Source organism: Brevundimonas sp. GN22, assembly GCF_054824005.1.
Genome location: NZ_JSYD01000045.1, coordinates 1 through 50,743 on the forward strand (window position 1 = coordinate 1; position 50,743 = coordinate 50,743).

General features: G+C 61.8%; 54 protein-coding genes and 6 tRNA genes. 32 read left to right on the forward strand and 28 right to left on the reverse strand.

The genetic code is table 11. The annotated features are described in order from the left end of the window. Nucleotides 1–113: 113 nt before the first annotated feature. On the reverse strand, nt 114–830 hold the full coding sequence (locus OB03_RS07000) for an SDR family oxidoreductase (RefSeq protein ID WP_461343656.1): 717 nt from the start codon (nt 828–830) through the stop codon (nt 114–116). Nucleotides 831–935: 105 nt separating this feature from the next. On the opposite strand from OB03_RS07000, the gene OB03_RS07005 reads away from it, so the two are divergent. Together OB03_RS07005 and OB03_RS07010 are read left to right on the forward strand one after the other, a co-directional pair. Then, entirely contained in the window at nt 936–1,283 is a 348-nt protein-coding gene (locus tag OB03_RS07005; RefSeq protein WP_461343657.1) for a LysR family transcriptional regulator, read from the forward strand. Beyond that, nucleotides 1,169–1,837, forward strand: coding sequence for a LysR substrate-binding domain-containing protein (locus OB03_RS07010; protein ID WP_461343658.1), 669 nt, complete (start codon nt 1,169–1,171; stop codon nt 1,835–1,837). The genes OB03_RS07005 and OB03_RS07010 overlap by 115 nt, the downstream gene beginning before the upstream one ends. Here the strand turns inward: OB03_RS07010 and OB03_RS07015 are convergent. The 6 genes from OB03_RS07015 to hutU form a co-directional block, all read right to left on the reverse strand. Beyond that, nucleotides 1,834–2,580, reverse strand: a complete 747-nt coding sequence (locus tag OB03_RS07015; RefSeq protein ID WP_461343659.1) for a peptidase — start codon at nt 2,578–2,580, stop codon at nt 1,834–1,836. The two genes, OB03_RS07010 and OB03_RS07015, sit on opposite strands and share 4 nt — an antisense overlap. A gap of 68 nt (nt 2,581–2,648) precedes the next feature. After that, nucleotides 2,649–3,476, reverse strand: a complete 828-nt coding sequence (locus OB03_RS07020; protein WP_242914039.1) for a transglutaminase family protein — start codon at nt 3,474–3,476, stop codon at nt 2,649–2,651. 3 nt (nt 3,477–3,479) lie between these two features. Then, nucleotides 3,480–4,412, reverse strand: a complete 933-nt coding sequence (locus tag OB03_RS07025; RefSeq protein ID WP_242914040.1) for an alpha-E domain-containing protein — start codon at nt 4,410–4,412, stop codon at nt 3,480–3,482. After that, on the reverse strand, nt 4,413–5,825 hold the full coding sequence (locus OB03_RS07030; RefSeq protein WP_461343660.1) for a circularly permuted type 2 ATP-grasp protein: 1,413 nt from the start codon (nt 5,823–5,825) through the stop codon (nt 4,413–4,415). It lies immediately after the preceding gene. Nucleotides 5,826–5,931: 106 nt separating this feature from the next. Beyond that, the gene (gene hutH / locus OB03_RS07035; protein WP_461343661.1) at nt 5,932–7,464 is read right to left on the reverse strand and encodes a histidine ammonia-lyase; all 1,533 of its coding nucleotides are present in this window, start codon (nt 7,462–7,464) and stop codon (nt 5,932–5,934) included. Between the two features lie 4 nt (nt 7,465–7,468). Beyond that, the gene (gene hutU / locus OB03_RS07040; protein WP_461343662.1) at nt 7,469–9,133 is read right to left on the reverse strand and encodes a urocanate hydratase; all 1,665 of its coding nucleotides are present in this window, start codon (nt 9,131–9,133) and stop codon (nt 7,469–7,471) included. A 99-nt stretch (nt 9,134–9,232) separates the two neighbouring features. On the opposite strand from hutU, the gene OB03_RS07045 reads away from it, so the two are divergent. From OB03_RS07045 to hutI, 3 genes are read left to right on the forward strand one after another with little or no spacing between them, the layout of a single operon-like run. Then, a complete protein-coding gene (locus tag OB03_RS07045; protein WP_242914044.1) occupies nt 9,233–9,931 on the forward strand; it encodes a UTRA domain-containing protein in 699 nt (232 codons plus the stop codon). Between the two features lie 5 nt (nt 9,932–9,936). Then, complete coding sequence (locus OB03_RS07050; RefSeq protein WP_461343663.1) at nt 9,937–10,827, forward strand: agmatinase family protein; 891 nt, start codon at nt 9,937–9,939, stop codon at nt 10,825–10,827. Further along, on the forward strand, nt 10,827–12,038 hold the full coding sequence (gene hutI, locus OB03_RS07055; RefSeq protein WP_461343683.1) for an imidazolonepropionase: 1,212 nt from the start codon (nt 10,827–10,829) through the stop codon (nt 12,036–12,038). Before OB03_RS07050 ends, hutI begins: the two co-directional genes overlap by 1 nt. A gap of 51 nt (nt 12,039–12,089) precedes the next feature. Here hutI and OB03_RS07060 read toward each other — a convergent pair. The 6 genes from OB03_RS07060 to OB03_RS07085 all read right to left on the reverse strand — a co-directional run bounded on the left by OB03_RS07060 (nt 12,090) and on the right by OB03_RS07085 (nt 16,480). After that, nucleotides 12,090–12,179 (reverse strand) — tRNA-Ser (locus OB03_RS07060). 102 nt (nt 12,180–12,281) lie between these two features. Then, on the reverse strand, nt 12,282–13,271 hold the full coding sequence (locus OB03_RS07065) for an NUDIX hydrolase (RefSeq protein ID WP_461343664.1): 990 nt from the start codon (nt 13,269–13,271) through the stop codon (nt 12,282–12,284). A 36-nt stretch (nt 13,272–13,307) separates the two neighbouring features. Further along, a complete protein-coding gene (locus OB03_RS07070; RefSeq protein WP_461343684.1) occupies nt 13,308–13,883 on the reverse strand; it encodes a YfbR-like 5'-deoxynucleotidase in 576 nt (191 codons plus the stop codon). Between the two features lie 160 nt (nt 13,884–14,043). Next, nucleotides 14,044–14,853, reverse strand: coding sequence for a methyltransferase type 11 (locus tag OB03_RS07075; RefSeq protein WP_242914048.1), 810 nt, complete (start codon nt 14,851–14,853; stop codon nt 14,044–14,046). A gap of 92 nt (nt 14,854–14,945) precedes the next feature. Further along, nucleotides 14,946–15,809: an AAA family ATPase gene (locus OB03_RS07080; protein WP_242914049.1), complete on the reverse strand. Its 864-nt coding sequence runs from the start codon at nt 15,807–15,809 to the stop codon at nt 14,946–14,948. Between the two features lie 65 nt (nt 15,810–15,874). Beyond that, nucleotides 15,875–16,480, reverse strand: a complete 606-nt coding sequence (locus OB03_RS07085) for a hypothetical protein (protein WP_461343665.1) — start codon at nt 16,478–16,480, stop codon at nt 15,875–15,877. A 231-nt stretch (nt 16,481–16,711) separates the two neighbouring features. On the opposite strand from OB03_RS07085, the gene flbT reads away from it, so the two are divergent. Together flbT and flaF are read left to right on the forward strand one after the other, a co-directional pair. After that, the gene (flbT, locus tag OB03_RS07090) at nt 16,712–17,137 is read left to right on the forward strand and encodes a flagellar biosynthesis repressor FlbT (RefSeq protein WP_242914051.1); all 426 of its coding nucleotides are present in this window, start codon (nt 16,712–16,714) and stop codon (nt 17,135–17,137) included. Beyond that, a complete protein-coding gene (flaF, locus tag OB03_RS07095) occupies nt 17,097–17,453 on the forward strand; it encodes a flagellar biosynthesis regulator FlaF (protein ID WP_242914052.1) in 357 nt (118 codons plus the stop codon). The genes flbT and flaF overlap by 41 nt, the downstream gene beginning before the upstream one ends. Nucleotides 17,454–17,495: 42 nt before the next feature. Here the strand turns inward: flaF and OB03_RS07100 are convergent, their stop codons facing one another. The 5 genes from OB03_RS07100 to OB03_RS07120 form a co-directional block, all read right to left on the reverse strand. Continuing rightward, nucleotides 17,496–18,245: an exopolysaccharide biosynthesis protein gene (locus tag OB03_RS07100; protein WP_242914053.1), complete on the reverse strand. Its 750-nt coding sequence runs from the start codon at nt 18,243–18,245 to the stop codon at nt 17,496–17,498. Between the two features lie 139 nt (nt 18,246–18,384). Then, nucleotides 18,385–19,170 (reverse strand): lysozyme, encoded by a 786-nt coding sequence (locus OB03_RS07105; protein ID WP_461343666.1) that lies wholly within the window; start codon nt 19,168–19,170, stop codon nt 18,385–18,387. A 151-nt stretch (nt 19,171–19,321) separates the two neighbouring features. Further along, entirely contained in the window at nt 19,322–20,779 is a 1,458-nt protein-coding gene (gene mgtE / locus OB03_RS07110) for a magnesium transporter (protein ID WP_427846574.1), read from the reverse strand. Between the two features lie 64 nt (nt 20,780–20,843). Beyond that, a tRNA-Leu gene (locus OB03_RS07115) sits at nt 20,844–20,928 on the reverse strand. Nucleotides 20,929–21,076: 148 nt separating this feature from the next. Continuing rightward, nucleotides 21,077–21,328, reverse strand: a complete 252-nt coding sequence (locus OB03_RS07120) for a FliM/FliN family flagellar motor switch protein (RefSeq protein WP_242914055.1) — start codon at nt 21,326–21,328, stop codon at nt 21,077–21,079. Between the two features lie 64 nt (nt 21,329–21,392). Between OB03_RS07120 and lipB the strand changes: the two genes are divergently transcribed. Further along, entirely contained in the window at nt 21,393–22,109 is a 717-nt protein-coding gene (gene lipB / locus OB03_RS07125) for a lipoyl(octanoyl) transferase LipB (RefSeq protein ID WP_242914056.1), read from the forward strand. Nucleotides 22,110–22,113: 4 nt separating this feature from the next. Here the strand turns inward: lipB and OB03_RS07130 are convergent, their stop codons facing one another. Further along, nucleotides 22,114–22,488, reverse strand: coding sequence for a DUF805 domain-containing protein (locus OB03_RS07130; RefSeq protein WP_461343667.1), 375 nt, complete (start codon nt 22,486–22,488; stop codon nt 22,114–22,116). Between the two features lie 128 nt (nt 22,489–22,616). On the opposite strand from OB03_RS07130, the gene msrB reads away from it, so the two are divergent. From msrB to OB03_RS07145, 3 genes are all read left to right on the forward strand, one after another. Next, nucleotides 22,617–23,117 carry a peptide-methionine (R)-S-oxide reductase MsrB gene (gene msrB, locus OB03_RS07135; RefSeq protein ID WP_461343668.1) on the forward strand — a complete coding sequence of 167 codons (501 nt, stop codon included), beginning with the start codon at nt 22,617–22,619 and terminating at the stop codon, nt 23,115–23,117. 54 nt (nt 23,118–23,171) lie between these two features. Next, entirely contained in the window at nt 23,172–23,738 is a 567-nt protein-coding gene (locus OB03_RS07140) for a hypothetical protein (RefSeq protein ID WP_461343669.1), read from the forward strand. 129 nt (nt 23,739–23,867) lie between these two features. Then, nucleotides 23,868–24,509 (forward strand): DedA family protein, encoded by a 642-nt coding sequence (locus tag OB03_RS07145; RefSeq protein WP_461343670.1) that lies wholly within the window; start codon nt 23,868–23,870, stop codon nt 24,507–24,509. Nucleotides 24,510–24,588: 79 nt separating this feature from the next. Here OB03_RS07145 and OB03_RS07150 read toward each other — a convergent pair whose 3' ends face one another. The 3 genes from OB03_RS07150 to OB03_RS07160 all read right to left on the reverse strand — a co-directional run bounded on the left by OB03_RS07150 (nt 24,589) and on the right by OB03_RS07160 (nt 28,327). Beyond that, complete coding sequence (locus tag OB03_RS07150; RefSeq protein WP_461343671.1) at nt 24,589–27,903, reverse strand: amidohydrolase family protein; 3,315 nt, start codon at nt 27,901–27,903, stop codon at nt 24,589–24,591. A gap of 183 nt (nt 27,904–28,086) precedes the next feature. Next, nucleotides 28,087–28,161: transfer RNA gene (locus tag OB03_RS07155), tRNA-Thr, on the reverse strand. 91 nt (nt 28,162–28,252) lie between these two features. Continuing rightward, nucleotides 28,253–28,327 (reverse strand) — tRNA-Thr (locus OB03_RS07160). A gap of 416 nt (nt 28,328–28,743) precedes the next feature. On the opposite strand from OB03_RS07160, the gene murA reads away from it, so the two are divergent. From murA to OB03_RS07225, 13 genes are all read left to right on the forward strand, one after another. Further along, nucleotides 28,744–30,036, forward strand: a complete 1,293-nt coding sequence (gene murA / locus OB03_RS07165) for a UDP-N-acetylglucosamine 1-carboxyvinyltransferase (protein WP_461343672.1) — start codon at nt 28,744–28,746, stop codon at nt 30,034–30,036. Between the two features lie 4 nt (nt 30,037–30,040). After that, nucleotides 30,041–30,541, forward strand: coding sequence for a DUF2948 family protein (locus OB03_RS07170; RefSeq protein ID WP_242913106.1), 501 nt, complete (start codon nt 30,041–30,043; stop codon nt 30,539–30,541). Nucleotides 30,542–30,552: 11 nt separating this feature from the next. Further along, nucleotides 30,553–31,014 (forward strand): UPF0262 family protein, encoded by a 462-nt coding sequence (locus OB03_RS07175; RefSeq protein ID WP_242913107.1) that lies wholly within the window; start codon nt 30,553–30,555, stop codon nt 31,012–31,014. Nucleotides 31,015–31,120: 106 nt separating this feature from the next. Next, on the forward strand, nt 31,121–31,339 hold the full coding sequence (infA, locus tag OB03_RS07180; RefSeq protein WP_003164348.1) for a translation initiation factor IF-1: 219 nt from the start codon (nt 31,121–31,123) through the stop codon (nt 31,337–31,339). 9 nt (nt 31,340–31,348) lie between these two features. Then, nucleotides 31,349–31,945, forward strand: coding sequence for a Maf family protein (locus OB03_RS07185; protein WP_242913108.1), 597 nt, complete (start codon nt 31,349–31,351; stop codon nt 31,943–31,945). A 5-nt stretch (nt 31,946–31,950) separates the two neighbouring features. Further along, nucleotides 31,951–32,961 carry an Rne/Rng family ribonuclease gene (locus OB03_RS07190; protein ID WP_461343673.1) on the forward strand — a complete coding sequence of 337 codons (1,011 nt, stop codon included), beginning with the start codon at nt 31,951–31,953 and terminating at the stop codon, nt 32,959–32,961. Nucleotides 32,962–32,965: 4 nt separating this feature from the next. After that, entirely contained in the window at nt 32,966–33,130 is a 165-nt protein-coding gene (locus OB03_RS07195) for a DNA gyrase inhibitor YacG (RefSeq protein ID WP_242913110.1), read from the forward strand. Nucleotides 33,131–33,211: 81 nt separating this feature from the next. Further along, nucleotides 33,212–33,287, forward strand: a tRNA-Phe gene (locus OB03_RS07200). A gap of 477 nt (nt 33,288–33,764) precedes the next feature. Continuing rightward, nucleotides 33,765–34,682 carry a MotA/TolQ/ExbB proton channel family protein gene (locus tag OB03_RS07205; protein WP_242913111.1) on the forward strand — a complete coding sequence of 306 codons (918 nt, stop codon included), beginning with the start codon at nt 33,765–33,767 and terminating at the stop codon, nt 34,680–34,682. Between the two features lie 5 nt (nt 34,683–34,687). Then, on the forward strand, nt 34,688–35,116 hold the full coding sequence (locus tag OB03_RS07210) for an ExbD/TolR family protein (RefSeq protein WP_242913112.1): 429 nt from the start codon (nt 34,688–34,690) through the stop codon (nt 35,114–35,116). 17 nt (nt 35,117–35,133) lie between these two features. Then, nucleotides 35,134–35,862, forward strand: a complete 729-nt coding sequence (locus OB03_RS07215; RefSeq protein WP_242913113.1) for an energy transducer TonB — start codon at nt 35,134–35,136, stop codon at nt 35,860–35,862. Nucleotides 35,863–36,015: 153 nt separating this feature from the next. Next, the gene (locus tag OB03_RS07220) at nt 36,016–36,780 is read left to right on the forward strand and encodes a M48 family metallopeptidase (RefSeq protein ID WP_242913114.1); all 765 of its coding nucleotides are present in this window, start codon (nt 36,016–36,018) and stop codon (nt 36,778–36,780) included. A 94-nt stretch (nt 36,781–36,874) separates the two neighbouring features. Further along, nucleotides 36,875–36,951 (forward strand) — tRNA-His (locus OB03_RS07225). A gap of 72 nt (nt 36,952–37,023) precedes the next feature. On the opposite strand, the gene OB03_RS07230 is transcribed toward OB03_RS07225, so the two are convergent. Further along, complete coding sequence (locus OB03_RS07230) at nt 37,024–38,844, reverse strand: patatin-like phospholipase family protein (RefSeq protein WP_461343674.1); 1,821 nt, start codon at nt 38,842–38,844, stop codon at nt 37,024–37,026. 251 nt (nt 38,845–39,095) lie between these two features. On the opposite strand from OB03_RS07230, the gene OB03_RS07235 reads away from it, so the two are divergent. Continuing rightward, nucleotides 39,096–40,016 carry an enoyl-CoA hydratase-related protein gene (locus OB03_RS07235; RefSeq protein WP_242913116.1) on the forward strand — a complete coding sequence of 307 codons (921 nt, stop codon included), beginning with the start codon at nt 39,096–39,098 and terminating at the stop codon, nt 40,014–40,016. A 38-nt stretch (nt 40,017–40,054) separates the two neighbouring features. On the opposite strand, the gene OB03_RS07240 is transcribed toward OB03_RS07235, so the two are convergent. From OB03_RS07240 to OB03_RS07255, 4 genes are all read right to left on the reverse strand, one after another. Next, complete coding sequence (locus OB03_RS07240; RefSeq protein WP_461343675.1) at nt 40,055–40,978, reverse strand: cobalamin biosynthesis protein CbiG; 924 nt, start codon at nt 40,976–40,978, stop codon at nt 40,055–40,057. A gap of 77 nt (nt 40,979–41,055) precedes the next feature. Further along, nucleotides 41,056–41,616, reverse strand: a complete 561-nt coding sequence (locus OB03_RS07245; protein WP_242913118.1) for a hypothetical protein — start codon at nt 41,614–41,616, stop codon at nt 41,056–41,058. Between the two features lie 2 nt (nt 41,617–41,618). Further along, the gene (xth, locus tag OB03_RS07250; protein WP_461343676.1) at nt 41,619–42,404 is read right to left on the reverse strand and encodes an exodeoxyribonuclease III; all 786 of its coding nucleotides are present in this window, start codon (nt 42,402–42,404) and stop codon (nt 41,619–41,621) included. Between the two features lie 105 nt (nt 42,405–42,509). Continuing rightward, a complete protein-coding gene (locus OB03_RS07255; RefSeq protein WP_242913120.1) occupies nt 42,510–43,490 on the reverse strand; it encodes a hypothetical protein in 981 nt (326 codons plus the stop codon). Nucleotides 43,491–43,632: 142 nt separating this feature from the next. On the opposite strand from OB03_RS07255, the gene OB03_RS07260 reads away from it, so the two are divergent. From OB03_RS07260 to OB03_RS07285, 6 genes are all read left to right on the forward strand, one after another. Then, nucleotides 43,633–44,706: an MBL fold metallo-hydrolase gene (locus OB03_RS07260; RefSeq protein ID WP_461343677.1), complete on the forward strand. Its 1,074-nt coding sequence runs from the start codon at nt 43,633–43,635 to the stop codon at nt 44,704–44,706. Further along, entirely contained in the window at nt 44,703–45,467 is a 765-nt protein-coding gene (locus tag OB03_RS07265) for an enoyl-CoA hydratase (RefSeq protein ID WP_242913122.1), read from the forward strand. The genes OB03_RS07260 and OB03_RS07265 overlap by 4 nt, the downstream gene beginning before the upstream one ends. Nucleotides 45,468–45,569: 102 nt before the next feature. Then, entirely contained in the window at nt 45,570–46,082 is a 513-nt protein-coding gene (locus OB03_RS07270) for a GNAT family N-acetyltransferase (RefSeq protein WP_242913123.1), read from the forward strand. 52 nt (nt 46,083–46,134) lie between these two features. Then, nucleotides 46,135–46,710, forward strand: a complete 576-nt coding sequence (locus tag OB03_RS07275) for a DUF1285 domain-containing protein (RefSeq protein WP_461343678.1) — start codon at nt 46,135–46,137, stop codon at nt 46,708–46,710. Further along, on the forward strand, nt 46,707–47,348 hold the full coding sequence (locus OB03_RS07280; RefSeq protein ID WP_461343679.1) for a CoA pyrophosphatase: 642 nt from the start codon (nt 46,707–46,709) through the stop codon (nt 47,346–47,348). The genes OB03_RS07275 and OB03_RS07280 overlap by 4 nt, the downstream gene beginning before the upstream one ends. Beyond that, nucleotides 47,345–48,565 carry a CCA tRNA nucleotidyltransferase gene (locus OB03_RS07285; RefSeq protein ID WP_461343680.1) on the forward strand — a complete coding sequence of 407 codons (1,221 nt, stop codon included), beginning with the start codon at nt 47,345–47,347 and terminating at the stop codon, nt 48,563–48,565. The genes OB03_RS07280 and OB03_RS07285 overlap by 4 nt, the downstream gene beginning before the upstream one ends. On the opposite strand, the gene OB03_RS07290 is transcribed toward OB03_RS07285, so the two are convergent. Further along, entirely contained in the window at nt 48,531–49,499 is a 969-nt protein-coding gene (locus tag OB03_RS07290) for an endonuclease/exonuclease/phosphatase family protein (RefSeq protein WP_461343681.1), read from the reverse strand. The genes OB03_RS07285 and OB03_RS07290 overlap by 35 nt on opposite strands. Before the next feature lie 181 nt (nt 49,500–49,680). Here OB03_RS07290 and OB03_RS07295 point away from each other — a divergent pair. Then, nucleotides 49,681–50,743, forward strand: a 1,063-nt coding sequence (locus tag OB03_RS07295) for a DUF2793 domain-containing protein (protein WP_461343682.1), incomplete at its 3' end; no start/stop codon positions are given.

The following is a 50,743-nucleotide window of genomic DNA, read 5'->3' on the forward strand; positions in this document are numbered from 1 at the left end:
TTGGATTTCTCTCCGCGGGGCATGGCGGTCCTCCTCTGCGGAGAAAGTGACCGAAGGGCAAAGCCCGTTCCGTGCGTCGCATAGGATACACAGACGGACTTGCCACAGCGGGATCAGGTCGCGGCGGTCGGACGGACCACGATGTCGTTGACGTCAACGTCATCCGGTTGGTCAATGGCATAGCGCACAGCACGCGCGATGGCGGCGGGTTTCAGAGCCGTTTGGCGGAACAGGCGCATGGCCTCGATGGCTTCCGGATCGGTGATGTGCTCGGCCAGTTCGCTCTCCACGACACCGGGATAGATGCAGGAAATGCGCAGGTTGTTGTGCTCCTGACGCAGGCCTTCGCAGATGGCATGAACGGCATACTTGGTCGCGCAATAGACGGTGGCCATCGGGAATACGTGCAGCGACGCAATCGAGGCGATGTTGATGATCTGCCCCTTACCGGCGGTGACCATTTCCGGCAGGACGGCAGCCACGCCGTTCAGAACCCCGCGAATGTTCACGTCGATCATGCGGTCCCATTCGTCGAACTTGAGCGCATCGACGCGGGAAAGGGGCATAAGGCCTGCATTGTTGACGATCACGTCCACTGCACCGAAACGGGCGCGTGCGGCATTCGCAAAGCGGCGCATAGCGTCGCGGTCGGTCACATCGACCGGATGCACCAGAACTTCACCCGGCAGGCTGGCGGCTAGTTGTTCCAGACGGTCGGCACGACGGGCACCGAGAACCACCTTGGAACCCGCTTTGCTTAGTTCTTGGGCGATGGCCGCACCGATGCCGCTGGAGGCACCAGTGATGAGGACGACCTTGTTCTTGATCATGAGCTTTTCCTTCCAACGCTTGATTGCGATGGGCGGAAGCTAGACGGCGGATCGTGGTTCGATTAGACGGCTAGTTCTGATCGGATTGCGTAGCTAGGCTAACCAATGGTTCCGGACTATCACGCGCTGGCCGCGTTTCATGCGGTGGCTGAACTTTGCAGCTTTAGAGAGGCGTCGGAGCGGATGGGCGTGACCCGTTCGGCGGTCAGTCAGGCGGTACGTCGGCTGGAAGAGCGGCTGGGCGTCGCCCTGTTTCAGCGCACGACCCGCAGTGTCGTGCTGACCGAAGAGGGCACGGCGCTGTTCGAGCGGTTGGCCCAGCGCTGCAGGATATCTCTGTGGCGGTGGAGGTCACGACCGATCGCCAAGACCGGCCCAGCGGTTTGCTCAAGCTGGCGGTGTCGTCCATTGCCGACCGTTTCCTGTCCGGTCCCTATCTGGCGGGCTTCCTGAGCGCCTATCCGGATATTCGGCTGGACCTGACGCTGACGGACCTGCCGTTTGATGTAGTGGGCGATGGCTTTGATGCGGGCGTTCGGCTGGGCGAGTTCATTGAAAAGGACATGGTTGCCGTGCCCATCGCCGATCAGGAGCGGCAGGTCGTGGTCTGCTCACCCGGCTATCTGGCTCGGCATGGCGAACCTACGCATCCGCGCGACCTTCTGGAGCATCGCTGTATCGGGTGGCGGCCCCGTCACGATGTCGCGGCCTATCGTTGGGAGTTCGCGGAGGAAGGACACGAGTTTCGCGTCGATGTGGATGCCGCCATCACAGTGAACCAGATGGGCACCATGGTTGATCTGGCCGTCGCGGGGGCGGGCATCACCTTTGGCATGGAGACAAGCTTTGCGCCTCATCTGGAAAGCGGCGCCCTTGTGAAGGTGCTGGAACCCTACTGCCCGCCGTTCGACGGATTTTATCTGCACTATCCCAGCCGCCGTACCGCACCGCCCAAGCTCAGGGCGTTGATCGACTATGTGCGACAGCAACGCGGGCGTAGTGCTTAGGCACCCTCGTCAAGCCACGGCGGGGAGGGCATAGCGTGCTGGGCCTCGGCCAAGGCTCTGGACCATTGCTGGCCTAGAATTTGGAAATAGGGATCGCCTGCCTCGATGCGGCGCACGTCGCCCTTTCGCTCGCCCTTGCGCAGCACGATCATGTCCAGAGGCAGCCCTACCGAGACATTCGAGCGAAGCGTGGAGTCAAACGAGATCAGGCCCAGTTTGACCGTTTCCGGCAGCGGGGTGTGGTGCCGCAAGGCGCGATCCAGAATGGGCTTTCCGTATTTGAACTCGCCGATCTGGAGATAGGGCGTGTCGGGCTGGCACTCGATGAAATTGCCCTGCGAATAGACCATGTAAAGGCTGATGGGCCCGTCGCCGATCTGTCCTCCGATCAGGACCGAGGCATCGGCGTTGACGGTCTCGGCCTCCAGCGACGGCGCGATTTCGTAGCGGACCAGTTTGATGGCGTGGCCGACCAACTGTGCCGCGCGAAACAGGGTGGGGGCGGTCAGCAGGCTTTCCGGTTCTTCGCTACCCGGCATCTTGATGCCTTCGCGCACCATGGCCATGGCTGTCTGGGTGACCGAGAGGTTGCCTGCGGTGGCAACTGCAATCACCCGCTCGCCTGTCACCTCCGAGACGTGCAGCTTGCGATAGGAAGAGATGTTGTCCACGCCAGCGTTGGTGCGTGTGTCGGCAATCAGGACCAGACCGTCTTCGACAAGCAATCCTACGCAATAGGTCATGGGCGGTGGTCCGTCGCTGGAAGTGTGCGGCGCAACATAGCAGATTCCGCTGTTATGCCATCTTGGACTTATTGCTGCTGTTGCTGGGACGAGGCGCGCATGTCCTTGACGTCGATGTGGACGGTCATCGTCTCGTTCTGTCCGCCGAAGCTGGAGCCCCGTACAGGTGCGACGCCCAGATAATCGAGGCCGGTGGCAATGCGGATATAGCGGTCGGTCGGGCAAATGCCGTTAGCAGCATCAAAGCCGATCCAGCCGATATCCTCGACATAGGCCTCGGCCCATGCGTGCGAAGCATCCTGCAGATTCATGCCGTCCTCGCGGAACAGGTGGCCCGAGACATAGCGGGCGGGAAAGCCCATGCAACGGGCCGTGGCGATGAAGAGGTGGGCGTAGTCCTGACAGACCCCTTCGCCGAGCGAAAGCGCTTCAGCGGCGCTGTTGTGGACCGTAGTGGCACCGATGCGAAAACGCATTCGGCCCGCGATGTCGCCCATCAGCGCATGCAGGCGGTTCAGCGCGGGACCCGCTGCATGCTGTTCGGCCAGATCGCGTATGGCTGGATCGGCAGCGGTCAGGGCCGTGTCACGCAAATAGACCAGCGGAGAAAGCCGTTCGGGAATCTGCCCTAACGCGCCCGCCGTGTCGGTTGTCTCAACTTCGCCCGTGACCAGAAGCGACAATTCGTGCGGCGGATTATCGACGTACAGGGTGTGGGTGATGTTTCCGAAGGCGTCCGTGCCCTGATGAATTCGGGCGTCGAAGTCCGGCTCAACCGACCAGCGCCGGATGTGCTGGCCATCGGTCTGCATCGGAGACATGCGCAGGATCTGGGTGATTGCCCGTGGCGGGCGGGCGTAGCGGTAGGTTGTGGTGTGCTCGACGCGGATCAGCATGGGTTAGCTCAGATACTGCTGGTGGATCGCCTCGCCGAGGCGACGGTTTTCCGCGAGGTAGGACTGGATGTATTCGTGCAGGCCGCTCTGGAAGATGGTATCCATCTTGGCCCCCTCGAAATGCTTCATCTGGGCAGACGCCAGCCGCTGGGCCGGCCCACGGTTGTCATAGTCGGCGGCCAGACGGTCCAGATAGCGGACAATGGTAGCCTGACAACTTGCCAGCGAACGCGGCATCTGGCGGTTGAGGATCATCAGATCGGCCACGTGCCACGGTTTGACGTCATCGCGGTACACCCAGCGATAGGCCGTCAGGGCCGACACTTCGCGCAGCAGGGTGGTCCATTGGAAATAGTCGAACTGGCCGCCCACGCGTTCGCCCTCGGGCAGCAGCAGGTGGTATTTCACATCCAGCAGGCGGGCGGTGTTGTCGGCCCGCTCGACCGCCGCGCCCAGACGCAGGAACCAGTAGGCGTCATTGCGTAGCATGGTGCGCGACGTGGCCCCCTCGACGCCAAGGGTGACGCCTTTGACCCACTGGAGGAACTCCAGCAGCTCGTCGCCCCGTAACGGCATGTCCAGTTCTTGCAGCCGGTTCCACGCGCCGTTGATCGTCTCCCACAGCTCTACCGTTAGGGCGGTGCGGACCGAGCGGGCATTGGTGCGCGCCATGGTTAGGCAACAATGGATGGATGACGGGTTGTCCGGCGAGAAGGCCAGATAATCGCGGATGTCTTGAGGGTCTGTCAGGTCGCTGTTGGGGAGAAGCGGGCAACCCGATGTGGCCAGCGATGCGGCCCAAATCGAACTTTCCGTGCCTTGCTTGGTCGGGATGGCGGCGAGACGAAGGGTGGCTTCCAGAATGCGTGCCAGATAGTCGGCCCGTTCAATGTATCGGCCCGCCCAATAGAGGCTGTCTGCGGTGCGCGAGAGCATTCAGTCCTCCAGAACCCAGGTGTCTTTGGTGCCGCCGCCCTGCGACGAGTTCACCACCAGCGAGCCTTCTTTCAGCGCGACGCGCGTCAGCCCGCCCGGTGCGATGCTGCAACCATTGGGGCTGGACAGCACAAAGGGGCGCAGGTCGATGTGGCGCTGGACCAGCTTGCCGTCCGAAAGGGTGGGGGCGGTGGACAGGGCCAGCGTGGGCTGGGCGATGAACTCTTCGGGCGCGGCGGTCAGCTTGGCGCGGAAGGCCTCTATCTCGGCCTTGGTCGCGGCGGGGCCGATCAACATGCCATAGCCGCCGGAGCCACCGACCTCTTTGACCACCAGTTCGTCGAGGTGTTCGAGCACGTACTTCAGATCGTCTGCCTCGCGACAGCGCCACGTCGGGACGTTCTTCAGGATCGGCTCTTCACCCGTATAGAAGCGGATGATGTCGGGGATGTAGGTATAGACGGCCTTGTCATCGGCCACGCCCGTGCCGACCGCATTGGCCAGCGTGACATTGCCTGCCGTATAGGCCGCCATCATGCCGGGCACGCCCAATGCGGAATCGGGCCTGAAGGTCAGCGGATCGAGGAACTCGTCATCCACGCGGCGATAGATGACATCGACGCGGCGGCGACCTTGGGTGGTGCGCATGTAGACGTAGTTGTCATCGACAAACAGGTCGCTGCCCTCGACCAGTTCGGCCCCCAGTTTATCGGCGAGGAACGAATGTTCGTAATAGGCCGAGTTGAACGGGCCGGGGGTCAGGACAACAATCGTCGGATTGCCGCCCGCGTCCTCCGGCGCACACGCTTTGAGACTGGCCAGCAAAGTGTCGGGATAGGTCTCGACCGGACGGACCGAGTGGTCGGCGAACAGTTCCGGAAACAACCGCATCATCATTTCGCGGTTTTCCAGCATGTAGGAAACGCCCGACGGGGTACGGACATTGTCCTCCAGCACGTGGAACTCGTCTTCGCCGGTGCGGACCAGATCGACGCCCGCGATCTGCACCCAGATGTCGCGGGGCGGGCGCTGGCCCTGCATTTCGGGGCGATAGGCCTGATTGGTCAGGATCAGTTCGGGCGGGATTATGCCCGCTTTCAGGATTTCCTGCGAGCCGTAGATATCCTTCAGGAAGGCATTGATGGCGTTGATCCGCTGGGTCAGGCCAACTTCCAGACCGTTCCATTCAGCCCCGCTGACGATGCGCGGGATCAGGTCGAACGGGATGAGCCGCTCGTTGGATTCCGTGTCGCCATAGACGGCAAAGGTGATGCCCATGCGGCGAAAGAACAGTTCGGCCTGTCGTGATCGGGTCTTGAGCAGGTCCGGCGAGGCGTTCGCCAGCCATTGAGCGGCCTTGGCATAGGGCGAACGGATTTCGCCGCCCGTGCCGTTCATTTCGTCAAACGCCATGCCCTCTCCGATATCGCTGTCATGCGATGGTGAGGGTCAGATGGCGAACCGCGCAAGTAAAAAATGCTGCATTGCAGCAAAGCTTGCGCGGTCCTTTGAGCGGTTCTTAGGCCGAAGGCAGTAGGCTTGCGGCAAACGGACGATAGCGACCAGCACGCACGCCTTGGGTGGCGCGGGCAATGTCCGGGGCGAAATAGTGGTCGCTGGTATAGGGCGCAGCGGCCTCGCGCACGATGGCGTAGGCCTGTTCCAGTTCGGGCGAGGAGGTCAGCGGGCGGTGGAAGTCGAGGCCCTGTGCCGCAGCCAGCAGCTCTATGCCCACCACATTGGCGGTGTTCTCGGCCATGTCCAGCAGCCTGCGGGCACCGTGGGTGGCCATGGAGACATGGTCCTCCTGATTGGCGCTGGTCGGCACGGTGTCGATCACGCACGGATGGGCCATCATGCGGTTCTCCGCCACCAGAGCCGCCGCCGTCACCTGTGCGATCATGAAGCCGGAGTTCAGGCCGCTTTCCTTGACGAGGAAGGCAGGCAGTTCGCTCATCTTCGGATCGACGAGGATGGAGGTGCGGCGCTCGCTGATATTGCCGATCTCGCACAGAACCATCGCGATCTGGTCGGCGGCATAGGCCACGGGTTCGGCGTGGAAATTGCCGCCGGAGATCACGTCACCGTCCTCGATGAAAACTAGCGGGTTGTCGGTAACCGCATTGGCTTCGCGTTCCAGCATGGCGGCGGCGTTGCGCAGCACGTCCAGCGTGGCGCCCATGACCTGAGGCTGGCAGCGCAGGGAGTAGGGGTCCTGCACCTTGGAGCAGTCGTGGCGGTGGCTCTCGCGGATGGCGCTGCCCGACAGGATTTCGCGCAGACGACGGGCCACGTCGATCTGACCGGGCTGACCGCGCAGGGCATGGATGCGGTGATCGAATGGTGCGTCCGAGCCTTTGAGGGCATCGGTCGAAAGCCCGCCCGCAGCGATGGCAGCGGCGAACACGTCTTCCGTCGCAAACAGACCCGCCAAGGCGAGCGCGGTGGAGCATTGGGTGCCGTTCAGCAGGGCCAGCCCTTCCTTCGGACCCAGCACGATCGGTTCAAGTCCGGCCTTGGACAGGGTGGTCACGGCATCCAGTACCTGTCCCTGATAACGGGCTTCGCCGACGCCGATCAAAACGCTCGACATATGCGCCAGCGGGGCCAGATCGCCAGAGGCACCGACCGATCCCTTGGACGGGATCAGCGGCAACACCTCGGCATTGACCATACCGATCAGGGTTTCCAGCGTGCGACGGCGGATGCCCGATGCGCCCTTCGACAGGCTGGCGATCTTCAGCACCATCAGTAGGCGGGTGACGTTCTCGCTCAGCGGTTCGCCGACGCCGCAAGCATGGCTGAGGACGAGGTTCTTCTGGAGCGTTTCCAGATCGTCCGCAGCAATCGAAGTGTTGGCCAGCAGGCCGAAACCCGTGTTGATGCCATAGACGGTGCGGCCTTCCCTGAGGATAGCCTCGACCGTGGCGGCACCTTTCTCGACATGGGCCCATGCGGCACCGCTTAAAGATACCTGAACCGGACCATTCAGGACGTCGCGAAGCTGGGACAGTGTGAGGGGCGCAGCCCCGATTTCGATGTGGGTGGTCATAGTCTTAGAGGTCCAGCGAGGGCAGGTTCAGGCCATTGGTGCGCGCGGCGTCCTTGGCGATGTCGTATCCGGCGTCGGCATGGCGCATGACGCCCGTTGCCGGGTCATTCCACAGCACGCGCTCAAGGCGGCGGGCGGCTTCATCGGTGCCATCGGCCACGATCACCACGCCCGAGTGCTGGGAATAGCCCATGCCGACCCCGCCGCCGTGGTGCAGCGACACCCATGAGGCACCCGAGGCCGTATTCAGCAGGGCATTCAGCAGCGGCCAGTCGGAAACAGCGTCCGAGCCGTCCTGCATCGCCTCGGTTTCGCGGTTGGGGCTGGCGACAGAGCCGGAGTCCAGATGGTCGCGGCCAATGACGATGGGGGCCGACAGCTCGCCCGATTTGACCATTTCATTGAACATGAGCCCTGCGCGGTGGCGGTCGCCCAGCCCGATCCAGCAGATGCGGGCGGGCAGGCCCTGAAACGCGATGCGCTCGCCCGCCATGTCCAGCCAGCGGTGCAGGCCCGCATTGTCGGGGAACAGCTTTTTCATCGCCTCGTCCGTCTTGCGGATGTCCTCCGGATCACCCGACAGGGCGGCCCAGCGGAACGGGCCGATGCCGCGACAGAACAGCGGGCGGATATAGGCGGGCACGAAACCGGGGAAGGCGAAGGCGTCGGTCACGCCTTGATCGAAGGCGACCTGACGGATGTTGTTGCCATAGTCGGTAGTCGGGATGCCCAAGTTGTGGAAGTCGAGCATGGCCTGAACATGAGTGGCCATCGACTGGCGGGCTGCGGCCTCGACCTCGGCGGGGGTCGATACGCGCTTTTCTTCCCATTCGGCGACGGTCCAGCCCGAGGGAAGGTAGCCATTGACCGGATCGTGGGCGCTGGTCTGGTCGGTCACCAGATCGGGGCGGATGCCGCGCTTGACCATCTCCGGAAGGATGTCGGAGGCATTGCCCAATAGGCCGATGGAGGTTGGCTTGCCATCTTTCAGCGACTGTTCCAGCAGGGCCATCGCCTCGTCCAGCGTCTCGGCCATGACGTCGAGGTATCGGGTGCGGATGCGAAACTCGATGCGGCTGCGCTGGCATTCGATGGCGATGCAGGATGCACCCGCCATGGTCGCGGCCAGCGGCTGCGCACCGCCCATGCCGCCAAGGCCAGCCGTCAGAATCCACTTGCCAGACCAGTCGCCGCCATAGTGCTGGCGTCCAGCCTCCATGAAGGTCTCATAGGTGCCCTGAACGATGCCTTGGGTGCCGATGTAGATCCACGATCCGGCGGTCATCTGGCCGTACATGGCCAGACCCTTTTTATCGAGTTCGTTGAAATGCTCCCACGTCGCCCATTTGGGCACGAGGTTGGAGTTGGCGATCAGGACGCGCGGGGCATCGGCATGGGTGCGAAACACGCCAACCGGCTTGCCCGACTGGACCAGCAGGGTCTCGTCCTCTTCCAGTTTTTGAAGCTGGGCGACGATGGTATCGAACGCCTGCCAGTTGCGGGCGGCCTTGCCGATACCCCCATAGACGACAAGGTCCTCGGGGCGCTCGGCCACGTCGGGATCAAGGTTGTTCATCAGCATGCGCATGGCGGCCTCGGAGGCCCATGTCTTGGCGGTCTTTTCCGGCCCGCGCGGGCTGCGAATGACGCGTGAATTGTGGGTAGCCATCGAATCCTCCGTCAGGCATCGCTGATCTTGGAGCAAAGTTCTGCACGGACTTTCCATTATGTCTAGACATTAAAATCGGGACGAGGCAGGCTGAACTCCATGGAACAGGAACCGCTGCACAGACGGATCGCGAGCGACATCGAGCGCCGCATCGCCTCGGGCGAGTGGCAGCCGGGTTTCCGCATCCCGACCGAGGCTGAACTGATGGCCGAATATGGCTGTGCGCGGATGACGGTATCGCGGGCGATTACCGATCTGGCGGCGCGGTCTCTCGTGGTGCGGCGGCGCAGGGCGGGGACGGTTGTGGCCCATCCGCCGGTTCATTCTTCGGCACTGGTGGCCATTCCCGACATCCAGTCCGAGGTCGAGGGCAGGGGGCTGAAATACAGCCACCGCCTGCTGGCCCGCATCGTGCGCCCTGCTGACGTGGCTGAGGAGATGGGCGGAAAGGTCGTTGAACTCGCGACCCTGCACCTGTCCGACGATATGCCTTTCGTGTTCGAGCGCCGTGTGATCTCTCTGGACGCGGCCCCCGATGCCGAGACCGCAGACTTCAGCGCCCAGCCGCCCGGGGGCTGGCTGCTGGCGAACATGCCGTGGACCGAGGCCGAGCACCGCATTTCTGCCGTTGCTGCCGATGGCGAAACGGCCAACCATCTGGGTCTGGCCGATGGTACGGCGTGTTTGAGGTTAGAGCGCCGGACGTGGCGCGACGGACAGGGCGTAACCCGCGCTACCCAGATTTTCCCCGGCACGGCCTATGATCTGGTCGCGCGCTTTTCTCCCACGAAAGGATGACCGCCATGAGTGAACAGTCCGAAGCCCTGGGTTGGCGTTCTGTCGGTGATCTGGTGGGCAACCATCCCGAGGCGCGGGTGGCGATGATCGGGGCACCGCTGAACGAGCGGTCGCTGACACCGGGGCGATGTGATCTGGGACCAAAGGCACTGAGAGCCGCGCTGCCGCGTCTGTCGACCTATGATGTCGAGACGGGGCTGGAACTGGGTATCCGCGTGCATGATGCGGGCGATGTGGCGCTGAAAGCTGTGTCCCCAGCTGATGCCTTCGAGCCAGTCCGCGACGCGGTGAAGGCGCAAACGCACCGCGACCTGACGATCTTGGTCGGTGGCAATAATGCGATCACTCGCGCAGGTGTGCACGCGCTGGGGCTGGAGCGCGTCGGTGTGCTGACGCTGGATGCGCATTTCGACCTGCGCGACACCGATCAAGGCCTTACCAACGGCAATCCGATACAGGCGCTGTTGGAGGACGGGCTGGACGGCAACCGGATCAGTCAGGTCGGCTTGGCCCCGTTTGCCAACACCCGCCGTGCTCATGAAAAGGCTAAGACGGCGGGGATCAATGTCCGTACTGTATGCGAATGCCGAGAGCAGGGGTTGGCGGCTGTGGTCGCGCAGGAGTTGGAGCGTCTGTCCGCCCTCTGCGAGGTCATCTACGTCGATTTCGACATCGATGTCATCGACCGCAGCCAATGGCCCGCCAGCCCGGGGGCGAGGCCGGGTGGCGTATCGGTGCATGACTTCTTCGATGCGGCGCGGGTGATCGGCGCGCATCCCAAGGTTCGCGCCGTGGACCTGACAGAATATGATCCGTCGCTGGAGGTGGGCGATCTCGGCTCGCTGACGGCGGGGCGGTGGTTCTGTGAAATCCTCAGCGGAGTGTCGGCGCGATGATCGAAGCGGACCTGCTGATTACCGACTGCAAACTGGCCACCATGATAGAGGGTGGCGCTGCTTACGGTGCCATCGAGGACGGTGCGCTCCTGATCAAGGGTGGCCGCATTGTATGGGTAGGGGCGAGGGCAGATCTGCCTGCACACACGGCGACCAATACGGATAGGTTTGATGGCCGCTGGGTCACGCCCGGTCTGATCGACTGCCACACCCATCTGGTGTTCGGGGGTGACCGCTCGGGCGAGTTCGAGCAGCGCCTTGAGGGTGTCAGCTATGAGGAGATCGCCCGTAGTGGCGGAGGGATCGTCTCGTCCGTTCGCGCCACGCGTGAAGAAACCGAGGAGCAGCTTTTTGCCTCGGCGTTGAAGCGGTTGCAGGGGCTGAAGGATACGGGCGTCACGACCGTTGAAATCAAGTCCGGCTATGGCCTCGACCTCGACAGCGAGCTGAAGATGCTGCGCGTCGCTCGCCGTATCGGGCGCGAGGGCGGGGTACGGGTTCGCACCTCCTATCTGGGTCTTCACGCCCTGCCGCCCGAGCATAAGGCCGACCGCGCGGCCTATGTGGATAAGGCTGTGGATGAAATCCTGCCTGCGGCCCATTCCGAAGGTTTGGTGGACGCGGTCGATGCCTATTGCGAACCGATTGCTTTCTCGGTTGACGAGGTAAGCCGCCTGTTCGACAAGGCAAAGGCGTTACGCCTGCCGGTCAAACTCCACGCCGACCAGCTGTCGGACAGCGACGGCGCGGCGCTGGCGGCCCGTTATGGCGCTCTGTCGGCGGACCATATCGAATATTCGAACGAGGCGGGCATTGCGGCGATGGCCAAGGTCGGTTCGGTTGGTGTGCTGTTACCGGGTGCGTTCCTGATGCTGCGCGAAACGAAAGCGCCGCCTGTGGACCTGATGCGCCGCTATGGCGTGCCCATGGCATTGGCGACCGATTGCAACCCCGGTACCTCGCCCGTGGCCTCCATGACCGCGACGATGAACCTCGCCTGCGTGCAGTTTCGCCTGACGCCCGAAGAGGCGCTAACGGGAGCCACGCGCAACGCCGCGCGGGCGCTGGGCATGCAGGACGACGTTGGAACGATTGAAGAGGGCAAGCTGGCCGATCTGGCCGTTTGGGATATCCGGCGTCCAGCGGAACTCAGCTACTGGCTCGGCGCGCCGCTTCTTCACGCCACCTATGTGAATGGGACGCGTCGATAACCCGACTGGGGTGCCGGTGGGGCTGATATCGATTTTCAGGGAAGGTGATCGTGGCGGAGAGGGGGGGATTCGAACCCCCGGTACGCTTTCACGTACGCCGCATTTCGAGTGCGGTACATTCAACCACTCTGCCACCTCTCCGCGAGATCATCAGGGGCCCCCGTGGGGCCCGGTTGAGGAGGGCTATGTAGCCAAGGAGCCTTTGCCTTGCAAGCTGATTCTTCACAAAAATTCTGATCTAATTCAACGCTGCCAAGGTAGGGTCAGACCGGACGCAGATGCACCGATGTTATCGGGGCCCACATAGCGGAAAAGCTCCGCCGGACGGCCTCCTGTATCGGTCGCAAATCGCCCCGTTGGCGTGACCAGTCCGGTGCGTTCCACACCCCTGCGGAAGTTCTGTTTATGCAGGGAAAGACCGGAAACGGCTTCGGCGGCGGCTTGAAGATTGGAAAGGGTGAACTCCTCGCCCATCAGATCGAACAGGACAGGGCGGTATTTCAGCTTGCTACGCAGCCGCCCCAGTCCGGTTGCAGCAATCCGGCGGTGGTCGGATGCCATGGGAAGGTCGTTGAGCAGAAGGCTCTGCGATTGATCCGTGCGGTGATGGTCGCGTCGCGATTCTTCTACGAGGTCAGCCTCGTAAAGAAGTTCGTAGCGTTCGAGGACGCGTTCCTCGTTCCAGCGGGTGGCTTCGCCCGTTGCAAACAGTGTTTGGACGCGGGCCTGTTTGCGCGTGTCGGATCCGGCCCAGTCGTTGAGGGTTGTCGTGAGGCTATGCAGAACGGCGGGAGGTCCGCTTCGCCAGTCTTCCCACGGAAAGATGTCGAACAAAGGCGTCCAGCGTGCATCCTGTCCTGACTGGCCCAGCGGTGCAGAGGCGCTGTCACGCGTGAGGGTCAGGTAGCCTACCGACACTTCGCGGGCCCTTACGGGACCCGAGGCAGCACGCGGCGAGGCGCGACCGATGTCCCCGAAGGTGTAGAGCTGTTCGACAAAGCCCAAAGGAAAGCCCGTCTGGGCCGTTACAAAATCTCTGAGGGCCAGTTCGAAAGTGCGGTCCTTGACCGGATCGAACGGCCCGAACGGAAGCGCAGGCGCGCCATCGGGCGTGTGGGTCGTGAGAACCGCAGCCTGACGATTATGCATGGCGATAATGACGGCAGACAGTCCGATGCGGACGCCGATAGGGCCGTCGGCTGTCTGGGTGTTGGTCATGTCGCCGTCGGTCATCATCGTCCTCTTGGCGGCAGGGAATCAGGAAGTGATTCAGGCCTTGGTGATCAGACCTGTAGCTTCGGCCAGTTCCTTGTAGCGGTCCACATAAGCTTTCTGGGCTTCGAACGCAGGCATCGGTTCAAGCGTGATGGAATAGCCAGCGGGCGGCGCGCCGAAAATCTGCACCGACTCGCGCTTGGTGAAGCCAGCCAGTTGAGTGGCTTCGAAGAAAGCGCAGGCACGGTCGGCCTTTTTGATCAGGGTCTTGATGTTGAGCGGCGTCTTGGGAGGCAGTTGGAAGCGAACGTGGATGGCCGCTTCAAGGCGGGCTTCGAAGTCTTTGTAGGACGAGCCCAGAGCCGATTTAAACGGCGAGATCATGTCGCCGATCACATATTCGGACGCGTCGTGCAGCAAGGCCGCCAGCCGCCATTTCGGCTCGAGGCCGGGACGGATATGGGCGCAGATTTCCTCGACGATCAGAGAGTGCTGGGCGACCGAGAAGGCGTGCTCGCCGATGGTCTGACCATTCCAGCGAGCCACGCGGGCCAGACCGTGGGCGATGTCCTCGATCTCGATGTCGAATGGCGACGGGTCCAGCAGGTCCAGACGGCGTCCCGACAGCATACGTTGCCACGCGCGCGGCGGCTTGGGCGTGCGCGGCTTTTTCGGAAGGGGGGCCAGTTCGTCGTCGTCGTGAAGCGCCAAGGGGATCGTCCTGCTCATGGGCTGGTCAGGTGAACCACCAAGACGGCGCTTTCAAGTGCGACGGAGGTAAAACCTCGGATTAATCCCCGACGTTTAGCGTCACCAGTTCGCGAACCGAGTCCACAATGGCTCCTTCGTCACGGTCGCGCGTGCGGAAGGTCGCCAGCGCAATCGGACCGCCGCCCGGACCGCGCGCGTCATATCCGACCACACGCCAACCGTTTGCGTCCGGTTTGGACATGGCATGGATCATGGTGGCGCGGATGGCATTGCGCGTGACGGCCTTGACTGTCGCGCCGTTGTCATCTGCCTGCACGTCGAGGCCGTCGCCCGTGACGGTGCTGCCCTTGTCGTCGGCATTGATGACCAGACCACCAATGCGGATGTTGGCCTTGTTGCCATCGGCTTCGATACGCATGCCGGGCAGACTGACGTTTGCTCGGTCACCCTTGGAGGAGAGGCTCAGTCCCGGCATGCGCACCTCGGCGCTCTCGATATTTTCGCCCTCAACAGTGGTGTTTTGGGTTTCTGTCGCCGTGACTGCGATCGGACCGTTGCGGGCTTCATCGGCGGGGATTAGCGTGTTCTGGAACCGCTTCAGAACGTCATCGACGTTTTGACCGTTCAACTCCACCAGATGCAGTTGAACCTCGGCACCGCGCGGACCGGAATAGGTGCAGGTGCGGCCGTCCACACTCGCTGAGCCAATGCGCGTCAGGACCCCTTGATCCGCAGGGCACTGGAGGCTGCTGATGACCTTCAGACCCTTACCGGCGTCACCTTTGCCATCGGTGTTGATTTCGACGCTTCTACTGACGCGGACGCCATCGCTGGAATCGCAAGCGGCCAGCAGAAACACAGCGGTGATTGGCAAGACGAACTTATACATGTCCAACTCCTAAGCCCGCTCAAATTGGCAGCTTACCGCGCCAAAACCAGTGAATTCGCGGTAACTCGATTTTGTAATGGAACCAAACGGGGTCACCCGCCCGGACGAACGCCTTCGCGACGTGCAAGGAACGCCAGTCGTTCGAACAGGTGGATGTCCTGTTCGTTCTTCAACAGAGCACCATGCAGGGGCGGGATCAGCTTGGTGGGAGACTTTTCACGCAAGGTCTCCGGATCGATCTCGTCAACCAGCAGCAGTTTCAGCCAATCGAGCAGCTCGCTGGTGGAGGGCTTCTTCTTCAGGCCCGGCGTTTCGCGTACCTCATAGAAGGTTTTCAGCGCCTCGGACACCAGTCGCGGCTTGATGCCGGGGAAGTGGACCTCGACGATGTTCTTCATCGTCTCGGCGTCGGGGAAGCGGATGTAATGGAAGAAGCAGCGACGCAGGAAGGCGTCCGGCAGTTCCTTCTCGTTGTTCGAGGTGATGACAACGACAGGACGCACATCGGCTTTAATGGTCTCGTTCGTTTCCTGAACGTAGAACTCCATCCGGTCCAGTTCCTGAAGCAGGTCGTTCGGGAACTCGATGTCGGCCTTGTCGATCTCGTCGATCAGCAGGACGGGGCGCACGTCGGAGGTGAAAGCCTCCCACAGCTTGCCCTTTTTCAAATAGTTGCGGACGTCGTGAACACGCTCGTCGCCCAGCTGACTGTCGCGCAGGCGGCTGACGGCGTCGTACTCATAAAGGCCGTTATGGGCCTTGGTCGTCGACTTGATGTGCCAGGTGATCAGCGGCGCATTCAGCGCCTTGGCCAGTTCATAGGCCAGAACCGTTTTGCCGGTGCCGGGCTCGCCCTTGATCAACAGCGGACGCTCCAGCGCCACAGCCGCATTGACCGCGATCTTCAGATCATCGGTGGCGATATAGTCCTGCGTGCCTTCAAAACGGGTGCTCATACGAAACCTGCTCCTGATACGACGATCAAGAGCAGGTAGCTTAAAGAGACGGGGCTGAACAGTGTTCAGGTGATGTGTTTGGGCGAAGGCGGGTCGCTGGCGTCCATGGTTTCTTCAACCGCTTCGTCAATAAGGGCTTCCTGACGGTCCTCGGCCTCTTTGATCTTGTCCCTCAGCTGATCGGTCTTGCCGTCATTGGGAGCGACCTTGCGGGTAGCGGGACCTTCGACGTCCTGTTCCTCGCGCGGGGTAGGGGGCGGGGTCTTGGTCATGTCCGTTTCCTTCCTGTTATCGTCATAGCCCAGCTGTTCCACGTCATCGTCAGACAGACGCTTCGCTTCCCAATGGGCGGCGCTGGCTTGAGCCCCGCGCTGGTTGCGCATGAGGCCGGTGTAAACCAGCTCGATTTCGTCGGTAGCCCGGGGCTGCTCGGCCAACAGCGCGTCGGCCTCAGCTTCCAACGGCGAGATGTCGTCCTCTTCGCTGAAGTCTTCTTCTGCAGCGGGGAGAGGAATGCCCTCCGGTCGCGGGCGTGTGGCGTCGAATACGTCTTCCATCTCGTCCAGCAAGGCGTCGCCATCGCCTTCGTCGTCGAGGTGGGTCTCGTCATAGACTTCGGCCGAATCTTGCGGATCGAAGCCGTTGTCGAAATCGGGTTCCATATCTGCCATGGCGGCCTCCTGCGCATCGATCAGGAGACTAACGGGGCTAGCGGCAACGCTGTTCCTCGCAAAAACAACGAAGCGAGAAGTTTCAGGCGCGAATTCGGCGCAAAACAACCTAAAGTCGGCTGTGGAAACTTGGCTGTGGCGGTGTAGTCAGAATAATTGATTAACCACGTCGGGTTACTTTTCATCAGCCGCCAACCGTCACGGTGGGCGCTCCTACGGAGACTTTGACTCTTGGCTCTGAAACTGTCGCTGAAGCCCGGCGAGAAATTCGTGCTGAACGGTGCCGTTGTCCAAAACGGTGACCGCCGGGGTGTGCTGGTCCTACAGAACAAGGCCAGTGTCCTGCGCGAAAAAGACATCATGCAGCCGGCCGAGGTGAATACCCCGGCGCGCCGCATCTATTTCCCGATCATGATGATGTATCTGGAAGAGAGCGACGCTGCGAAATACTACGACGAGTTCGCCCTTCGCCTGTCAGAGTTCATGGGCGTGATCCAGAATCCTGCGATCCTGAGCGAATGCGTCAACTGTTCGCGTCACGTGATGAACCGCCAGTATTACAAGGCCCTTATGGGCGCGCGTAAAATTGTAGAATACGAAGAGCAAAGGCTCGGCAATGTCCCTTCAGGCGTACAAAGCGGCATCGACGCGGGCTGAATCCCCACGCGAAGCTGAATACAGGCTGTTCGGTCAGGTCACCCGTGCCCTGATGCACGCCTCGACCTTGGACAAGTCCAAGTTTGCCGAGCGTATGGATGCATTGGACTGGAACCGCCGCCTGTGGTCGACCCTGGGCACGGCGTGTTCGGATCCGAACAATGCGCTGCCGCAGGCTCTGCGGGCCCAGATCATCTCGCTGAGCCTGTTTGTGGCCAAACACACTTCGGTCGTCGCGCGCGGGGAAGATGATTTCAACACGCTTATCGATCTGAACCGCATGATGATGCAGGGTCTTAGCGGTCAGGCATCCTGATACTGCACGCTCCCGCAGGGGCGTTGTATTCGGTGGGACGGCCTAGAACAGGCCGTCGAACCACCCGATAATACCGCTGCCGATGGCGGCGACAGTCTTCCAGACCAGCATCAGATAGATACCGCTCGCCGCCGTGCCGATGGCTCCGAGCAGGATAAACACGCCGTCGCGCTGGACGATGCCAAGACTGAGGACGGCGATAGCCAGACCGGGCAGCATGTCGCCGAACGGCACCGGCAGAGCCATCATCACCGCCAGAAGAATACAGGCGACGCCGATCAGTGTGTCGGCCAGTTCGCCCGTCATGAACGGCCAGCGCGGTCGTGTCAGGCGCTCTGCGGCGCGCAGCAGGCTAAGTGGCGACTGGGTCTTGGGGCGCACGGCAATTCGGCGTCGCCACCAGCGGGCGACGGTGCCGTTTCCCTTGGCCATCAAACGCGACCGTGCCCAACGCGGAAGCGCGACCGGACTGTTCAAAAGTCGACGGTAGGTCTCGCGCTGTACGTTGCTACGCATAATGCCGGCGGGCAGCCACAGACGGCTTTTCTGGAACGCCATCTCGATCGACAGCAAGATGATGGGTACCGAGAAGACTGCCTTGCCTCCTGGCGGCCACGGGAACAGTGCCATCAAGGCCAGCAGAAGCAGCATGGCACCGAAGCCGCGCTCTCCGAAGGCCTCGACCATCTCGCGGATCGTTAGCTTTGGATCGCTGCCATATCCCAACGACTCGAGGACGTCGGAGAAAGTCCTGCGCTCGTCGGAGGTCTTCAACACAGGAGTTGTGGGCATAGGGTCCAAGCAAGGGGAGGTCGGTAGAGGCCTTGTTACAGGCTATAACCAGCCATAGCGCGTCCCGTTGCGGACGCGAAGTATTGTTCTCAGAGAGTCGGGGCGAAAACACGACGGCGATTGGCCGCAGGCACCGACCTTAAGCGGCGTTGCGAGCAGGGCGACAGGTGCTGGCGTAAACCCAGACTGCGCCCCCCAATATGCACACGCCCAGCAGCGCCAGTAGGCCGCCCAGAACCATGCCATGGCTCTCGATGACCGGAATGCGCGAGCCATGCTGATAGGCCATATAGGCCGTCAGCCCCAGCATAACCCCGACGGCGGCCATCAGGACGACCAGTCCCAGATCGCTGTCGTCATTGGCGGCGTTGCGTTTGGGGGTGGACCACTGCGGCTTGGTGATCAGTCCTTCGTGCCGCATGACGCCTGTGGTGCCTAAAGGCGCTTCCAGTGGCGGAACTTGTGTTCCCGGTCGGCTGATCGGGGCCAGCAGTAACTGCAGAAGGGTGGGGCGCTTCTGTTCGTCCAGTTCGAACAGGGCGCGCTCGGCGCAGCGACGGCGATACGGCGTGTCGATAGGCGGTTGCTGACGTTCCGGAACACTGCCCAGAATCTCGGCCACGTCCTGCATGCGCCCGCGACGTAGCAGGCCAAGAATGTCCGTGCGCTCGAATCGTTCGATGCCGATGCTGTAGATGAAGCTGACCAGAGCATCGAACTGGTTCTGCGTCAGGGTACGGCGGACCTGCGTGTGCAGAAACCGGACCACAGGCAAAAGGTCGTGGAGCAGCAGCAATTCGGCTTCGGCTTCGGAAATCTCGATCCCTTCGCGAGCCGACTGGGTGTGGCCATAGCCGATCACCAGTGTCCCGTCGCGGCGCGCCACCGCCCGAGGACGAAAGCCCTCGAAGCTTTTGATCAGCAAAAGCCCTTCGCGGGACAATTTCTGATGCGGGGGTGACGCAGGTTTCGGCACGTAATGATCCAAAACGAAACGGGGAATCGAGCTTCACCGTTGAAACAGCAAAGCCTGTTCCAGCGTGGAGGGCCGTTTCGGGAATTTGGGAAATCGCGCCCTAAAGCAGGACGATGGTCGCCAGCCCCAGGAAGATTAGGAAGCCGAAGAAGTCCGTCGTTGCGGTAACGAACACAGCCGAAGAGACCGCGGGGTCGAACTTGAGCTTGCTGAGGGTCAGCGGTGTCACCACACCGACGGTCGCCGCCACCAGCAGGTTCAGCACCATGGCGGTGCTGATCACCGCGCCGATGCGCCAATCCTTGAACCAGAAGCCCGCCGCAATACCGACCAACGGCGACAGGACGATACCGTTCGCGAGGCCTACGGCCAGTTCGCGCCAGAAGGTGCGAAGGGCGTTGGACGAGTTCAGTTCGCGCGTTGCCAGTGCGCGCACCGTAACAGTCAGAGCCTGCGTGCCCGCATTGCCGCCGATGGCCGACACAATCGGCATCAGCACGGCCAGAGCAACGATCTGTTGGATCGTGCCTTCAAACACAGCGATGACCGCTGCGCCGAGAATGGCGGTGAACAGGTTGATGCCCAGCCACGGCACGCGGCCGCGCACGATCTCGAACACGGACGACGACCGGTCTTCGTCCGAGACACCGGCGAGGCGCAGGATGTCCTCGCGGTTTTCTTCCTGAATGATGTTCACGACGTCATCGACGGTCAGCTGACCGACGAGGCGGCCTGCAGCATCGACGACGGGAGCCGAGATCAGGTGGTATTTTTCAAAGATGTACGCGACTTCTTCCTGATCGACGTCGACGGCGATCTCGTTGATCGGCTCCATCAACTCGGTCAGGGGCGTTTCGCGCTTGGAGCGCAGAAGGCGCGAAATGGCGACGCCGCCAACCGGACGGTTGAACGGGTCGACCACGTAAATATCGAAGAACAGCTCCGGCAGTTCTTCGCCGTCGCTGCGGACGTGGTCGATGGTGTCGCCGACGGTCCAGAACTGCGGCGCGGCCATAACCTCGCGCTGCATAAGACGACCAGCAGTATCCTCGTCGTAGCCCAGCGAGGATTCGATGGCTGCGCGGTCGGTTTCCGGCATGGCGGCCAGAACCTTTTCGCGCTGGTCGTCCTCGAGGTCTTCGACAACGGCGGCGGCGTCGTCCGAATCCAGTTCCTGCAGGGCTTCGGCCAGCACGCCCGAGGGGACGCGTTCGAGCACCTCCTCGCGGATACCGTCGTCAAGTTCCGGCAGGGTTTCCGCCAGTAGCTCCGGCGGCAGCCATTGGACCACGACACCGCGGTGTTCGGCCGTCAGGAAGCCCATCAGGTCGGCGACGTCGGCGGGGTGCAGGTCTTCCAACAGGCCGCGCAGGCGCATGCCATCGCCGTCATCGGCGGCGTCGACAACCTTTTCAACGAAGTTGGCGGTAAGGGCGTAGTCGTCGCCCAGCGCGACGTGATCCTCGTCTTCGCTAATCATAGCGAAGACGTTGGGATCTTGGGTCTCATTATCCGAAGATAGACCGGGTTTCAGGTCGGCAGGATCCGTGTTGGTCACGTTTACGCCTCCCTAAAGATCGTATCCCGCTTGGTAGTAGGCGGGATTCGCCCTGTCTCTTCAATGGTGCGGTCGAGAAGACTCGAACTTCCACGGGTTGCCCCACAGCGACCTCAACGCTGCGCGTCTACCAATTCCGCCACGACCGCTCGCATCGGAGGCCGCTGAATAGGCTAGGCTTTTGAAAAAGGAAAGCCCGAAAAAGAGGAAAAATCAGGAAACTTGCCCCCAACCCTCTCATAACCCAGCAAAAAGCCCGCCGGAGCGGGCTTTGGCCTCTTAAATAAAACGCGGCTATCAGGCCTGGCCGGCCATATAGTCATAGACATCGGCGGTACGCGTGACGGTGATGGCGATCCGATCCTCACGAATCTCGATCTCACCACGCGCTACAGGATGGTTATTGGCCAGAATCCACACTTCGTCCTTGGCCGAAGCGTCCAGCGGAATCACGGCACCACGGCCCATGCGCAGAAGTTGCTGCATGGGCAGGACAGAGCGGCCCAGAACGACCGAGATTTCGACATCTACAGCTTCGATTTGGCTCACCGGTAACACCCACCACTAAAAGACGGCCTTGCGCTGCCGTTCTTGGAAGCACATTGAACCCACTATGCTTGATGAGCCGTTAAACATGTCCGAATCCGCATTGATCCGTGCCGATGGTCGTCCGGTCGAATGGGCCGTCTCGACCGGCTATGTCGATTACGAGCAGGCCGAGGCCGCTATGGAGGCGCGCGTCGCCGCCATTGCAGCGGGCGAGGCCAACGAGCTTGTGTGGTTGCTGGAGCATCCGCCGCTCTACACGGCAGGCGTGTCGGCCAAGGCCGAGGACCTACTGATGCCGGATCGTTTCCCTGTCTACAAAACCGGACGGGGCGGGCAGTTCACCTATCACGGCCCCGGACAGCGCGTGGCTTATGTGATGCTGGACCTGACCCAGCGCGGACGCGACGTGCGCGGTTTCGTGCATACGATGGAAGACTGGATCATCGGTGCCCTGAAGCGGTTCGACGTACACGCGGGCATGCGCGAAGGCCGCGTCGGTGTCTGGGTAGAGCGCAAGGGCGCAGGCTGGGCGCGCGAGGACAAGATCGCTGCCATCGGCGTGAAGGTCCGCAAATGGGTCAGTTTCCACGGCATCAGCCTGAACGTAGAGCCGGACCTCGACCACTTCGGAGGCATCGTGCCGTGCGGCATCACCGAGCACGGCGTTACCAGCTTGCTGGACCTTGGCATTCTGGCGTCGATGGATGATGCGGACGATGCGCTGAAGACATCGTTCCAAAAGTGCTTTGGTCCGGTTGTACCGGCGCAGCCGCCTATCTGATTGCCTAGACGGGCGGGCCGTGCCGGTTCAGGTGCGGCTGGCCCGGCAGGACAGCCAGAAGGATTAGGACAACGGCGACCCCTGCACCGGCCGCTGCGCAGGGCCAACCGTCCAGATGTTCGGCCAGTCCGATAGCGGCCACCACCAGCCAGCTCCACCAGCCCGATCGCCCCAGATCGTGCAGGCGTAGGGACATCACGCACATCGCCGAATAGGCGATCAGCAGCTTGGCCAGAAACGCTGCCCAGCCTGCCAACCCGTTGGCATCCGCCCACACCACCGCACCGGAGACCAGCGCAAGCACCGTCGCGCCGAAGGCAAAACGCACTCGACCGATCCGGTGTGTGGAGTGAAAGAACAGCTCGGTCAGTCGGAACATCAACGAAAGGTGGGGAGGTCTGTGCCGCGGGGATTCGCTAGGGGTTAAGGCCGTACCTTAGCCTAAGCGATAGGCGAGGGAAGCGGGCACCACTATCGCAGGCGGTGTTCCAGACCTATATCAAGACCATGACTGATAACGCACCGACCGACGCACACGCCGCCCATCGTTCGAACGCGGGTTATGATCTGACGCCGCCGACCGAGGCCGAGCGTGCCATTCTGGAAGCCGATCTGTCGGTAGAAGAGAAGCGGGTCCTGCTGGCCCATGGTACCGAAGCGCCCTTCTGCGGGACTTTGCTGGGCGAGAAGCGTCAGGGAACTTTCTGCTGTCGACAATGTGGCTTGCCGCTGTTCAAGTCGGTGACCAAGTTCGAGAGCGGGACGGGGTGGCCCAGTTTCTGGGAGCCGGTTGATCCCGAGCATGTCGTCGGCGTGCGCGATACGTCGTACGGCATGGTCCGAATCGAATCGCGGTGCGGTCGCTGCGATAGCCATCAGGGCCACGTCTTCCCCGACGGCCCGCCCCCCAGCGGCTTGCGCTATTGCATCAACTCTGTCGCACTGAGTTTCACCCCCGAAGGTGAACCACTGCCGGACCCCTTGGGGCGCGGTGATGGCACGGCCTGAATAAGGCCGTCTTTCGCGGAGTAAGGTAGTTCGTCTGTTCGAGAGGTGAGTGACGTGTCCATTCTGCTTCCCATCGCTGTGGCTCTGAGCTTTGGCGCAGCCGATCTGGCGAATGACCCCGATGGTGTCGTAGCAACGGCGCGTCCGGACCGTGGTGCTATTATCGAAACCGACGCCAAACCGGAGGTGGCTACGCCCTCGTCGACGGTATCGTCGGTGACGCAGAACCTTTCCACTGCCGAGCAAATCGACAACTGGCTCTCGAATCGTCCCGCGACGGCCGAGGCCCCTGTCTGGCGCGAAGAGCAGCCCCGTAAGATGACGGGCGAAGTCAGCTTGGGCATCGGCAGTCACGACTACAGCGACGTTTCGGCCCGTGTGGATATGCCCTTGGGCGAGCGAGGCTCCCTGAGCCTCGGCTTCAGCCAGACCAAGAATGCGCCCTATTACCGACCGGTGGGTCGCGATGGTCTGTTCTGGGATCCGCGTGATCCGTACGGTGAATGGACGTCCATGGGGCTGGGACGCGGGCAGTGGGTTACGCCCTCGGGGCGCAGTCTTAGCCCGGTTGACAATGGCACGCTGATTCCGCGTCGGGACCGGATATCGACCGAAGACTGAGCAGTTGCGTATTCGAGACTAATTGACATGTGACGAAATGCGATGGCGGCGCTAAGCCGCATTTGTCGTTTCGAGTTTCGTCATTATGTCCGGCGTCTCGACCCCTTTAGGATCAATATGGACAGTTTGTTGAGTTCCGTTGCCGAGTTCATCTCGCGCAACGCGATGTGGGCCGGATTGATTCTGGGGCTGGTGACCTTCGTTGAATCTCTGGTGGTGATCGGTGCGTTCATTCCGGCGACCGGACTACTGGTTATCGCTGGCACCATGATCGCGGCAGGCATACTCGATCCTTGGAACGTTATTCTGGGCTGCGTAATCGGGGCGTCACTGGGTGATGCTGTCTCGTTCGCGATTGGCCGCCGGATGGGCAGCGGCGTTTTGCGCCACAAATGGCTGCGTCCGCACCGCCGCAAGGTCGCTTGGACCCGCTTGTACTGCGCTCGCTATGGTGTGGCTTCGATCTTTATCGGCCGCTTCTTTGGTCCGCTGCGCGCGTTTGTGCCGACCATGGTGGGTGTGCTGCGGATGCGCCGCCGCACCTTCCAGATCGCCAATGTCACCTCTGCAATCGTCTGGGTACTGGCCATGGTCATCCCCGGTTGGTTGGTCGGCAAGGGACTGCACCATCTGGCCGAGGGCCACGGCAAGACGGTGGTCATTGCCGTCGCTCTGGTTCTGGTGGCGGGTGTGCTGGGCGTGCAGCGCCTAATGAAGGCGCGGGCCGCCAAGAAGAACCGGATGCTGCGCGGTGCCGTTACCGGCGACTGAGCCACTGCCGGCGACGAGGAACAGAAAAAGCCCCGATCCGGTTGGATCGGGGCTTTTGTTTTGCTGGCTTGGTCTGGCCTTAGTTGTGGGTGTGACCGTGGCCGGTGGTCTCGGTGTAGGTCTCTAGCGCCGCTTCTGTGACCGTGGCCGAGAACGCGGGGTTGGTGGAGGCATCACCCTCGAACCAGAACGGCTTGCGAGCTGGGCCGCCCACTTCGTTCATGCGGTTATCGAACAGTCGTCCATTGACCATGGTCGCGTCGATCTCGTGGGTGTTGCGGATGTTCTCCAGCGGGTTGGCATTCAGCACGATCAGATCGGCCAGCTTGCCTGCCTCTAGAGAGCCGACATCACGATCCAGACCCAAAGCGCGCGCACCATTGATGGTGGCCGCCTGAATGGCCTTGATCGGGGCCATGCCGCCCTGGTTCAGCATCCACATTTCCCAGTGCGAGCCGAGGCCTTCACGCTGGCCGTGGGCACCGATCTGGACGGTGACGCCGTTCTCGCTGAGGCGAGTGGCCTCGTGGGCGACGCTGATGTGGTTCAGTTCGTCTTCCGGAATACGGGTCGGGCGACGCGACACTGCGTCCAGCATGCGGCGCGGCACATACTGGCTGAGGATAGGATCAGCCCACACTTGGGTCGTGTCGTAGAAGTGCTTCTCGCCCCACGCGCCGCCATAGGCCACGACGAGCGTCGGGTTGTAGGCAGTCGAGGACTGCGACCAGAACTGGATCACGTCGTCATACATTTTGGCGACGGGGATCGAATGCTCGATCGTGGTGTGACCGTCCGCGATCATCGACATGTTGTGCTGATACAGGCTGCCACCTTCCGGCACGACCATCATGCCCAGTTCGCGCGCGGCTTCGATGATCTGCTGGCGCTGTTCGCGGCGGGGCTGGTTGTAGCTCTTGACCGAGAAGGCACCGACAGCTTGCAGGCGGCGCAGAGCCGTCTTGGCGTCTTCCAGATTGTTCACCGTGGCGGTGAAGCCGGTGTTGGCACCGTACAGGATACGGCCCGTCGAGAAGATGCGCGGGGCGGTGACCAGACCGGCCTTTGCCAACTCGCTGGCGGCGAAGATTTCCGAGTTGCTGTTCGACGGGTCGTGAACGGTGGTCACGCCGAAGGCCAGCGAGGCGTAGTTGATCCAGCTTTGTTGCGGGATGATGTCATCCGAGCCCATCGAACCGTGCCAGTGGGTATCGACAATGCCCGGCATGATGGTCTTGCCAGCCATGTCCACGACCTGAGCGCCCGCAGGAGCGGCGACCGAGCCGCGTGCACCGATGGCCTTGATGCGGTTGCCTTCGATGACGATGACGCCGTCGTCGATGACTTCGTCACCCTTGGCCGTGATGATGCGCGCGCCGCTGAGGACCTTCAGGCCCGACGGCTGGGCATAGTCCACCTTGAAGCCCAGCGGGATGCCGTGCTCCGCTGTGGCTGCAACGGTTTCGGCGGCACCATCGACGAAGGTGAAGCTGTCCGTCAGCTTGCGGCTGAACAGTTCCGGACCGTTCGACCAGCGCAGGGCCGAAGAATCAGCGGACCAGTGCAGCCACTGACCTGCATCGCGGGTCATGCGGGTTTGCGGAATGGCCTTGCCGCTTTCCGACAGGGTGACGGGGCGGCCCGTTGCGGTGAACGGCGCGACATAGGCGTGGAAGCGCTCGGTCCAAGCGACCCATTGGCCGTTGGGGGCCACAGTGAAATCAGTGCCGTATTCCGACAGCAGGTGCGTGCGTTCGTCGGTGCCATCCAGCTTGACCGAATAGAGGGCGTTCTTGCCGTCCTTGCGACCGCGCAGGAACAGGCGGTCGCTGCTGGCACCGAACTGCGGATCGGCACCGCTTTCGGTGATCAGGCTCGATTCGCCGCCGCGTGCAGGCACGCTGTAGACGCCGGGGTTCATGCTCCACAGCGGCGAGGTCAGATAACCACCCGTACCAGCGCGATAGACGACCGTCTGACCGTCGGGGCTGAAGGTCGGTTCGAAATAGTGGCCGGGGTTTTGGGTCAGGGTGCGGCCTTCGCCGCCGCTGGCGGGCACCACGCGCACCGAACCCAGCTTCTGGTCATCCCACGTAGTGTAGGTGATCGAGCGGCCATCGCGCGACCACGACGGATAGAGCTCGAAGTGATCGGTCTGGCGGGTCAGGCGACGCGGCTGGCTGGTGGAACCGTCGGCGCGGATGTCACGGACGTACAGGTGGCCGAGAGCCTCGAACACGACCTTGCTGCCGTCCGGCGAGGTTTCGGCAAAGCGCACCATCTTCACGTCGAACTGGTCAGGGGCGACCTCGACGTTGAAGCGAACGGCGTCCTGAACCTGACGGGTGTCGCGAACGCGGAACGGGATTTCGGTGGCCGCACCCGATTTGGCATCGATGCGCTGAATCTTGCCGCCGGCCCAGACGATCAGGTGCTTGTTGTCCGGCGTCCAGCTGAAGGTCGGATAAACGCCGTGGATCGCCCACGTTTCCTGCATGTCGCGGTCGAGCGCGTTGTACAGCGGCGTTTCGCGACCCGAAGCTAAATCCTTGAGGTAGAGCACCGACTGGTAACGATCACGGCGCACGAAGGCCAAGGTCTTGCCATCCGGCGAAGGGGTAGGGCGGATCGAACCACCCGGACCGGTGACGAATGGGCTGATCTCGCCCGTTTCGCGGTCCAGACGGCGGATCACATAAATCTGGCCGTTCGGGTCCTTGGAATATTCGAAAGTGCCACCCGGCGTGGAATCATCGCTGTAATAGAGATAGCGGCCATCCGGCGAGAACGCGGGTTCGCCCGTGTCTTTCTCTTGCGTGCGGCGCTCGGTCAGTTGGACGCCGCTGCCACCTGCGCGGTGCCATATCCACATCTCGCCCGCGCCCAGCGAGCGGCCCGAGGTAAAGTGCTTGCGGCCGACGATGTACTGGCTGTCCGGCGTCCATTCCGGCTGGGTGACCAGACGGAACGATTCGTCGGTGACCTGACGCGGATTCGAGCCGTCGCGATTCACGATCCAGATGTTATCGCCACCGCCACGGTCGGACGTGAAGGCGATATAGCGGCCATCCGGCGAATATTTGGGCTGCATTTCCCATGCGACGCCCGACAGAATCGGCTTCGCCTCGCCACCGCCGATGGGCATCACATAGATGTCGCCCAGCAGGTCGAAAACGATTTCCTGCCCGTCAGGGCTGACGTCCAGCGACATCCACGTGCCGGAGGTGACGTCGATATTGACGGCGCGAGCGGGGCCAGGCGGGGTTTGAACATCCCATTTGGCCGGCTTCTCGGCGGTGGCGGCTGCAGGCGTCTCTGCCGGTGCTGCCTCCTGCGCCCACGCGGGCATGCTGACGGCCAGTGCCGCCACGGTGGTGAGCCAAACGCGCTTCATCTGTGGAAGCCCCCTCGTAACTGTAAAACCCTCTGGTGAAGGCTAGCGAGGTTGGCAGGGGTTTGACCAGCGGCCAGAGCGTGAAAAAGGCGCAACCTTAACGGCAGCGAGCGCAAAGTCCGGAATGTAGGGGAAGATCCCGCTCTCCCGCTTCTGTTATTGAAAACAGAAGCGGGGAGAGGATGGTGCCGTCGGGCAGGATTGAACTGCCGACCTCAGCCTTACCAAGGATGCGCTCTACCACTGAGCTACGACGGCGACGACGGAGCGGATAACCGCCCGTACCTATTTAACAACGAGACACTACACCAAACTGGTCTGCCAATCTGCGTTTAAACAGAGAGGCGAATGGTGCCGTCGGGCAGGATTGAACTGCCGACCTCAGCCTTACCAAGGATGCGCTCTACCACTGAGCTACGACGGCGTCTCGCTGAGGAGGCGGCTTTTAGCCAACGACTCTCGGGGGGCGCAAGTGAAAAAATGCATGTTGATCAAAATCTTTGCACGATGTCTGTTGTCTGAATGGATATCTCGGATCGCGATAACAACGGTTCCTCTGCGGCCCCTGCTACGGAACCGCCCTTGCCGGACGCGAAGGCTCCGGTCGCCAAGCCCTTGGACCCCAAGGCAGAAAGGGCGCAGCGACTTGCGGCTGCGCTGAGAACGAACCTGCGTCGGCGCAAGATGCCGGGGGCTGCGGCGCGTCCGGAGCCAAAGGATCGTAACTAGAGGTGAGCGCCTAGCGCACAAAGGTGTGAAACAAGCCCTTTCAACGGGGGCAAAGGCCTTGCTAGATAGCCGATACACCGGACCACAGTGGTACCGGTCCTGAAGGTTTCCATGGACAGCATTGTCATCCACGGCGGCAATCGCCTGAACGGCTCGATTCCCGTAAGTGGCGCCAAGAACTCCGCCATCAAACTGATGGCCGCTTCGATCCTGACGTCGGAGCCTCTGCGCCTGACCAATATGCCGCGCCTTGCGGACACCCGTTTTCTGGGCGCGTTGCTGCGCGAGTTCGGTATCACCGTCACCGAGAGTGATGGTGCCGATGGTCAGCAAACCCTGTTTGACGCGCGTGAACTGACCTCGACGTTTGCGCCCTATGATCTGGTTCGCCAGATGCGCGCTTCGTTCAATGTGCTGGGCCCGCTGCTGGCGCGTACTGGCGAGGCGAAGGTTTCGCTGCCGGGTGGTTGCACCATTGGCGCGCGTCCGGTCGATCTGCACCTGATGGCTCTGGAAGCCATGGGCGCTCAGATCGAGCTGGAAGAGGGCTATGTCACCGCCTCGGCCCCCAAGGGCTTGCAAGGTGCCGAGATCGAGTTTCCGTTCGTCTCTGTCGGCGCGACCGAGCATGCCTTGCTGGCGGCCGCGATGGCCAACGGCACTACGGTTCTGAAGCGTGTAGCCAAAGAGCCTGAAATCGGTGATCTGGCCCGCTGCCTGATCTCGATGGGTGCCAAGATCGAAGGTCTGGATACGGACCAACTGGTCATCACGGGCGTGACGTCTCTGCATGGCACTGACTGGTCGGTGATTCCGGACCGTATCGAAATGGGCTCCTATGCTGTGGCTGCTGCCATGGCTGGAGGCGAAGTTCGACTGACCAAGGGGCGTGCCGACCTGATCGTGGCCCTGACCGATCTGATGCGCCAATCTGGTGTGGAGATCGAGGAAGCTGCGAACGGCGATGTCATCGTTCGTCGTGACCCCACCCAGCGTCTCAAAGCGGTCAATGCCACGACCGAAATCTATCCGGGCTTCGCGACTGATCTGCAGGCCCAGTTCATGACCCTGATGACCCTCGCAGAGGGCGAGAGCGTCATTCACGAAACGATTTTCGAAAATCGCTTCATGCACGCACCGGAACTGATGCGCCTCGGAGCCGATATTACCGTATCCGCAGGCGAAGCCCGCGTGCGGGGTGTCGAACAGCTGCGCGGCGCTCCGGTGATGGCAACGGACCTGCGGGCATCGATGTCGCTGGTGATTGCTGGTCTGGTCGCCGAGGGTGAAACCACGGTAGGCCGCGTCTATCACCTGGATCGCGGCTTCGAACGGATGGAAGAAAAGCTGGGGGCCTGCGGTGCAGACGTCCGGCGCGTCAAAGGCGACGGCCAAGAGCACTGAATCGATGACTGACCCGATCGACAGCGTCCGCGAAGAGCACAACCACAGTGACGGCTCGGCCAAGACCGACCTTGCGCCGTTGCGTCTGCTGGCCGAGGACGCTGACGATCTGCAGATCATTTCGGCCGCGCTTCAGGATGCGGTCATGCGGCCGGTCGATATCCGGTGGGAGCGCAAGGCACGGCGTCTGACGCTGGTTCTGTCGCGGTTCTGCTGGGAGTGCGGTGGTACGCGTGTCGCCTCGGCAATGCAGTTCGGCGACGTCCAGTCGGTCAAGAGCCGCCGTTTGCCTCGCGCACCAGAGAGCCCGCTGGAGTTGCTGGCCATCGATTTCATGCCGACCGAAGCGCCTTCCGGTCGCGTGATCATGATGTTTGCCGGGGGCGGTGATCTTCGTATCGATGTGGAATGCCTTGACGCAGTCCTGACCGATCTTTCAGATCGCTGGCCGACTGCGGCAGCACCGGCGCATCCGGCCGACGACAACACCCCTCTGGAAGCCTAGGCTTTAATGACATGAATGCGGATCTGACCAAGATCGAGATCGACAGCGGCAGCCTGCCTGCCGCGACAGCCGAAATCGAACACGAGCGTCGTGTGGCGATCTTCGATCTTGTCGAATCCAACGTCTTCAAACCCGAGGGCGGTGCGAGCGGACCCTATGTGCTCAAGCTCTCGTCGCAGGACAACCGCTTGGTTTTTGACATTAGCGGACCGGACTACAACCACGTCCACGCCCTGTCGCTGACGCCGCTCAAGACTGTGATCCGCGATTACGGCTTGATTTGCGAAAGCTATTACGAGGCGCTGAAAGGCTCTTCGCCCAGCCAGATCGAGTCGGTCGATATGGGCCGCCGCGGACTGCATAACGAAGGCGCAGAGCTGCTTCAGACCCGCCTTGAGGGCAAGGTCGAGATGGACAAGGAAACCTCGCGTCGCTTGTTCACTTTGGTTTGCGCCCTATATCGACGCGGCTGAACTCGACTAATCCACCGTTTTAGTGCATTAGAGCGCGCTCTGATCAACGGCTCGCGTCAACGCCCGGCGCGAGCTCATTGCTGTTTCAACGGGCGAGAGAGGCCGCATGGCTAAGGAAGAACTACTTGAGTTCCCCGGCGTGGTCAGCGAATTGCTGCCCAACGCTACTTTCCGCGTAACGCTGGAAAACGATCACGAAATCATTGCCCACACTGCAGGCAAGATGCGTAAGAACCGCATCCGCGTGCTGGCAGGCGATAAGGTTCTGGTCGAAATGACTCCGTACGACCTGACCAAGGGCCGTATCACCTATCGCTTCAAGTAAGGACGCGCCTTGTCGCGTCCTGACGTCACGGCTGGGAAGTTGGTATTAGCCTCTTCCAGCCCGCGCCGGGTGGAACTCCTGGCGCAGATCGGAATCGTTCCCGATCAAATCGATCCCGCAGATATCGACGAAACCCCGCTCAAGGCTGAACTGCCTGCGCGGTTGGCGCAGCGTCTTGCAACGTCCAAAGCGGCCGTTGTGGCAGAGCGTCATCCCGATGGCGTAGTGCTGGCGGCGGATACGGTTGTCGCTGTGGGGCGTCGTCTGCTGGAAAAACCGGCTGACGAAAATGAGGCCCGTCGATTCCTGAAGCTGCTGTCGGGTCGCAATCACCGTGTTTTCACCGGCATTGCTGTGGTTTCCAACGGTCGCACGTCGTGGCGTGTCGTTGACACTCGCGTCACCTTCAAAACCCTGTCTGATTCAGAAATCGACGCTTACGTCGCCTCTGGCGAATGGCGCGGCAAGGCAGGCGGCTATGGCATTCAGGGTCGTGCAGCGGCCTTTATCCAGCGCATCGTGGGCAGCCATCCGGCTGTGATGGGCCTGCCGCTCTATGAGGCCAGCAATCTTCTATACGGTGCTGGCTGGCGTCCGGCGGCGTAAAGTCGGTGGCCGACTTTCAATATTATCTGGACGAGATGCCGGGCGAAACGCGCGGCATCGTCGTCTCGGATGACCGAATCCACTCTCTATATATAGAGCACGACAGTGATACGCCCCAGCACCGCTTGGGAGCGCAGAGCGTGGGTCGCATCACCAGAATCGAACCGGGGCTGCGCGCAGCCTTCGTGGATATGGGATGTGGTGAACCCTACGGCTTCATGGGTCTGGGAAAGAACCAGCGCTTTTCCGAAGGCGAGAAAGTTCTTGTCGAGGTCACAGCAGAACCCCGCGAAGCCAAGGGGCCGGCGCTTAAACGTCTCGGCAACGCCGATGGCGAGCCTCGTCTGGTAAAACCTGCACCACGCGTGCGCGAGATTTTGGAATCACTCGCTGGCTCCAATCCTGTCCGGATGGGACTTGAAGCCATCGAAATGGCGATTCACGCCGAGGAAGAGGCTAGTGCGGCCCAAGTCCTGCGCCCGGAATATGGGCTGGATTTATCCGTACAACGGACACGCGCCTTAATTGCCGCGGATATCGACTACGCTCCGTTGCCCGGCAAGGACAGTCGTAAGGGTAGGGACGCAGTCAACAAACACGGGCTTTTCGAGGTCGCGCGTCTTCTCCGGCTCAGGCACTGGGCGGGTACGGTGGTGGTAGATCTTGCCGGAGTGGGATTCGTCGACGATTCGATACTGACGACTGCCAAGTCCGCCTTTTCCACGTTCGAGAGCGTGTCATTTGGCCCATTAAGTCGCTTTGGTCTGTTGCAGTTCTCGCTTCCGTGGCGGTACCAGCCGATCGATGAGCGTCTGGCTCATCCCGCAACGGCGGGTTTCAATGCCGTGCGCGAGCTTCGGCGGGCGCTGCTGACCGATACGGCGTCGCCCGTGTACGAGTTGGTGTGCGGGGCAGGGGAGGCCGCTGTTCTTGCTCCTGCTGTCCGATCGCTGGGGCCGAGAGCGCGACTTTGCGCCGACGGTAAGCCCGGCCAGTACATTATTAGAGAGGGATAGAACCATGGCCCTGTGCCCGATCTGCAAGCGTCACGAGACCGTCGAGAAATACAAGCCTTTCTGCTCGCGCCACTGCGCGGATATTGACCTCAATCGCTGGTTTACCGGCGGCTACGCCATTCCGGGACCTGAAGAAGAGATTGATGAAAAAGATCGCGGAATTGAGTGAATTAGCCTCTAGACAGCCCGAAACACTCCCCCTATAGAGACCACCTCGCCGCGGCGCAGATGACCGCAGCGAAGACGAGATGCCTGGATAGCTCAGCTGGTAGAGCAGCGGATTGAAAATCCGCGTGTCGGTGGTTCGAACCCGCCTCCAGGCACCATCTCCTTTCCCTACATACGTAAACAATGCTCAATCCGACCACGGTTTGCCGTTTCGGATGCCTGCTGCCATTGTCGCAGGCCACGAAATAGTCATATTTCAGCTAGGGACGTTTCGCGCCAGCGGAGCTGTTACTTGCACAACGATATGCGCGAAACGGGCATATCCCGCAAATTCCTTGCGTTAGCCGATATCGGGCTCTCAACAATCAGGTAAAAGCTATTTTCCGGCCTTGACGCTCCGTTAGGGGTTCGTCAAAGGGACTTTAACCGCATTCCTTACTTGCAGGGCTGAGGTGGAGGGCTATTGTCCTTACTGCAGTCCTCGCCTCGGTGCCGTTATGGTGCGAGTATGGGGTTCGGCGCCAACCGGCGGGGGAGAAATCCGGCGGTGGTTAAGATTTCATTTGAGAGGCGTTCGACTGACGCGGGCGTCTCTTGGGTTCCACGAGTCAGACCAAAGCAGGAACTGGCGAAACATGCTCGATAGCAAGAAGACGAATATCCTCCTGGCCATGGCCGGCGCTGCCGTCCTTATGGCAGGTTCGCCGGCTCTGGCGCAGGACGCCGCTCCGGCAGCTCCGGCCGCCGCAGCCGCACCGGCCGCTGATGCCGCCGCAACCCCGGCTTCGACTGAAGCCCCGGCAGCTGACGCTGCTGAAACTCAAGAAGATCCGGCTTCGGTTAAAGAAGCTACCGGTGGCGGCCACGGCAAGCTGACCCCGATCGGCATGTTCATGATCGCCCACCCGGTCGTTAAGATCGTTATGGCTGGTCTGCTGCTCGCCTCGATCTTCTCCTGGACTCTGCTGCTGATCAAACTGGTTGAGTTTGGTTCGCTGAAGAAGGCCACCGCAAACTTCCTGGATGCGTTCCGCGGTGCTCGCACCCTGGCCGACATCCGTCGCGTTTCGACCTCGGAAGAGTTCGAAGGCAACCCGCTGGCTGACATGGCTGCTGCCGCAACTTCGGAAATCGAAGTCTCGCGTCAAGCTGGTCTGGACGTTGCCGGTGCAAACCGCGGTTCGACCGTCCACCGCGTTGAAACTGCAGTTGCTGCAGTTCAGTCGACCATCGGTGGTCGTCTGTCGGGTGGCCAACAGTTCCTGGCTTCGGTCGGTTCCTCGGGTCCGTTCATCGGTCTGTTCGGTACCGTTTACGGCATCATGAACTCGTTCATCGGTATCGCCGAATCGAACACCACCAACCTGGCCGTTGTTGCTCCGGGTATCGCTGAAGCACTGCTGGCTACTGGTATCGGTCTGTTCGCAGCTATCCCGGCTGTTATCTTCTACAACTACTTCTCGACGAAGATTGCAGCTTACGGCACTCAGGCTGACGGCTTCCAAGCTGAACTGCTGAACACCATCTCGCGTCAGCTCGACAAGGGAGCATAAGACGGATGGCCGCCAAACTTTCCGGTTCCGGCGGCGGCAAGTATACCGTCGAGGCGAACAGCGAAATTAATATCACGCCCTTCGTTGATATTATGCTGGTTCTACTCATCATCTTCATGGTGGCGGCTCCGCTCGCCACCGTGTCGGTGCCGGTAGAACTCCCTCGTGCCGTCGCTCCGCCGGCCCCGAATCCGCCGAAGCCGATCTTCATCTCCATCCAAGACGATGGTGATGTTTACGTCGGCGACTTCAGAACGTCGGTTGAGACTCTGGGTGAAGACCTGAAGTCCCAAATCGGTACGCGTTCTCCTGACGAAGAGCGGATCTTCATCCGTGGTGACCAGAAAACCCGTTATGGCAACTTCATGCAGGTCATGAACGCCTTGCAGGACAACGGTTTCTACAGTGTCGCGCTCGTCGGCAACGAACAGTAAGGGGGCTAAGGATAAGCATGTCCGCTGAACCTCATCAGCCAAGAAACCCCCTTATCGATGCGCCCCGGAAGAAGAAAAAGCTTTCTGCCGGTGCCATCGTCGGTATCAGCGCGTCTGTAATCGTCCACGCCTTGGCAGGTCTGTACCTGTACAAGACGAAGTTCGAAGTTCAGCCGTTCGACTACGTCGACGAAGCAGTGGATGTGGAGCTGATGGACGCTCCGCCGCCGCCGCCTCCGCCGCCGCCGCCGCCTCCGCCTCCGCCGACGGATACTCCTCCGCCGCCGAAGCTTCAGGTGCGCGAACCGGTAGTGACTGATCTGGCTCCGCCAGTGACGGTCAACATCGAGCCGACCAAGAAGGAAGACCGTCGCGATTACGAGGGTCCTCCGGTAGTGGTCCAAGGTCCTCCGCCGCCTCCAGCGCCGCCGGCTCCGCCGCCGCCGCCGAAGCCGTCGGTTATCACCAACCCGCAGTGGTCGCGCCAACCGCGCGTCACTGAGCGCGACTTCCCGCAACGCGCCCTTGACCGTGGTGTCAGTGGCTCGGCTACGGTGGAGTGCACGGTGACCCAATCGGGGTCGCCGAGCGGTTGCCGCGTTGTTAGCGAAGAGCCGTCGGGCATGGGCTTCGGCCAAGCCGCGGTTCGCGTTATCCAACGTGGTCAGCTTTCGCCGCGTACGGTTGACGGTGCTGCTCAGGACGCCAAGTTCGTAGTGCGTATCGTCTTCCCGCTGGCTGATTAATCAGCCTTTGTGGTGACCAAAGTTAAGGCGCTCCGGTTTCGACCGGGGCGCTTTTTCTTTGCCTGAAACTATCGAACGGGAGCCGGATTGCGGCTCTGCGCGTTGGCGACGTACAAGCGGATTAACGCGGCAATGGCCGTTGAATATGAGGACATGACATTGCGCACGATTTCGACTTCGATCCGTCTGGGAATGGCCGTGCTGCTTGGCAGCAGCGTGATGGCGGGATGTGCGTACAACGAGACGCTGGGCCGCAACCAACTGGTGATCATGGACGACAGTGCTCTGATCCAGGCATCCCAGTCGGCCTGGAACCAGACCCTGCAAACGCAAAAGATATCGAACGACCGCGCCATGAACGCGCGTGTGACCTCGGTGGGAACGCGACTCGTACAGGCCGCAGGGCTACAGAATCGCCAATGGGTTTACGCCGTCTTTGATGATGCGACGCCCAATGCCTTCGTGCTGCCGTCGGGTCATATGGGCGTCACGACGGGCCTGCTGCGTCTGACGACCAACGACGACCAGCTGGCCACGGTGATCGGGCACGAGATTGCCCACGTGGTCGGCCGACACGCGGCAGAACGCACCAGCACCAGCAGCCTTACCCAGCTTGCACTTGGAGGCATCCAGAGTGCGGCAGGAGACTATGGTCAAGCCGTTGGTGCATTCGGCGGCATCGGGGCCCAGTTGGGCGTCCTGCTGCCGTTCTCGCGTAAGCACGAACTCGAAGCCGACCGTCTGGGCGTGGATTACATGGTGCGTGCAGGATACCGCGCGAGCGAATCTCTCGTGCTGTGGCGAGCTATGGCTAGCGCGCAGAATCGCGCAGGTACGCCGGAGTTCGCTTCGACCCACCCGTCGGACCAAACCCGTATTGCCGCGCTTGAGGCTTATATCGCCCAGCGGGGCTACTGATTTTCCAAAGAACGGAAAAATACATCGCGTTTGATGAAAAGTGCTCTTGAATCAAACGCTGAGGCTAGGTAGAGAGAGCGCCTCGCAGCGATGTGCAGCCTTAGCTCAGCTGGTTAGAGCGCCGGTTTGTGGAGCCGGAGGTCCTCAGTTCAATCCTGAGAGGCTGTACCATTCCACCGCTTTCGGGCGGTGACGCGAATAAAGAGGTCGGACTGGCGAAAGCCGTGTCCGACCTTTTTGCGTTTAGGCCTTGGTTTCCGTGGCCTTTGGCGGCTTGCGCTGGGGCAGCAGTCGAGCCAGCACGGCACGCACCGGAGAGGGGGCGGGAACCTCGACCGTGGCAGCGGGAAGCGTTTCATGCTGCTTAGGCGCGGGACGTCTCAACGCCTCGACGGGCTTGTCGATCTGCGAAAGGGCTTCGGCGGCGGCCGCCTCGCCGGCGGCAATGCCGGGCTCGAACGCCTTCCATTCACGGATATCGACGCCCTCGGGCTTGGGCAGAATCAGCACATCGGTTTCGGCGCGTGCTTCGGTCAGTTCGGCGCTGGTACTTAAGGTCGCGGCGCGCATCAGGATCGATACGATGGGTGGGCCCTGTTTCCATGCGCCGGACATGATCCATCGCCACCACGACGGAGGGGTCTCCAACTGCTCGGCATTGACGCCGCGTGTTTGCGAGACGTCACTGCCAATCATCGGGCCATGGTTGAACCGGCGCATGACGTCGCTGGGGAAGTTCCGGAGCACGGCCCCGTCCACCAGCACCTGTCCGTTGCGGACATAGGGCGGGATCACCCCTGGAATAGCCACGGACGCGCGAAGCGCATGGCGCAGGAGGCCGTCACGATGAACCTCGATCCGCCCTGAGGTCAGGTTCGCAGATACCGCAAAAAAGGGTAGGGGCATGTCCTCGATGGCCAGATCGTCATAGGCCTCCTTCAGCAAGCTCCCCAGCTTGCGCGCGCGGGTCAGTGCCACGAGCGGGATGGCTATGTCGGATAGAGGGTCATTGCGGACGAAGGCGTTATGTATGCGTGTCTCCAGCTCTTCCTGTGTCCATCCCAGAGCGGGGCCAGCAGCAATGACGGCTCCCATTGAGGAGCCACCCAGAAAGTCGAGCGGAATCTTTGCGGCTCTCAGTACGCGAAGGACCCCGATATGGGCATAGGCGCGCGCGCCGCCGCCGGACAGGACCAGACCCACGGACGAGCCCGTGATGATGCGTGCGATCCGGTGCGCGTCATGCGCGGACCCATCCTGACAATGGAACCAGCGGCCGGGCGTCATCGCTGAAAGCCACGGTTGTGACGGGCTGCGCTGGTTGCTCGGGACGGGCGACAGGAGGATCAAATCGGTCAGTTGATGCACCAGTTCGGTGTCGCCGTTTCGTCGACCGACTTGAGCGGGCGGGGCATTGTTCGGGTCCCCCACGATGAAGAGCCTGTCGACCTGTCGGGCACAAAGATGGGCCCACACCGGATCAGCGGCCTCGGCGACATAGAGGACGAAATCGTTGCTATCTTCCACGCGAGCGAACCAGTCGGAGGCCAGTGTCTTGGCATCGCGGTCGATGATCGTGACGCGATAACCCTCGGCCTGAATGGCCGCATGAATGGCATCCACGAACGGGCGGATCGGGGCTTCACGGGCGGAGACAAAACCGTAGACCGTAGGGAAGTCGGTGCGGCCCTTTTGGCGCGTGCGACGGATCATGACCCGCGCGACTTCGGCCATGAGATCGGGGTGGGCGCGGCTTATCTCGTAGAAGGCAGCGCGGGGCAGGGCGATCACCTCGCTGTCGCGCAGGGCGACAACATTCGAGGTATGGGCCGTGTCAGCCAACATCGACATTTCGCCGACGGGCGTGCCCGGCTGGACCACGCCGATGAACTCCGCCTCCTGCCCCTCACGGGGCTTGAAGACGCCCAGACGGCCCGATTGCAGAATGTAGAAGGTGTCTGCCGGATCACCTGCCGAGAACAGCCGGTCCCCTTCGGTCAGGGCAAACCAACTGGCTCTGCTGTCGGGATGCTCCGTCAGGATGCGCGCCAGAGTGGCGTCCAAATTGTCTCTTGTGTTGGTTGGCATCGGCTCTGCTTTAGTCTGTTGCAGACAATACCGTTGTTCGTTCGCAACTCGATAGTCGGTTTGCGGCTTTATTGCTGAGATTGACGATACGGAGTGAGCGACAGTGAGAGCATCATGATCCTGTCGCCCGTCGAATGTGTGTCGATGAGGACGATCGTTAAAAGCGTTCGCGCTTATCGCGGCGATCCGGTTTAACCTCGGCCAAAGAGCTCTAACGGAAGTGAATCATGACCGATCCGAATAAACCCAGCGACGGTATGCCCTCGGAAGAGGATCTGAACGCACTGGACATCACCGATGCCGAGGCGGCAGCCATCAACAGCATCGCGCACCCTCTGGTTGCGGAGGCGGCTCCGGATGCCAACAGCGATCTGGTGAAGATCGACAGCCTGCCGTCAGGCGTGGTGTTTGTGACGATCAACCGTCCGGAAAAGAAGAACGCTTTCAACGCCGAGGTCATCGCGGCCCTGCACGAAGCATTCGAGACCCTGCAAGGCGCGGATCACGTCCGTGCGGTGATCGTGCGCGGTGCGGGGGGTACGTTCTGCGCCGGTGCCGATTTGAACTGGATGCGCGACGCGGCCGAGTGGTCCGAGAGCGAGAACCGTGACGATGCTATGGGTCTGGCCCGTATGCTGAAGGCCCTGCACGACGTTCCGGCCCTGACAGTGGCGCTGGTAGAAGGTGCAGCCATGGGAGGCGGTGCGGGCATCGTAGCGGCCTGTGACATGGCCGTCGCCGTAGAGGGTGCCCGTTTCGCATTCTCGGAAGTGCGTCTGGGTCTGATCCCCGCGACCATCGCGCCTTATGTGGTCGAAGCCATTGGCGCACGTCGCGCACGCCAACTGTTCCTGACGGCCAATGTATTTGAGGCCGATTATGCGGCGCATACGGGTCTGATCGACCTGATCATCGGTCAGGACCAGATCGACGAGTTCATCACGATGGTCACCGATGGGCTCATGGCTAATGCGCCGGGGGCTATGGGCGATGCCAAACGTCTGGTGCACGATGTGGCCGGACGCGAAATCGACGGGCGTCTGATGGAAGATACGGCCAAGCGTATCGCCAGGGCTCGCATCTCTGCCGAAGGTCAGGAGGGTGTCCGTGCCTTCCTCGACAAGCGCACGCCAAGCTGGGCGGAGTAATCCGACATAGAAAAGGGGGCCGGTCGGCCCCCTTTTTTTTAGCTGATCCCCAGGATCCAGCCTTCTTCGTTTTCGACCTTGGCCACGTCTTCGGACGAGGTGCCCGCCGGAGGTGCGAAGGCTTTTTGCAGCTTGCCCTCGTCGTCCATGGTGGCGATGGCCTCGGCGGCGGCGCGGACTTCGGACTGGGTCTTGTATTCCTTGACACCGTCGGCGCTCACCTGACGGGTGGCTTTGAACAGGGCAGGCCAGACCTCGACGACCAGAGTGTTGATCGACGTCAGATCGTCTTCACCTAGTTCGCGCCAGCCCGTGCCGAACGGCCACAGAGCTGCCGACGTCCCCAGCTTGTCCAGCAGGCGGCGCAGCAGCGGCACGCCCACCAGCGTCAAACCCCCGATGGCCCCTGCGCCGTGCATCTGCCAGACGCTGTGCGGGGGCAGCTTCAACTTGCGTGCGGCCAATTCGGTAGCGCGGAATTCGGGGATGTCGCTGCCCGAGCCTTCGGGCGGCTTGGTGGTGGTCAGCCAGCGCTGCGCTTGACTGGCCGGAGCGCCCCAGAACGGCCACGGCTGATCCGTCATCAGGCGGTTCATCTTGGCGGCGACCTGATAGCGGTTGTTGGTGTTATCGGCCTTGTCGACGATGTTGGTCGACAGGAACTTGCCCATCGCGTCCCACGGGCGACCTTCCAGCTTCAGCAAGGCTGCTGTGCCGGCCGGGAAGCCGAAATCAAAGTCCAGACCCAGCAGGACACGGTCGCCGCGCTTGCGGTGCTCGGCCAGCAGGTTCTCCAGCATGGCTTCGCCTTCCGCGCGCGAGGCAACATTGTGGGTCTCGGTGTACAGGCGGAAACGCACATCGCGCTTGGCCACGCCGATCCACAGGGTTTGCTCACCCAGTTTCTTACCTTCGGCGGCAGTCCATTTTGCGATGATGTATGCGTCGAACAATCGGGCCACGTCGGGCTCCAGTTAAATAATAGCGGTTGAGGAGTTGGTTTGTTTCTAGCGGTCCGTGCAACGGACGGGAAGGGTGGTTAACCCTTCACGACCGCTTCGATGTGCGCCAGCCAGCGTCGGGCCAGACGGAGGCCCTCGTTGGCCGAGCCTGTCAGTTGAGGGCCGGAAGAGGTGTTATTGGCCGCAGGGCCGCCTTCCGGTGCGCTCCAGTGGGCCCGCCACAGACTGATTTCGAATTCGGGGCAGTGCGGGTCACGGAACATCAGGCGAAGGATGACGCTTTCGGCATCCTCGACCAGCACATCAAGATCATTGCGACCCAGATGGCGACGCACACGGGCGACGACGTGGCGATCAACGATCACCTCTGCGCCCTCGATCTCGGGGTATTCGAAGACCAGACCAATGGAGCCTTTGTTCCAGAGAACGGCCAGTTGCTCGTTGTCGAGGTCGAGGCCCGCAGCCTTGCCCTCGGCTGGCGCGATAGCCTGCATGTCCGGCGTGCCGGACAGTGCATTCTTCATCGCCCTGCGCAGACGCCGCTCGGACTCCATCCACCATGACAGGAAGAAGAAGGTGGTGGTCGCAAAGGCGGCGATCAGGGCGACCAGTAATATGGCCCTGAACGTCTCCCCCATGATCACCCCTCCAAATCTAGGTCCACGACCACCGGAACGTGATCACTGGGCTTTTCCATATCGCGGGCGTCGCGGTGGGTTTCAATCCCACGGAATCGGTCCGCTGCTCGCGCAGACAGTAGGGCGTAGTCGATGCGAATACCATTGTTCCGCTGCCACGCTCCGGCCTGATAATCCCAGAAGGTATAGGTGCCCTTGGGTTCGTTACCCAGTTCGTGGGCATCTGAAAGACCCAGCCATTTCATGCCCTTGAGGGCAGCGCGGGTTTCCGGCTGGAACAGGGCGTCATTGACCCAGTCTTCAGGCTTGGCCGCGTCGTCGGCGGTCAGGATGCAGTTGTAGTCGCCGCATAGGGCCAGCGGCTCTTCGAACGACAGCAGCTCCTTGGCGCGGTCGTGCAGGCGCTGGAACCAGTTCAGCTTGTACGGAAACTTGTCGGTGTCGATCGGATTGCCGTTAGGCAGATAGATGGACGCTACCCGGACCGGTGTGGGGCTTTCGATCAGTGCCTCGATATAGCGCGCCTGTTCGTCGTTCTCGTCACCGGGCAGGCCGCGAACGACGTCTGACATCGGGAATTTGGACAGTAGTGCCACGCCGTTATAGCTCTTCTGGCCGTGTGTCTCGACGTTGTAGCCAAGGCTTTCAAAGGCTTCACGCGGGAACTTCTCGTCCACGCACTTGATCTCCTGAAAACAGGCGACGTCGGGTTGAGCGGCTTCAAGCCACGCCAGCACGGTAGGCAGGCGGGCGTTGACCGAGTTCACGTTCCAAGTGGCAATACGCATAGGTCTTGATTAGGCCGACGAGACGGCAACCGGAAGAGACAAAAAGAAAAACGCCGCCGGGGTGATCCCCCGACGGCGTCTGTTCCATCAGAATGACCGCTAGGATCAGTCTTGGGCCGGCACGTTGCTGCCTTGCGGAGCGCCATCGGTCAGCTTGCAGCCACCGCCGATTTGAGCGGCTTCGGCGCAAGGATAGACTTGCTGCACGACATGCTCGTTGTTCAGGCGAGCGATGAGGCCATCGGTGCCGTTGCACTTGGCTTCATAGAAGCCGCCGTTCGGGTTCGAACCCATGAAACGCACGTCGGCGATGTCGCAGGCTGCCGCATCCGAACCGGCGAACCACGTCTTCACCGTGGCGATCTGCTCGTCCTTGGTGGTGTAGTTGCAGGTCACATTGGCCGAAGCGAGGGTGAGGCAGGAATCGACTTCCCAGCCGCCGCCAGCCTTGCGGTTGATGCGATAGCCTTCGACGCCTTCGCAGCCGACTTCATAGACGAAGTTCTCGCCCTTGCGGCCGATCAGAGCGTACTCGTTCACGGCGCACGGCACAGCGGCTTCGCGAGCCATGTTGGCGATGACGGTGTCATAGTTGGCGTTGGCCGGCAGGGAGCATTTCGGACCCAGAACGACTTCCGGGTTGGCAGCCTTTTGGCGGGCCTGGGTGGTGTCGTTTTCGTAGCAGTCAACGATGGTCACCGGATCGGTGGTCACCAGCATGAAGCCGAAGTCATTGGCGCAGGCGACTTCGAAGAATTTTTGCTGTTCGGCCGTGACGCCGAGCAGCTTGGCTTCGGTCGGCTGGCAGCGGACGCTGTTCGCGGTCAGGATGCCTTGGGCTTCGGCCAGCACTTCTTCGGGCGACGGAGCAGCCGGTGCAGCAGCCGCTTGCTGACGGCGACGGCCTTGTTGTTCGCGGTTTTGCAGACGACCCGGTTGTACGCGTTCAGCGTTCGGGCGTACGTCACCGGCTTGGCTGCGCTGTTCCTGCATGGCAGGAGCGGCAAAGGCCGACGCCGGTGCAATGGTCAACAGGGCCAAGCTGGCGGCGACGCACAAAGCTTGCGACTTGGAACGGTAGGACACTGGGTAAACTCCTCGCCTCATAAATTTCTGGTGCAGCCTTGGCTGCATGAAATCGCAGGGTCAAGGCAAGATTGGGGTCGGACACTGGACCGGCGAAAGAAAATCTGACAAGTCGGAAGCATAGTTTCGATTGGAGACGGACTTGGCCGACGGGACCTCCCCGGACCTGACGCGCGTAGAGCGGGGTCTCACCTATCCTCAACCAGCGCTGCCCGAAGCCGGGCAGGCGATCGAGGTGGCAGACGGTGTTCTGTGGCTGCGGTTCGCGCTTCCCATGGCCTTGGACCACATCAATGTCTTCGCGATAGCGGACGGGCAGGGCTGGGTCATTGTCGATACGGGGCTGTTTACCGACCCCAGCCGCGAAGCATGGGAGACAGCCCTCGCAGGCGCGCTGAAAAATCTTCCGATTAGTCGCGTGGTAGTCACCCATATGCATCCGGATCACATGGGCGGTGCGGGGTGGCTATGTGCGCGAAGCGGCGCACCCTTGCTGATGTCACGACTGGAATACCTTTCGGCCCAGTTTTACATCACAGAAGATGCCGCCCCCGCTTCGTCAGAGGCCGAGGTGTTTTATCGCGCAGCCGGATGGAGCGAGGACGAGATCACGCGCTGGAAAACGCGACGTGGCCGTTTCTCCAAGACCGTATCGGCGCTTCCTGCGCAGTTCATCAGGCTTAAGGACGGCGATGAGCTTACCATTGGTGGCCGTGTGTGGAGTGTGGTGACGGGCGAGGGGCACAGCCCTGAACATGTCTGTCTGTGGCGCAAGGACGACGGCGTCTTCATCGCGGGCGACCAGATCCTGCCCAAGATTTCTTCGAACATCGGCGTTTGGGATACCGAGCCGCAGGCCAATCCGCTGGATGAATGGCTGCGGTCGCTGGAAGACCTGAAGGCGATGTTGCCGGATGATCTTCTGATCCTGCCTTCGCACGGCGAGCCGTTCTATGGCGTGACCTCGCGCCTCGAGGCGCTGTTGCGCGGGCATGAGGTAGGGCTAAAGCGGCTGGAGCGTTCGCTGAAGCAACCGTGCCGCGCGGTCGACGTGTTCGGTGCGCTGTTTGCCCGCAGTATCGGGCCCGAAGTTTTAGGCATGGCGACCGCAGAATCGCTTGCACATTTGAATTATCTCGAAGCCCGTGGTCGGGTCGTGCGTGAACGCGATAGTGACGGCGTGGACTGGTGGAAGATTGTGGAGGAAGCCCAGTGACCGATTTGATCAAAACGCGCGTCGAGAATGGCGTGATGTTCGTGGTGATGAACCGCGCCGACAAGATGAACGCGATCACGCAGGCGATGTACCTGGGCATGACGCAAGCCTTCCAGCAGGCCCGCGAGGACGACAGCGTGCGTGCTGTGCTTCTGGCCGCAGAGGGCGACAGCTTTACTGCCGGTAACGACATCGCCGACTTCATGCGACTGGGTCAGGTGGACGGCAATCTTGTCGACAGCGACGTGTTCAAATTCCTGAAGGCGCTGGCGGATCTGGACAAGCCGCTGGTGGCCGCTGTGCGCGGTCGCGCTGTGGGTGTGGGTCTCACCATGCTGCTACATTGCGATATCGTGGTGGTCGCCAAGGATGCGAAACTCTCTGCACCGTTCATCAATCTGGCGCTGGTCCCCGAGGCGGCTTCGACGCTGTTGATGCCCCGCGTGATCGGCCACCCGCGTGCGTTTGAACTGTTCGCTCTGGGCGAGACGATCGACGGCGGGCAGGCTTATGAATGGGGTCTGGCCAACCGCGCGGTGCCAATGGCGGCGGTCGAGGCGGTGGCGCGCGATTTTGCTGAACGTCTGGCCCAGCGCGCGCCGAATGCCGTGCGCCAAACCAAGCGGTTGATGCGCGATGCGGAAGGCATGTGGGACCTGATGCAGCGCGAAGGCGAAATCTTCTCTAACCAGATGAAGAGCCCCGAGGCGCTGGAGGCCTTCACCGCCTTTATGCAGAAGCGACAGCCGAATTTCGGCTAAGGGGCTGATAACCCACAGCTTAGCTTTGCTGTAATCCAGATTTGGCGGGCATCCGATCAATTGATGATTGATTCGTGTGGCGCTTGGTCCTAGTGCGCGCCCATGAAAACAGTGCACGCGTTCCCGTCTGATACGACCGCCCCCGCCGTGGTGGCGATAGAGCGCGAGTCTGCGGTCGATGCAGTGGCCGTGGATGCACTGGTTATGGCGGCCTTCGGTCCGGGGCGTTTTGCCAAGACTGCAGAGCGCCTGCGCGAACAGTCGGCAATGTTGTCGGGTTTCACCATCTATGACGATGGGGCACTGATCGGCTCGGTGCGCCTTTGGTCGGTGACGTCCGGTCAGGCGCGAGGCGCGTTCCTTGGCCCCATCGCGGTCGCGAAAACCATCCGCAGCACGGGTCTGGGCGGCAAGCTCGTCGCGCGCTGCATCGAGGAAGCCCGCGATCTCGGCTTGGACGGTATTTTGCTCATCGGTGATCCGCCGTATTTCGAGCGCTTTGGTTTCAAGCCGGCACCCAAGGCTGTTTTCAGCGGCCCTGTGAATGCCGCCCGCGTCATGTGGTTGCCCCTGACGGATGTGTCGCCAGACGGTCCGGTACGGCCGGTCGACTGAGCCCGCGCAAATACGGCTTCAAATAGCGGCCATTGCTGCCCATATTCTGCGTATGCAGAATCCGACGGACAAACCGGAAAAGTCTATCTCCTCGCTTCAGGCTATGGCCGATGCCGCAAAACAGGCACCGGGAAGAGGGCTGCCGCCGGTGCATCTCTGGCATCCGGCGCAGTGTGGCGACATCGACATCCTTATCCGCGCCGATGGTGTGTGGATGCATGAAGGGTCGCCGATTGGCCGCCCAGAGCTTGTCCGACTGTTCAGCACCATCCTTCGCAAGGATCCGGACGGCTACCATCTGGTGACGCCCGTCGAGAAGCTGAAGATAGAGGTGGAAGACCTGCCGTTCCGCGCCGTCGCGGTGCGTGAAGAGGGCGGGCAACTTGTGTTCACGACCGATCAGGGTGACGAAGCGATCGCCGGTGCTGAACGCGCCATTGTCGTCGAGACGGACGCCGCGACGGGCGAACCGTCACCGCGCGTCCATATACGCGGTGACCTGTGGGCGCGCATCGTCCGCTCTGTCTTCTACGATCTGGTGGAACGTGCCGAGGAGATTGACGGTGCTTTGGCTGTCCGCTCCGGTAATTCGGTGTTTGCGCTGGGGCCAAAAGGGGCAGGGCTTTGACCGAGGCGCAGTCGCAGGCGTTGCGCGCGCTGCTGGTTGCGCGTCTGGGAGCGCCGTCTGACTGGAGGCTCGAGAGTGCGCCGCGCTTTTCCGACTTCGATCTGAACCACGAGATGGAGCGCCCCGAGCGGACGCTGCGTCCCGCTGCGGTCCTGATCGCGGTTATGGAGCGCCCTGAAGGGCCCACTGTCCTGATGACCCGACGCTCCGACTCTCTGGCGAGCCATACTGGACAGATCGCCTTTCCCGGAGGGCGTCTCGATCCCGGCGAGACGGCAGTCGATGCCGCCTTGCGTGAAGCGTGGGAGGAGGTCGGGCTGGACCCTGCACTGGTCGAGGTGCTGGGAGTCGGCGATGGCTATGAGACCGGCACAGGCTTCGCTGTCACGCCGGTGGTTGGCTGGCTGAAGGGCGAGCCGAGCCTGAAACCGTCACCCGCCGAAGTGGCCGAGGTGTTCGAAGCACCGTGGAACTTCTTGATGGATCCGGCCAACCATCGTCGCGACTTTTATGACAGCGAAGGTCAGCCGCGGCGCTGGTTCTGGGCCATGCCTTACCGCGAGCACTACATCTGGGGCGTGACGGCGGGCATTCTACGCCGTCTGTGCGACCGGCTGTATGAGGACAAGGTGGCGTGAGCACGCCTGATCTAACCGCACAGGAATGGCTGTCGGCAGAGAGCTCGAAGGCCGTCATCGCTGCCCTGGAGGTCGCGGGCGGGAAAGACTGTGCGCGCTATGTGGGCGGCTGCGTCAGGAATGCGATTTTGGGCGCGCCGGTCGATGATGTCGACATCGCCACCCAGCTTTTGCCGAACGAGGTACTGGCGGCGCTGAAGCAGGCGAAGATACGCGCCGTGCCGACCGGGATCGAACACGGGACCATCACCGCGGTGGTGCAGGGGCGACCCTACGAAATCACTACGCTGCGGCGTGACGTCGAAACTGATGGCCGCCGCGCGGTCGTCGCCTTCACCAAGGATTGGGCCGAAGATGCGGCGCGTCGCGACTTCCACCTGAACGCCCTTTACGCGAGCGGCACGGGGCAGATTTTCGACCCGACCGGCTACGGATTGGATGATGCACTGGCAGGCCGTATCGCCTTTGTAGGGGAGGCCGAGCAGCGTATCCGTGAAGACTATCTGCGTATTCTGCGGTTCTACCGCTTCTGGGCATGGTATGGCCGTGGTCCGGTCGATGCGGCAGGACATGCTGCATGTTCGGCCTTGGCACAAGGCGTCGCGACCCTTTCAGCAGAGCGGATTTCCAAAGAACTGCTGAAGCTACTCGCTGCCCCTGATCCGGTTCCGGCTGTGGACGCCATGATGGATGCGGGTGTGCTGGGTGTTCTGCTGCCCAAGCTGGAAACTTCGCTGTTCAGGGCTGTCGCGGGTATAAGTGGCGATCCCCTGTTGCGGCTTGCGGCCTTGTTGCCGCGCGATCAGAGGGTCGCGACCGACGAAGCCAAGCGTTTGCGTCTGTCGAACCATCAGCGGGATCGCTGGCTGGCGGCGATCATACCCTTGCCGAGCGATCTTAATGCCAAGCAGGCCCGCGAGGTGATCTGGCAGGCCGGGGCGCAGGCTTTCGCCGATCGTTCGATATTGGCTGAGGCCGGTTCACCGCAGTTGGCCCCCTATGCGGCACTGCGCGAGATGGCGCGCGACTGGGTTCCGCCACCCATGCCGGTGGGCGGTCGGGATTTGGCGGACTTGGGGATCAAGGCTGGTCCTATGACAGGGCAGATACTCAAGGCGTTCCAAGCGTCGTGGATCGCAGATGATTTTCCCGCGCACGGCCATCATGAACGTCTGGCGCAGGCTATTCGACAGATCGTGCCCGCTGGAAACGGGTGATCACGGGGCGGTGGTCCGAGCCGTTGCGTCTTCCAAGTTTCCTCTCGACCACAACCAGTTCGGGTGAATGCCACACCTGATCAATGGTGATCGCTACGGGCGAGGGCACTTTGGCGGGCCATGTTCCGGGGAAGCCCCCTGCGGGTATCATGCCGTTCGATTGCTGAATCTGGCGTCCGATACGGCCGGACGAAACAGAGTTGAAATCGCCGGCAATTATGGCGTCATCGCCCAGTTTTTCGCGGGCGATGGCGAGGTCTTCGGCCTGAGTAATCTGGGCGTGCTGATAACGATAGGGCCACGGGCGGGTTAGGTGCGCGGCCATGAAGCCGATGCGGCCCAGCGGAGTGGTGATGCGGGCCGAGGCGGAGAACAATTGGTCCTTGGTGTTCTCCTTGATAGGTTTGATGGGCCAGCGGCTGGCGACCAGAGCGCGGGCGGGGGCTACGTTCCGGTTGCCGACAATCGATACCTCGCGATGGGGATGATCCGGCAGCAGGATGTCGAGGTCGGCTGCGGGGGCCTCGCCCACTTCGACCAGCAGTACAATGTCGGGATCAGCTTCGGCGATGGAGGCAGCCATTGCGGCCACGTCGGTATTTCGTGCCCAAAGATTGGCCGAATAGACAGTGATCGTTTCGGACTCTGCATCGGCCTTGGCCTGAGCGGGGAACCATTGGGGCCAGACCGCGACGGTCAGCATAACGGCGGTAAAGGTCGCGAACAGTGCCGAAGGCCGCAGGCGTAGCAAAGCCAGCAGTCCGGCCCACGCTACACAGGCGAGCAGGGCCGGAGCGACGAAATGATTGGCCAGGTCCGGCCAGCGATGTTCGCTCTGGCTCAAAGCGGCCAAGGCCACGCCAAGCGGGATCAGTGTGATGCCCATGGCCAGCAGGTTCAGAATAATCCGGATAGCGGCGCGGGCTTTCGTCATGTCCGCAGCGATAGCCGAAACTCCGGAGCGCTCCAAGCATGGCAGGTTTCCAACTTTGTCTGTCCTAACCGCCGCGCGCAAACCTCGTTGAAATAAGGGATTGGGCGACGTTTGCGCCCATTTGCGCGCCTTGGCGGGCGGGCGGCGGATGCTGGATTCCGACGAACAACGGAGGCCGTGAATGACGGACGATAGCGCGCGGTTGGGCCTGCCCTATGTGATGGCGGGCCAACTGCAGAAACATGTGACGGTGAACGAGGCGCTCACCCGTCTGGATGCTCTAGTGCAAACGGCGGTGGTCAGCCGCACCCGTTCCAGCCCGCCGAGCGTGGTTACGGAAGGCGACCTTTATCTGGTGGGCGATACTCCGTCAGGCGCTTGGGCGGAAATGGCCGCGGGTGATCTGGTGCGGGCCGACGTGGGCGGCTGGGTCAAGGTGGAGCCGCTCTCCGGCATGCTGGTGAGCGTGCTGGACGAAGGCGTCACTCTGGTGCGTGCCGAAGAGGCATGGCGGGGGCTGGGCGAGACGCTAGGCGGGATTTTGCAGGTTGATCGCTTGGGCGTAGGGGCCGAGGCCGACGCTACGAATGCGTTCAGCGCACGTCTGAACAAGGCTTTGTGGGCCGCACGACCCACTGAAGATGATGGCGACGGCGACTTGCGGTTCACCCTCAACAAGCAGGGGCCGAGCCATACGGGATCAATCCTGTTTCAAAGCCAATGGAGCGGTCGCGCCGAAATCGGCCTGATGGGCGACGACGATTTCAGGTTCAAAGTCAGCGCCAACGGTACGACGTGGAACGAAGCGCTGCGCGTCGATCGCTCGACGGGACGGGTCTGGTTTGCCTCCGGCGCCTCGCGGCGCGAGACGGTGGTTGTAGCGTCGTCCGCCACACAGAGCGTTCCGGCATGGGCACGCTGGGTCGAGGCGGTTTGCATAGGGGCGGGCGGAGCGGGTGCCGAGGGTATGTCCGGCACAGCGGCCACAGTGCGTCACGGTGGTGGCGGTGGCGGTGCGGGTGGGGTCAGCCATGCCATCTGGGCTGCCGAGCACCTCGGGCCGCTGAACATCGTTGTGGGCACCGGCGGCACCACTTCGGGCGCGCATGGCGGTGACACCACCATCACGACCCACGGCCACCTTGTCCTGAAGGCAAGTGGCGGGCGCGGGGGCACTGCGGGACAGGGCGGTGCTGGCGGCTGGGGGACCGGTGGCATGGCCAGTTCCGGCCTTCCCACCAATC

Bases quoted from the DNA above. Each gene is read 5' to 3' on its own strand.
- infA (WP_003164348.1), top strand. From the start codon at position 31,121: ATGGCTAAGGAAGAACTACTTGAGTTCCCCGGCGTGGTCAGCGAATTG.
- OB03_RS07080 (WP_242914049.1), bottom strand. From the start codon at position 15,809: ATGAGCACCCGTTTTGAAGGCACGCAGGACTATATCGCCACCGATGAT.
- OB03_RS07000 (WP_461343656.1), bottom strand. From the start codon at position 830: ATGATCAAGAACAAGGTCGTCCTCATCACTGGTGCCTCCAGCGGCATC.
- xth (WP_461343676.1), bottom strand. From the start codon at position 42,404: ATGCGTATTGCCACTTGGAACGTGAACTCGGTCAACGCCCGCCTGCCT.
- OB03_RS07245 (WP_242913118.1), bottom strand. From the start codon at position 41,616: ATGGGGGAGACGTTCAGGGCCATATTACTGGTCGCCCTGATCGCCGCC.
- OB03_RS07195 (WP_242913110.1), top strand. From the start codon at position 32,966: ATGGCCCTGTGCCCGATCTGCAAGCGTCACGAGACCGTCGAGAAATAC.
- OB03_RS07015 (WP_461343659.1), bottom strand. From the start codon at position 2,580: ATGACCTATTGCGTAGGATTGCTTGTCGAAGACGGTCTGGTCCTGATT.
- OB03_RS07075 (WP_242914048.1), bottom strand. From the start codon at position 14,853: ATGTATAAGTTCGTCTTGCCAATCACCGCTGTGTTTCTGCTGGCCGCT.
- OB03_RS07270 (WP_242913123.1), top strand. From the start codon at position 45,570: ATGAAAACAGTGCACGCGTTCCCGTCTGATACGACCGCCCCCGCCGTG.
- OB03_RS07045 (WP_242914044.1), top strand. From the start codon at position 9,233: ATGGAACAGGAACCGCTGCACAGACGGATCGCGAGCGACATCGAGCGC.
- OB03_RS07290 (WP_461343681.1), bottom strand. From the start codon at position 49,499: ATGACGAAAGCCCGCGCCGCTATCCGGATTATTCTGAACCTGCTGGCC.
- OB03_RS07235 (WP_242913116.1), top strand. From the start codon at position 39,096: ATGACCGATCCGAATAAACCCAGCGACGGTATGCCCTCGGAAGAGGAT.
- hutH (WP_461343661.1), bottom strand. From the start codon at position 7,464: ATGACCACCCACATCGAAATCGGGGCTGCGCCCCTCACACTGTCCCAG.
- flaF (WP_242914052.1), top strand. From the start codon at position 17,097: ATGTCCCTTCAGGCGTACAAAGCGGCATCGACGCGGGCTGAATCCCCA.
- lipB (WP_242914056.1), top strand. From the start codon at position 21,393: ATGCTTGATGAGCCGTTAAACATGTCCGAATCCGCATTGATCCGTGCC.
- msrB (WP_461343668.1), top strand. From the start codon at position 22,617: ATGACTGATAACGCACCGACCGACGCACACGCCGCCCATCGTTCGAAC.
- OB03_RS07065 (WP_461343664.1), bottom strand. From the start codon at position 13,271: ATGACCGACGGCGACATGACCAACACCCAGACAGCCGACGGCCCTATC.
- OB03_RS07150 (WP_461343671.1), bottom strand. From the start codon at position 27,903: ATGAAGCGCGTTTGGCTCACCACCGTGGCGGCACTGGCCGTCAGCATG.
- OB03_RS07070 (WP_461343684.1), bottom strand. From the start codon at position 13,883: ATGCTGTCGGGACGCCGTCTGGACCTGCTGGACCCGTCGCCATTCGAC.
- OB03_RS07100 (WP_242914053.1), bottom strand. From the start codon at position 18,245: ATGCCCACAACTCCTGTGTTGAAGACCTCCGACGAGCGCAGGACTTTC.
- OB03_RS07030 (WP_461343660.1), bottom strand. From the start codon at position 5,825: ATGGCGTTTGACGAAATGAACGGCACGGGCGGCGAAATCCGTTCGCCC.
- OB03_RS07085 (WP_461343665.1), bottom strand. From the start codon at position 16,480: ATGGCAGATATGGAACCCGATTTCGACAACGGCTTCGATCCGCAAGAT.
- OB03_RS07220 (WP_242913114.1), top strand. From the start codon at position 36,016: ATGACATTGCGCACGATTTCGACTTCGATCCGTCTGGGAATGGCCGTG.
- OB03_RS07215 (WP_242913113.1), top strand. From the start codon at position 35,134: ATGTCCGCTGAACCTCATCAGCCAAGAAACCCCCTTATCGATGCGCCC.
- OB03_RS07175 (WP_242913107.1), top strand. From the start codon at position 30,553: ATGAATGCGGATCTGACCAAGATCGAGATCGACAGCGGCAGCCTGCCT.
- OB03_RS07020 (WP_242914039.1), bottom strand. From the start codon at position 3,476: ATGCTGATCCGCGTCGAGCACACCACAACCTACCGCTACGCCCGCCCG.
- murA (WP_461343672.1), top strand. From the start codon at position 28,744: ATGGACAGCATTGTCATCCACGGCGGCAATCGCCTGAACGGCTCGATT.
- OB03_RS07050 (WP_461343663.1), top strand. From the start codon at position 9,937: ATGAGTGAACAGTCCGAAGCCCTGGGTTGGCGTTCTGTCGGTGATCTG.
- OB03_RS07170 (WP_242913106.1), top strand. From the start codon at position 30,041: ATGACTGACCCGATCGACAGCGTCCGCGAAGAGCACAACCACAGTGAC.
- OB03_RS07210 (WP_242913112.1), top strand. From the start codon at position 34,688: ATGGCCGCCAAACTTTCCGGTTCCGGCGGCGGCAAGTATACCGTCGAG.
- OB03_RS07005 (WP_461343657.1), top strand. From the start codon at position 936: ATGGTTCCGGACTATCACGCGCTGGCCGCGTTTCATGCGGTGGCTGAA.
- OB03_RS07025 (WP_242914040.1), bottom strand. From the start codon at position 4,412: ATGCTCTCGCGCACCGCAGACAGCCTCTATTGGGCGGGCCGATACATT.
- OB03_RS07275 (WP_461343678.1), top strand. From the start codon at position 46,135: ATGCAGAATCCGACGGACAAACCGGAAAAGTCTATCTCCTCGCTTCAG.
- OB03_RS07130 (WP_461343667.1), bottom strand. From the start codon at position 22,488: ATGTTCCGACTGACCGAGCTGTTCTTTCACTCCACACACCGGATCGGT.
- hutU (WP_461343662.1), bottom strand. From the start codon at position 9,133: ATGGCTACCCACAATTCACGCGTCATTCGCAGCCCGCGCGGGCCGGAA.
- OB03_RS07205 (WP_242913111.1), top strand. From the start codon at position 33,765: ATGCTCGATAGCAAGAAGACGAATATCCTCCTGGCCATGGCCGGCGCT.